Raw genomic sequence first — 57,671 nt, forward strand, 5'->3', positions numbered from 1 at the left:
GTTACGATTCCAAGAATAAGACCGGTATAACTCATGCCCTTCGACTGCCCACGTTTCAAGCCTACTGCACCAAAGACAATCGCAAGGATCCAGGCAGGAAGCATGAACCATCCGAGAAACGGCACTAGACCAAGTACTAACCCTACAATTCCCAGGACAAGGGCTGACACCGCCATTCCATTTCCAGTTGTATGCACTTCATTCAATTCTTTTTGCATCTCCATCTCATCACCTCATTTCAAAATATGGTGATGTGAGGAGGTTTATTCCATAATTTCACAAAAGTATTACTGATGGTGGGACGAAGGAACAGGTCCCTTGTCCCAGAATCTAAATAGAGACAAGAGGATTTGCCCCCTCGTTTTTCTCAATGTTTGGGACGAGGTGCCTGTCCCCACGCCCCATCCCAAAAAACTAGCTCTTCCGATATTTATCCTCGATGATTTTGTAGTTTTCATGGTTAATCTTAGCCCACTCGGTCTTCTTATAATTAAGCCCTTTGAGAATCTGGTTGTTCCATTCAAGATCAAACTCCCTGAAAAAAACTGATTTAGCCCATGCCTTCATGTCCTTATGCTCAGGATGTTTCTCATTACGATAAGCTTCAAGGAATTCATAGAATCCATGTATACCGCCAACATCTTCAGGTGGCGCTGTTTCCGCTCCATCAAGAAGGGTTGGATAGCCAAAGTAGTAATCGTCTACAATTTGCTCTAGCTTTATAGTGAACTGCCAACCATCACCAAAATCATAGGAATACCTGATTTCCTTATGCTTCTCCAGATACTCATCGATCTTTAAACCAGTGGGTTTTCGGACTTCTAGCTTTAATCTTTCCTGATATTTTTTTTCAAATTCCAGCATTTCATGTGGGGTCGACTTCAGCTGTTCTTCATACATGGCCTTGTTTTTCTTATAATGCTGATGCTCAAGATAAGCTTCCTCATGATTCGTGACAATCTTATGGTCCTGCCTCAAGTCGAATTCAAAGAGGTGATACCCTTCATGTGGATAACCACTCCTAAAATTGGTTACGTTCTGGATGATATCATGTAGCCTTTTATAAGTTGCTCCTGCCGGCATGATGACCCGTCTCCATATTGGCGGCTTGGTATCTTCTAATTCTATTCTGACAATATATGCTTTCAATTTGGATTCACTCCTATTCACTATTTGATGAGAAGAGACAAAAAGGCGGTTTCCTTGTCCGATGACAGTTGAGAACCAGAGAGCACCCCAACGTTCTTTTCACTATTAATGGGAGGTGTAAACTGCTCCTCAACCATTCTGCCCAACATGTCCAGGGATGAGAATAACCGTCCCCCCATTTTCATAATTATAGAGTAAACGAAGGGAGCTGGTCTCATGCTTGAATGGAGTGCTGTCATTGCAGCCGTTGCGTTCACCATTCTCGTCATCTATTTAATTATGACATTAAGAAAAGTAATGGCAACACTAACAGAAACGGAAAAGACACTGTCTGACGCCAGGAAAGCTGTGAACGGAGTGACAGAGGAGGCAGAAGAACTGATTCACACGGCCAATCAGATTTCGGATGATGTAAAAGGAAAAATGAAAGCCGTCGACCCTTTGCTTGAGTCAGTACATGATGTGGGTGACATGTTACAAAATGTGACCAGCTCGGTGAAAAGAACCGCTTTGCAAAAGAGGAATCCAAAAACCATTCATGCGCAGGAGAGGAATTCCGTGCAAATTAAATTGAAGTGAGTATAGAGGCCGGGACAACCGGCCTCTTATTTGTGTAGGGGGGTTTCCCTAATCATTCTCTGCTTATAAATCCAGACTCCATATACGTATAATCTAAAGTTATTCAGTAAAAAGGGAGGAAATCTCATGGGAAAAGAACAGGAAAGTCTATCAGACGAAATAAAGAAAAAGGATTCTGATTTTGACAAAGAAATGTTGGGATACAATGAAGAGATAGAAAAATTGAAGGAAAATATATTAGATAATAAGGAGTAGGTGGATACGATGGGAGATCTACTGTTCCGAGACCCTAATAAAGGCGAGGAATTCGCTCCCTCGTCTTCCTCACTTTCTCGGACACGGTTCCTGTCCCCTCGCCCCGCAACAGATGCAAAAGTCGTGAATATACTTGATTTGACCTCTGCACGTATCTTGAGGGTCAATGCCTAAGCAGTTAATGGTAATCTTTCTTACATTCTCTAGATCATACCTTCTACCGTTCGTTATGGGAATGTTTCTTATGATTGGGGCTTGATTGTCTGTTTCTATTTCAACTGAAATGGTACATTCGTTCGGAAAAGAAAAATTACTGATCGTTAACATCCCTTTATTATGGTTGGGAGTGACATCTTCAAATAGAACGAGTGCTTCTCCGTTACAAGGCAATGTGAAAGAATCCTCTTCTATTTGTATTCTCTCAACAAAACAAGAAGATTGTTTAATCTTTTTTTTATGCATGATGATACCTCCAATCTTTAGTTATTATCGGATTTGCAACATATACAGAAATACTTTGTAATTTCCAGACGTGCTTGACATGTACAAGCTTGTTCGAGGTTTGTACAACGGCATAAAGCTGTGATCTCTCTTACGTTTTCAATAAGGATCCGCGACTTCTGTTCTGTTGTCACTATCCGTTGAAACTCTCCTTCATCTGTCTTAAATGTAAGGATCAGATCGCAGTCTTCTTGAATATTAAATCTCTCTATAACGATATACATTTTATTATGGTTGGAAGAGAAGTCTTCGTAATAAAGCTGTGTTCCCTCATTGCAGTCTTGTGATACAAAGATGTTAAGTTCTCTCTTTTGTAAAAAACAAGCAGAAATCAACATTCTCACTCCTTTCTTATGATTAATAGTCATCTATTTCTTGCAGGAAAACTCATTGCAGCATATACAGAAATCGCGTTCAATTGAAATGTTTGCCGAGCATAGATTTAAGCTACCTTCCCCGATGCAATTGGCTCTTATCTCCCTTACATTTTCAACTTCAATAAAGGTACCTCTATTACTCGGCGGGAACATACGGACAAGCTCTTCTTGATCTGTGACGATAATCAAGCGAAGTATACAGGCGTCAGGATTATTACCTGGTTCAATACCGATCAATGATTTATTATGGTTGGTTGTGAAATCTTCATAAACAATTGATTCTTCTTGATTACACGCTTGAACAAAAAGAATAGTGGAACTAGTCTTTCTTACAAAACATGGATCTTTTCTTCCACCCATTTTAAAAAACCTCCTTTTTTTTCATATACTACAAGCTATGCAAGTCTACTAAATGTGTTTGGGTAATAAACGGAGATTTGAAGAGGAATGCTAGAGCGGGAGAGGATTCCACCCGCCCCCTGACGCTTTAAATCGATTATCAACCCCTGTTCCCTAACCACTCGGCTTACTAAAAAACAAAAAGATCCCTCACTGCGTTTATCATTACACTCCAAAAAATAAAGATGTCGGTTTTCATCTTGTCCTGTTCTTGGGGACAAGGAACCCGCCCCAAAGTCCCTATCCCCAAAACAAAAAGTAGTCATATTTTCACATCTAATTGGTATTTATTAGTTATATGCCCAGAAAGGAGTTTTGCTGATGAAGTGTCCTGGTTGTGAACATATGAATGATGGAGGGAACTTTTGTGAAAATTGTGGTACACGATTAGTACAAGGGGTGGCCGAATCCGGTTATTCTCATTCAAGGCCAGCAGCTGCTCATGCACCGATCCCTGCCGCCCCCCAACCAAATGCCCATGTTGAAAATGTGAAGAATGTCTCGAAAATGTATTTCTCATATTTTCTGGAAGTACTAAAGAAACCCGTTGCCGCCACGCAAAACGCGAATCGCGAACAGCTTGTCAACGGATTGATATCGATTGGGATATTTGCTCTTATCATTCCTTTAATCATTTATTTAGGTCTCAAGGAAGCCGGGATGAATGGCGAGTTTATGTCCATGGTCATCAAGCCCGCTTTTTCTTATGCTATTTTCATTCTGTTAATTGCTTCTTACTCGTTTGTTGCGGTTAAGCTCGGGAAGGTTCCGGTGGGGTATACAGATATCATCGCGCGATTTGGTTCTATGCTTATTCCTTTTTTGGCCCTATTCCTGCTAGCCTTTTTGATGTCTTTATTGGGTATGGGTCTATATCCTGTCTTTCTTGGGATCGGTTTTATGGGTTCTACTTTTATCGTCCCTCCTTTAGTGATTTCAAGCTTTAAAAGGGATTATCCTTCAGGGTTGGATACTCTGTATGGAACTCTATTGACCTATCTGGCCATATTCATCACGATGGGGGCAATGGCTGCCTTTCTCCTTTCCACGCTCCTTGATCTCATTGAGTCCAAGTTGACCTCTTTCTTTCTATTTTAAGCAATGTGTTTGACATCCCCCTTGATGTATCCTGGGGGATTTTTCTAAGAAAATGCCTAATGGAGGAGGAAACGGATGAAACCATGTAATCATTGCGGTCACCCCCTTTCAAAAGACAGTGGATTCTGCCGGAACTGTGGCAATCCTGTCATCTCTGAGAAATCTGCACTGTTTTGTAAGCTGTGTGGAACACTATTCATAGCCGATAATGAGGAATGTTTGAACTGTAAGGATCCCAACGAAAAAAAGCAGCTCTCTTTTTGTAAGGAATGTGGAAGTGAACAGACAGATGGAGAATGCCAAAGGTGTAAGAGTGTCAGCCCATTCCCCTGTAAAAAGTGCGGCTCTCCCCTCCCTTCAGCTGATCTGCCATGTGATCAATGTACGGAGCCGACCAGGAGACGCGTTCACTCCAAATCCACCTGGATAAAGCGAAAGTCCACTGTTTTTTCGCTTATACTCCTTGTGATTCTTCTTGGCGCGGGCACGTACGGATTTTGGTATGTGAAAGATGCCTCTTTGCCGGTCCATACGACGAAATCATTAACGTCGGCCATCAAAAGTAAAGATTTGTCAGCCGTACGGTCCTTACTAGAAGGTACACATCCAGAAGAAAAGATCAGCCGTCTTTTAACGGATTTACACAGTGACCCTGCTCTATTGGCAAAACTTTATAAGAATCTATCCGACCAAGAGAAAGTACTCACCTCTAAAGAGCAAACCGATCCCGTAACGCCCATCGTATTTCAACTTAAAAAATCCCCAGAAAAGAAATGGGGACTCATCGACCAATATTCCCTCCACCTCACTCCCATTACCTTGACCATTCAAACGGACCCTGACGCCAAGCTATTCGTAAACAATGTCGAAGTCCCACCATCAGGGACGGACCTTCGCCAGGTAGAGAATCTATTACCAGGAGAAATCTCGGTCAAGGCTGTTAAAACAGGGGAATATGGTGAATTTGAAACGAACGAATCCTTCCCGTTGTGGGAAACGAACACCACCCCCATGCTGCTTTCGTTCCAAGATCAATATGTGACCGTAAGCTCCGAGAAAAGCGGCGTGGATGTTTACTTGAATGGAGAGTTATACGGAACGCTTGATGGAACAGATATGAAGATTGGCCCTATCACGGCTGGAGACTCCGTCACGATCAGTGGCGTGTACCATTACCCCTGGGGAGATGTGACGAGTGAGGAATATAGAGTTGGCGCCACCGAAGAGGTCGAACTCCTCTTTCCGATTCCTTCTGAAACGATTCGCGATCAAGTGGTCGATGCCGTCACTGACTACAATCAGTCCTATATAGAGGCGATTACCATCCTGGACAGCTCGGTATTAAGGAGTGTAAAAGGTCCCAAACTTGAAGAAACCATCGGAATCATCAACGATTTGAAGCAAAGGAGAATCACGTATGGTGGGTACATCAAGGAGTTAATCTTCGACGGTCAGTCTTTTACCCTTGAAGAAGAAGGAACCAAAGCGAGGATCAGTGTGGCAGAGCATTATGAGAGCAGCTGGAATGACCCCTCTGACGCTGAAGCCGCTACCTTCAAACCGAAAACCTATTATTTCACCTATGAATGTGAATTCGATTCAGACACGAATGAGTGGGTTGTGGTAGATTCTAAAGAGCATAAAGGATTGACGATTGCAGATCCATTATGAAGGAGGAAAATCAGATGAAGGAAAAACGATTTTATCCATCCTTTCCATATAGAGAAAATGGGACACACACCGTTCCCCCTTCGCATCCAACCGGGCAAAGAATCAAGAGGTGGAAACAATGACGAAAAGGCTCTTACTCTTTCCAACTCTCATTCTGTTACTCTCTGATTGTTCCATGCCAACTTTCATCAAGAATCAAATGATCAACCCTGAAGAAATACTGGACGATGCCATTGACAATATGAGTACGTTAGAATCGATCCGCACACTGGGAGAGACCACCTTTCAGGGGAAACTCCTTGGCACGTCTTATGAATACACGGTTACCAGTGAAGGGCAAACGAGAATTGAAGATCATCAAACCGTTGAGGCATATATGACCACAAGCATGAAGGGAAGCGGGATCCCTGACTCCACAGACCGTTTCTACTTTAACCAGACACAATATGGAATCTACGATCAAACATCGCAGCAATGGGAGATAACAGACTTTCACCCTGAGGACCAGCTGCTCGTCAACCTGTTCCTCTCTTCCTTTGACCCTACCAATTCAGTGAACCAATACTACGATTCAAAAATAGAGAAGAAAGTAGACATTATAGGAAGGGAAGAAAGAAACGGGGTGAGCTGTATTGGACTGTCAGTAGAGATGAATGCGGATGAGATGATGAAAGAAGTATCACCGATTCTCAAAACGTTTGCGGGTTCTAGCGGCTCCCTTGCTTCTTCCCTGACAGGGACGATGGTCAAGAATATGACGATGATTTATTGGGTTGGCGAAGAAGATCAACTGGTTTACGGAATAGATACGGCATTACCTACGCCGATCGGAGAATTGACTACGAGCACAATTGTATATGATCATAATGGGGAGTTTGTGGTGCCAGAGTAGGGAGATAGGGGATAAGGGGTCAGGTCCCCTGGTCCCTTTTAAATTCCGCGTTGTTGATCACTACTTCATAAATGTTTCACCAGGACTCTCTTATACAACCACTTCTGCTCAATGGAGGGAATAGGTATGACAAAGGAGAAATTGTTAAAACAACTTATTAAGGGAAAAGAAATGAAATTAAAATGGAAACAAAGCAAAGAGAGCTTGGATAATTTCAAGGATGCTAAGTATTCGTTTTCGGCCCCTTTAATTCTTGCAGGGATTTTAGGTGGCATCCTTTACTTTATTTTCTCGAGTTTGATTCTTTCAGGCATTATTGCGTTTGTATCATTCATCGGATTATTTACCTTTATCATCAAAGATACGGGGCCACGAATCGAGGTCCTCGAAAAGGAAATAAAGACGTTAGAAAACAACTTCAAATTTGTGTGTGGATTCCCTATCCACCAATACAGCCTTGATACAATGAACAGGGTGATAAAAGCCATGAGAAATGGTGAAGCGGATACGTTGAAAGAGGCATTAGAAATTGACCGGCAGGATCGGTATCACCGGACACAAATGGAGGCTCAGGATCGACTGCTCAATGAAAATAAAAAACTGCAACAGCAAATAATTGATGTGGAAACGAATCTTACTGCGCAGAATAAGAAACTCAGGAAGGAAAATAGTGGGTTGAAGGATGAGATCGAGAGGATAAGACCTTATTAAAATGAGCTGGGTGTAGATCGAACTCAAGGAACCTGGGGGATAGGTCCCCTGTCCCCTTGGCTCACTTTATTTTCTTTATGCTCTTTATATATATTGCGTCGTTTCATCTAGAAACTCCTCTAAGAACTCTTCCGGAGAAATGGCTCGAGAATCGAAATCTGTTTTGGTTCGGATAAAGGAAAAATCTTCATGTGCAATCTTATCTCTAAATACAGTCAAACGCTTAGTCAATGTAGGATGGAACGTTAATATTTTTTGTTCCGTAAGTCTCGTTTGAATATCGTGGACGACATTCTTTTTTCTTTCGTTTTTTTTGATTTCTGGAGTTCTATACTCTTCCCCTGTACGATCTTTATAAATTCCTTTCAATAGCTGTTCTACAACAGCATAAACCTCCAATGTTAAAGATGCTAACTTATAATCTTTTCTTGTACATCTTTTTCATTTCCTGTTTAGACAAGTTGACAAAACGAAGATCGATTTCATCCTCTTCCTTTGTATATTCAACAATCTGCTTAAGCTCATCCCTTAATAACAGCAAATGGGCAAGTGCACCATCTTTCTTATCTTTCAGTTTCCCCATTAACATCAGCCCCCTCAGGATATCTTAACAGGACTATTATACTATATGTCTTTGTCAGTACTTGTCGAAATTTAGCATATAATTTATTTATTTCCAACCAGGGTTCAGAAGGACAGGTACCCCTACCAAATAAGACAGTCCTTCCAATTCACCCCTTGGAAGGACTGTCTCTATTGTACTTACCTACCTACACTTTTCAAAAGTTCGTAACACCGCTTTGCCGAGCTCATCATCAGAGACGTTTAGCTGAAGCTCTTCTGATACTTCTCCCTTGCCGGTATACCCATTGTTTTGTGTGTTCCTTGTCTTTGGTTCAAACTCAAATCCTTTTTGTTTCACCAGGAAAACCGTTTGGAAAAGATGTCTCTTTGTGAATGTCTTTTCGCTCTTATCTCCCGTGATACGCTTGATGTCTACATCTTTCATATCATCCGGGGTGTATTCCTTATTTTCAATCATGCCAAAGCATTTACGCAGCCTGGATCCAATATCAGCGGGATCTGAAGATACAAGTTCATGCTGTTTTAATCCGCGTGATACTCCTCTTTCATCGATTCCAAACGGAACCAAGATGATATCGCTGTTTTCAATATTTTTAAATATTCCCACGCTATTATCCATTTTCCCACGTCCTCAAATACTATTTTAGGATGGTCACTTGAAGCTCTACATCCTTATAATTATTCAGGGTTTCAGCATATTTTTTTGCTGCATTTACATAATCTGCTTGAGCATCTGTCAATCCATGGTCAGGAAGTACTACCTGAAGGACCTTTTTATCGTATGATCTGGTCGTGACACTTGTAAATGTCTTGGTTCCATCATATAAAGTCACATTTTTTGAAGCCTCGGTAAATTGGTCGAGTTTCTTTAAATCCTCTACAATTCTATCATACATTCTCTTTGGACTGTCTGTATAGATGGCAGACCTCGGATCAAGACTCTTAATGCTTGTCAGGATTCGATTGTCCAGCTTATCCACTACCGGGAACGTGATTCCCAAGTTGTTTCCTAAGAACTCATCTATTTCTTTGCCTCTTGTTAAAGGTGCCAGTGACCAGACATCGTAATCCCTCGTCCAATCCACTAATTCATCTGCATAACTTGGCAGATCCGGGAGGTTAGGAAGGTCTGGAGCCGCCTTAAGGAGCTTGAGGACTTTATCAATTCCTTTCGTTCCAATAGCGGATAGTAAAAGGCCGCTAATATTATATCCTATCTGCTCTGCCCGTTCATATCGGTCTCCATCGTTCCATTTATCAATTTCTTCTTGGAGCGCTTGTCCAAATGCATCAATCAACGGCTGCAGGTAAGAAGGATCCTTTGTAATCTGATACAATGCCAACAATTTGGCAACCTGGTAAATGGCTTCCCCTGTTTGAACGGGATGGGTAATGGCTTCCCAAGCGTCCAGCCCTGCATCCTTGATCCCAAGACCAAGTCCCTTAGCAAAATATCCAGTCAATTTTGCAATTTCAGTTGCACTGTCTACAAAATCATATGTTAAAGGGTTATCATCGTCATTGTCATTTATCCCATCAAAATCGGTGTCCGTATAATACTCTGATGATCCGCCATTTTTTTCTTCATAGTCAGATAAACCGTCGCCATCTGTGTCCCATTTGTTGGGATCAGAGGTTGTTAAGTAATATTCTCCATATACTCCTGTTAATTTGATGGTTCCGCCTTCCTCACCATCCAGCAACCCGTCTCCATCGGTATCCGGATTATCAGGCAATGTGTAATGAAGCTTTCCTGATCCATCTCTCCAGCCATTCAATTCAACATTATCAGGAATTCTGTCTCCGTCCGAATCAACTGCATCTCCTACTTCACCGCTGATCCTGCTGAAAACAGACGGAAGATCTTCTGCACTGGATACAGGGAAATATTGTCCTCCTGTACCTTGCGCTATACTACTGAGCAGGTTGGCATCTACTCCGGAACCGAGGCCGACTGTGTAGATGATGATATTATTTTCTTTCGCCTGTGTCGTAAGACTTGAGTTGTATGAACCTTCTCCATCGGTTAACAAGATTTCCATTTTAATATTGTCATCTGAACTGTTCTGAATTAAATGATTATTGGCCGCCCTTACCCCAGCCCCTATATCAGTGCCACCCGAAGAGTCTATCCGGTCAATTGAAGATTTGACTGCATTAAGATCAGAGGTAAGGGACTGAAGGATCTTTGCAGTGTAATCAAAATCGACAACACCTGCTCTATCCCCTTCGATCAGGGCATCGACGAAAGATTTAGAAGCAATCTTTCTATAACCCGAAGGGTCATTGTCATACATACTTCCCGATGAATCCAAAACAAACATGAGGTCGATATTTTTTAATTCTTCACCATCTCCCCCACGATTATCTCCTGTTTCTAATGGAGCCTCCCACTTTGATTGCCATGTCGGAACATAGAAAAGGACATAAGTAGAAAAGTGATCGGTTTCTCCCCACACATATCCATTTTCCACATCCACTCCCTGATCATTGAGGGGGACAAACGTCATGGACTCTTCATTGAAATAGAACATTTTGACGTTATCTAGGTCGCCATTTGGAATCTTAGATTCATCAAAAGGGATCTTCAATGTCGCTGTAGAGAAGTCTTCCCTCACTTCGATATTCACCGGTTTCGAGACCAGTGCGTCCATCTCTTCAAAAATGGACTCTCCTGAAACATCATCAATCTGAATGGACTTGGCCAAATCACCTTCACCGGTAATATCCAACTCCACATTGGTTTCAGGGTCACTAATCTCATGAGTATATTCTTCCAAGCCGTCTAAGATTCCATCTCCATCTGTATCTGGTTTGGTTGGATTCATGCCAAGACGATATTCACTTTCATCATCTAAACCATCGTGATCACTGTCTTGTAATAAAGGATTGCTATTAAATTCCTTCAATTCAAAGGAATCATCCAATCCGTCGAAATCAGAGTCTTCTGCCCAGGGGTTTGTCTTATGAGACTGTTCTTCGATGTTGGACAAACCATCCTTGTCGATATCTTCATCCCCATCATCTATTCCATTTGAATCCGAATCCTTTTTTAACGGGTCAGTAAAAGTTACGTACAGCTCATATCCGTCTGCTAAACCGTCATGATCACTGTCTTCTTTATTTGTTTTTAGACCTAATTTCTTTTCGATCGCATCATCGATACCGTCTGCATCCCGATCAGTTGACTTCTCTCTCTCTTTCAGTATGGAATCCGCAGCTGACCATGCTTTCTGAAAGAAGTGGAGCTTTTGCTTCTGATTATGATCGTTTGAGAAATTTATTCCCTTTTCATAGAAGTGAAAGGCATTCTTCAATTGAGATTTATACTTTTGAGGGTAATCTTCTATACCTTCATCCACTTTAGTTAATAAATCGTTTGCAATAATTCGATTGGCCTCTACAATTTTATCCAGGATGATTTCAATTTTATCCTTGTACTCGTTTGATATATTCGGATTGTTATAGTAGAAATTTAATCCTTCGATTGCTTTGGCGGACTCTTCAAAAACAGTTTCGGAGCTTACCATATTGCCAATTTCAAATGTTCCGTCTACCGCTTTCTCCAGAGAAAGGATCGACAGCTTCACTCGATCATCAGTAAAAGGTGTTTCATCACCTTCAGGATAAGGCAGCTCCTTCAAGTCTGATATAGCTTCTTCCAACAAATTTTTTGCTGTCTGATCTTGCACTTGTAATTCTGCAGGGTTGATACTGGTGATTTTTTCCTGGTTCCCGTTAGCAATAGCTAAATTAGGAAGAATCACCATGGCTATAAGATTTACTACCAACAAAAACTTTAAGGTAAACCATAAATTTCTCCTCATATTCACTCCATTACCTCCAATGTATTATGGTATTTATTTCTTCATTTACCATAATAATGGTATTTCAAATAGAGACTAATTACATGGTTAAAAAGAACTAAATTAACCAAACCGAAATATTCTTTTAGGCATATTTTCACTGACGTCAGTTCTAACATTGTAAAAAAATAAGAATAAAAAGGAGAATTACTTCTATATAATTATTTATCTTAATATTCAGTAAAACACAAGCGCAGTGACGGTTCTTACGATTCCTCCCACCTGAAGCTTTAAACACCAGATTCGTAAATATCCCCAAAATCCTCATAGACTTCCTCTGTGCCAAACCACTAATTCCTTTCACTCTTCTCAACACTTTCATCCTTGGATCCCTGGGCAGTATCTTCACATGAGGTATCTCCAAAGTCCCAAGACATTTCCTGTTTGGAAGGCTACCGTGTTCAGGTTGAGGTGCAAGTGATCGAGGGGATGGACAAGAGCACTAAAGCCTCTTTGCTTTTATTGAAATATTCATCTTTACCACCTGAATATGTGCTACTTCAGCGGAGAGTCAAGATAAAGAATAAATAACCACAAAAAAAGACCTGTATCACACACAATGTTGTGTACGATGCAGGTCTTCTTTTAAATTAACATGCTATAACGAATTTATTTAAAAAAAATTTAATAGAAAAAACCTTTTACTAACTTCACCCATCCCAAAAATGAAACCCAGAGTGGAATACTTAACAGCGTTCCCCAATACATACCTACTATAAAGTTGCCTTCCCTCTTCATCATTCAAGCACCCCTAACAGTTTTTAATCAATTGGAGCTATTGAACTGAACTGTGTAAACTCATTATAAGTAATGGTAGATAAAAAGATTGTCGGAATAGACATAACTTTAATAAGATCTTTTATCAGAATTAATCGAAAATAATACTCCAGTTGATAGTAAATTCCCTTTTCGTCAACGATTTAAACTAATTCTCTTATTAACTATACGGTCTATATGATTACTGGATTTATTTTCTCATGGAGAATAGAGATGAGTGAAGGGTGGTTTTATTTCCAAGGATGTATACTTTTCCCATTAAATATTTTGTCTTTTACATTAAGTCGGTTTTGTATGATTTAGCATTCCGGAAATTTTTGAGGTGGAGTAGTCTATACTGATATTGGGAGCAAAGGACCTGGATTATAATGTGGTATAATAGGAGATTACATAAATAAGTCGCTCCATTCATTACGGACAACATATGACATCAGTCGGTTTCACTGATTTTGTTCAAAAGGTTTGGGAAAACAAATAAATTCCCAGAACCTTTTTAACTTAGCGTTGAACCCTACGCTTTTACTGGAGCATTCAACATATTATCAATTCTTAACATTAGCCCATCCTTTAGTTGATTTAACTTCGATTGACTATCTTCTAAAGAGTTCCCAACCACACTAAAGTAAAACTTAATCTTAGGTTCCGTCCCTGAAGGTCGTAAGCAAATCCACGAACCATCTTGGAGGAAGTATTTGATAACATTTGATTTTGGTAAAGAAATTATTTCTTCTTTGCCTGCACTTTTACGAATACTAGATTTATAATCTTCACTTGTTTCCACAGATATTCCACACAACTCTGTCAAAGAATTTTCTCTAAAACTTTTTAAGATGGATTGTATCTGCTCAGACCCTTCTTTACCCTTGAGGGTCAATGATTCTAATCCTTCTTGGTAAAATCCAAAGCGTTCATATAAAACTAATAAAACATCATAGAGTGTTTTGCCTTGTTTCTTATAATAAGCAGCCGCTTCGACTGCCATCAACACAGCCTGGATTGCATCCTTGTCTCTTGCAAAGTCTCCTATAAGATAGCCGTAGCTTTCTTCATAACCAAATAAGAATTCATATTCACCTGTTTTTTCGTAGGTCTTTATTTTTTCACCAATAAACTTGAACCCTGTAAGAACATCTTCTACAGTAGCTCCATATGCTTCTGCCACTTTTCTTCCCAACTCAGAAGTAACAATCGTTTTGAACACACGGCCATTAGTAGGCATTGTACCCTTTGCTTGTTTTCGGCTCAGTATATAATCCATTAGAATCGCACCGGTTTGGTTTCCTGTAAGTAATAAGTACTCTCCGTTACGATCTTTCACGGCTATTCCTAGCCGGTCGGCATCAGGATCGGTTGCAATTAATATGTCAGCGTTCTTTTCTTTGCCATCACGAATGGCCAGTGCAAAAGCTTCCTTCTCTTCTGGATTTGGTGATATAACAGTAGAAAACTCAGGATCTGGAACAGATTGCTCTTTTACTAAATGTACATTTTGATAGCCAAGAGCTGATAGACCTTGCTCTACCATTTTCAGTCCGGTTCCATGTAACGGAGAGAATACAATGCTTAGATTTACATCTCTTGATATCACAGGTGATTCTGAAATAGTTAAAAGTTGCTCCAAATAGAAATGGTCAACCTTTTCACCAATCATTTGGATGAGTCCTTTTTCTATTAACTCCTCTCCAGCTTGGACAAAGATTTCTAATTCATTTTCAACTTCGTTTACTTTTTGGATCACTTTATCTGCCTCTTCAGGAGTTAATTGGGCTCCGTCCTCCCCATAAACTTTATATCCGTTGTATTCTGGTGGGTTATGACTTGCTGTAATAACAATTCCTGAGAAAGCATGTAGATGTCGTACAGCAAATGATAGTTCGGGAGTAGGTGTTAATTCTTCAAATACATAAGTTTGAATACCATGAGTAGCTAGTGTTCTTGCCGCTTCCATTGCGAACTCAGGTGATTTGTGTCTTGAATCGTATGCAATGACTACTCCGCGGATTTTTGCCTCTTCACCATGTTCTTCAATGTATCTTGCTAAGCCTACAGTTGCTTTGCGGACCGTATAGATGTTCATACGGTTTGTACCAGGCCCAAGTTCTCCACGCATTCCACCTGTGCCGAATTCGAGGTTTTTGTAAAATGCATCTTCTAAACTAATTTCGGATGAAATTAATTCTTTTTTTAATGAGCCCTCTAACTTTGAAAAGCGTTTCCAGTTTTTAAGATTATTCTTCCAATTCAACATATATAATCCCCCAATCCCATATTCAATAAAGGCCCTCTAATATCCATTTAAGATATTAGAGGGCCTTTATAAGGATTATTTTAAAGTGTATTGTTTATCGAAATAGTTTTGGTATTCTCCACTAATAATCTGCTCCCACCATTCCTTGTTGTCTAAATACCATTGAATGGTCTGAGCAATTCCAGTCTCAAAATTAAATTCAGGTTTCCAACCTAATTTTTCTAACTTAGTAGGATCTATAGCATATCTCTTATCATGTCCTAATCTATCTGTCACAAATTCTATTAGATCTTCCGATTTTTCTAACGTACTTATGATTGTTTTGACAACCTCTAAGTTTGTACGCTCATTATGTCCACCAACATTATATACTTCACCATTCACACCATCATGCATAACTAAATCTATTGCTTTACAGTGATCTAATACATGCAACCAATCACGGATGTTTTTACCATCACCATAAACTGGGACGGTTTGCTCATTTAATACACGAGAAATTGTTAGCGGAATCAACTTCTCCGGGAAGTGATAGGGTCCATAGTTGTTAGAACATCTTGTTATATTAACTGGCAACCCAAAAGTTTCATGATAAGCCCGAACCAATAAATCTGAAGAGGCTTTACTTGCACTATAAGGACTATTTGGTTCTAATGGTGTCTCTTCTGTGAAGAAAGTATTCGGGTCAAAATCTAACTCTCCGTATACTTCATCTGTGGAAACATGAACAAACTTAGTAACTGCATATTCCTTTGCCGCATCTAACAAAACTTGTGTACCTAATACATTAGTTCGGATAAATATTTCCGGCTCAGTGATTGATCGGTCTACATGACTTTCTGCCGCAAAATGGATAACATAGTCAAACTTTTCTTTTTCAAATAAAGACATGATCTCTTCTCGATTAGCAATATCAGCTTTAACAAAGAAATAGTTATCTTCTTTTTCAATTTCACTGTGTTTAGTTAGATCTCCTGCATATGTAAGAAAATCTAAATTATATACATCATAGTTAGGGTACTTTTTCACCATATGTTGAACAAAGTTTCCACCAATGAAACCTGCTCCACCGGTCACTAAAACTTTTTGCCTTTTCATTTACTTCACCTCATTGTGTAATTCTTCTAAATATCTATTTAACGCATCTTGCCAAGAAGGTAAAGACTTAAATCCGTTTTCGACAAGCTTTTGTTTAGACATTCTTGAATTTTTTGGTCTAATAGCACGAGTAGGGTACTGCGCCGTTGTAATAGGACTTACACTTACTCTTTTTTCAGCAAGTCTAAAAATCTCTGTTGCAAAATCTGCCCAGCTACAAAAACCTTCGTTCGAAGCATGATATATACCATATTTTTCACTTTGAACCATCTCAATTAATAATTTCGATAAGTCTAATGTATAAGTAGGTGAACCATATTGATCGGCAACTACATTTAGTTCTTCCCTTGTTTCAGCTAAACGTAGCATTGTTTTAATAAAGTTATTCCCATTAATACCAAACACCCATGAAATTCTTACAATGAAAAAGTTTTCAAATAATGATTGAACAACTTTTTCCCCTTCGTATTTAGTCAATCCATAGTAACCACTTGGGTTAGGTTTATCTGTTTCTTTATATGGAATAGTACCTTTTCCATCATAAACGTAATCTGTACTGATATACATGAATTTTGATTTAATTGATTTGGCAGCTTCAGCAAGGTTTTTAGTACCCTTTACATTAACGTCCCAACTTTTTTCTTTATCATCCTCAGCATTGTCAACAGCTGTATATGCAGCACAGTGTATAATTGCATCTGGTTTAATTTCATTCATGAAATCTTGAACCCTTAATCTATCTGTAATATCTAGTTCCCTACTTGTACTACCAATCATTTCAAGACCTTGACGTTGCCCCACTTTCACAACATCATACCCAAGCTGTCCATTATACCCAGTAACTAATATCTTCATTTATCCGAATTCCATACAAAGTTATTTTCTGCATCCACTAATGTAGGAGCTTCTTCGTCTTTAATGGAAAGAATGGGTTCAATATCAATTGGCCAATCGATATTGATAGTAGAGTCATTCCAGATAATACCTCTATCATGTTCTGGTGAGTAAACTTCATCTACTTTATATTGGACTTCTACATCTTCAGTTAAAGTCATAAATCCATGTGCAAAACCTTGTGGAACTAATAGTTGCTTTTTGTTTTCTGCACTTAATTCAATCCCGAACCACTGTGCCCATGTTGGACTCCCCTTTCGTATGTCAACAGCAACATCAAAGATGGTCCCTTTGGTACAACGAACTAATTTTGTTTGAGCTTTTGGAGACAATTGATAATGTAATCCTCGTAAGGTCCCTTTAGCTGCAGAAAAAGAATGGTTATCTTGAACAAAATTCAAATTAATACCTGCATCTTTAAACTTGGTTTCAGTATATGTTTCAGTAAACCAGCCTCTGTGGTCACCAAAAACACGTGGTTCGATAACGAGAACATCACTGAGTAACGTTTTTGTTATTTTCAATTCCTTCATCCTTTTCTATATCATTTATCTCTATTATTAAATAATATCTAAAAAAACAGATTTACTTTTTTTACCAATGATTATTCTTCAATTTAAATTTATTGTACCAAGATTCTTTACTCCGGTTCACTAAATTTTTTTCTGATAAACGGTATGTTTTTAATATTTAATATTAATTATAATTCATGATAAGTCGTGTTGTTCAGCTAAACGCAACATATATTGTCCATATTCATTTTTCTTGAGAGGCTCAGCTAAATTCATTAGTTGATTTTTTGTAATATATCCTTTACGGAAAGCTATTTCTTCTAAACAAGCAACTTTTAAGCTTTGACGTTTCTCCACGGTTTCAATGAAGGTCGAAGCCTCTAACAATGACTCATGTGTTCCAGTATCTAACCATGCAAATCCACGTCCTAATAACTCAACTTTAAGCTTTCCTCTGCGCAAATATTCCTCATTTACAGAAGTAATCTCTAATTCACCTCGTGAGGAAGGACGAATAGATTTTGCTATTTCAACGACGTCATTATCATAGAAGTAGAGACCAGTCACAGCGTATGTTGATTTAGGGTCTGTTGGTTTTTCTTCAATAGATATAACCTTACCAGTTTCGTTAAATTCTACAACCCCAAAGCGTTCTGGATCCTTTACATTGTAGCCAAATACTGTTGCACCACTAGTTCTAGCAGAAGCACGCTCGAGTGTATTTGTAAACCCATGTCCATAAAAGATATTATCGCCTAAAACCAGTGCTACAGAATCATTCCCAATGAAATCTTCTCCTATAATAAAAGCTTGAGCTAGTCCATCCGGAGATGGCTGAACTTTATAACTGAGATTAATCCCCAACTCTTTTCCGTTTCCTAGCAGCTGCTCGAACCTCTCAGTATCATTAGGAGTAGAGATGATTAATATATCACGAATCCCAGCAAGCATAAGAACTGAAAGTGGGTAATAAATCATTGGTTTATCATAGATTGGTATTAGTTGCTTAGATATTGATCTGGTTATGGGATACAACCTTGTCCCACTACCTCCAGCTAGTATAATTCCCTTCATTTAACTTCCTCCTCTCTTAGATGATAATTCATTTTATATTCCTTATAAAATTTACTGTCCACTGACCAAGGGTATATAATGATTGAATCAGTATATATAAAATAATCAGTTTGTACTACCTCTTTACTTTTTGTAAAAACATTTAACCCAGCCACTTTAATATTCAATTTTTCATTTTTATTTATTAAAAATTCTTTTAATGAGTTTATTGTATGACCGGTGTCAATCGAATCGTCTACAATTAATACATTCTCAACTTTACTTAGATCCGGCAAATCTAACCTTTCAATTTCTCGAATACTATTTTTATCATGGAATCCTGAATTAAATTCAATTTTCCTCAATATATTTTTTATAGATTTCGGAAGGAGTGCAAGAAATGCAGTCAATCTCTTTTTAGTCTTATTACCTTTTCTAGAAATTTTCACACTGTGTAAAGGTAAATTAAATCCCTTGGCAATCTCCTTACCAATTAAATATCCACCTGTTTCAATAAATATTATAGCATCAGGAATGAATTCGGTAGATTCTACATCCTTATATAAGTCATGAGACAAATCTATTATATTTTTTACGGATAATTCTAAATATTTCATGGTAATCTTTCCTTTTTATTAGAGTTTTCAGTTTTGAATACTTCGTATAAATGTGGACAACTTTATTTGTTTTTAAATTTAGATATTTTGCATTCTTTAATTTTGGTATTATATTGTGAGAATTGAGATGTTCCGTGGTATCAATTTGAATATGATTATATTTTAATTCTGAATAAGTATGAGCATCACTACCGCAAGAAGTAATTTTATTTAAGCCATTACAAAATTTTGTTATATTTACAAGGTCCTCATCATTTACTATTCTCCCATTAAAGTCTTCAATGATATCTATAAAGTCTAAGTTATTTTCAATTTCGTCCAAGTCTAAACAGCTCTTATTTCTCTTTTTATCAATGGGATGTGGTATATATACTATCCCTCCTTGATTTTTTATTAATTCAATTGTTTCCCTTGGTGAAAGTCCTGGAGCTATACGATGATTCAAAAACAAACCGATGATTTCACCTTTATTAGTCATTATTTCTTCTCCAACAATAACATCAATCTTATTTCCATATTTCTCTTTGAATTTTAACGCACCCTCGATTTCATTATGATCAGTAATGGCTACTCCATTTATTCTTTGATCAATCAATTTTTTGAATAATTTATCCAATCTCATATCGCAGTCCCATGAAAATTCTGTATGAATATGAAAGATATATTTTTTTTGCATACTGGAGTCACCTTTACCTAACAAATAATAAATTCACAAATATCAATGTTTTATGTTTTATATTTTGTTTAACGATTTTATATAATAAGAATGATAAATAATATAGATAACCAAATTTAAATTTTTTACAATATTCCTTCAAGTCTTTCTTATATATTTTTAAACGAGCAAAGCTTGATTCTTTTGAATTAGTAACTTCTGAAAAATCTTGTTTTATACTATTTTCCATTAATATATATGAACTAAAATTACTTCTGAAATTCAATATAAAATTATGATCAACCAAGTCTAAGAAAATTCTTTCATTATACAAACCTATATTTGAGAAAACTTTTTTGTTGATAACCATGCCAGAATTTATTGCAGTCATTTTTTCTATAGGAATTTCATAATCAATAGAACTCTTAACTTTTAATTTTTTTAAGATTGCAGGTGAAATCACTTTATTATCCGCATATACTTTAGGTACATGCAAAAGAACCCTAGAATTTAAAGAAACTGATTTGATTGTCTCAGGGATAAAATTAATACTTAATCTTGAGTCTTGATCTAATAAACAAATCCAGTTAAATTCATATCTAGAAATAACATAATTATAAGCTTTACTAAGTCCTATGTTTTGTTTTAAACTAATATATTCCCAATTATTATCTGATACCTGTTTCTGATTCAATTCATAATATTGTTCCTTATCAGAATTATCAAAGACTACAAATTTAACTTCATTCTTTGTCTCTGAAGAATTATTTAGATACTCTTTTATAGATTTAACGGTATCTGAATTATTATAAGTTTCGTTATACAAAACAATTAAAAATAGTATCAAAAGCTTCCTTCCTTCCTCTTAACCTTAAAAAATAATGAAAACATAACAAAATAAAAGAATTGAAAACTAAAACCTGTAAATGAAAACATATTATCAAAAGTATTAAATATCGCTAATGTATTTAATAAAGATAGACCAGTTAAAGTGAAAGTATTATTCTTAAGAAAAGTTGTCATAGAAAATACAAATAATATAAATAGTATATAAATAAGCACTGGCCCTAACCAATTAAGGTAGATAAAAGACTTTGCATAAACTGTACCTACGGTAAGTGAAGGTGCAATTTGACTAATTTTCTCTTCAGGCAAATTATAACTTTCTATTAAACGTTTACCTATTGAATCTATTAATACTTCACTAATGAAGAAGTTATCAATTTCATTAATTTCAAAACTTTTTGTACTACTCTCATTTATTGTTTTTTGAAAATTAGCTAGAGGTGATGCGGTATATATATATACCCAGAATAAAGGTTTAGGAATTATTGAGTTCCTAAATTCTTCATTTGCACCTCCTATGTCCAAAAACAACTCAGTACTGAATTTATCTACTTTAACAATATGACTTACAGAGTTATTTAGCCTTAAATTACCTAAAACCCCAAACAAAATACTAAACGTAAATATGAGAAGTAATAACTTTATTAATAAGCTTTTACTTATTCTTTTATTTCTCTTTATTAAAAAAATAAATGTACAACTAACAACAATAAATAAAAAAGCACCCCTATTGAAAATCAAAAGTGGTAAACTACTTAGCAGAATAAATTCAATCAAATATTTTTTGCTTTTATTGGCTAGATAAACTTGAAAAATATAAGTTGCGTAAAAACAATTAAACGTCAGTAATAAAACGTGAAATACTGGCACTCCGAAGTCTTTATAATTATTCGGTATAGATAATACTACTGATAGTAATGGAATATTTTTTGTAATTACAAACTCTAGTATATAACCACAGATTACCATTAATGTTATTAAAGTATAAATTTTACTGTTAGTTAAATCATTTTTTTCTACAATTTTAATTCTTCTATTAAATAATCTTCCTAATAATAAATTTAATAATATGGTAGAAATAAAAAACAGAATTGTTCCTATTGATAATTTGGGGAATAATTCAGACCAACCAAGAAGATAGATTATTATTACAAAACTAAAACTGAGATTATAAACATAAAAGGGATTTAAAACCATTTTTTTACCTCGTATAATTTTCGAGTATTTTTTGGATACTATGATATACTCTTTTACTATTTTTTTTATCGTAATACTCGAAATATTTGGATCTAATCTTTTTTCTTTCTATTGTAAATTCATCATTAATTAATGTCTTTTCAATTTGGTCAATTAGGTCAATCCAGTTTTCACATTTCACCCCAGGTGTTACCTCATTATAATCTTCATATAACTCACGGTCTTTAGTTAAATACTGATTAAAGTCAAAAGGAAAGAATATAATAGGTTTATCTAATAATAAGTAGTCGAAATAGATACTTGAATAATCAGTGATTAATATGTCGGTGTATGGAAGTAGCTCATTAATGTCATTTAAAATACTAGAGTTTACAAAAATAATATTGGAGAATTCTTTAAATTTATGATTATTAAATACTTCCGAGTTAATATAATGCATATTGATTAATATTACGCTATTATTCTTAATTAAAAATCGATTCATCTTTATCAGATTATCTTTTGAAATTACTTTTAAAAATATATTACTATCTGCTCTAAAGGTGGGTGCATATAAAATGATCTTTTTCCCTTGGAAATTTGAAATGTAATTATCAAGTTCACTTGAGGTTGAAAATTTAAAGTCTGTTCTTGGATATCCTGTTAATAAAACTTTTTCCAAAGGAATATCAAATGCCCTTGAAAATATTTTACTAACGTAATCACTTGGGGAAATTATATAATCCCAATTATTTTTAGTGAATGGAAATAATTTTTCTTTAATCATATTAAATTTTTGTCTCTCAGATTTACTTGTATACAACGTGTCATCTTTTCCAATTTTTTTCAAAGGAGTACCATGCCACAACTGAATTTTTACTGAATCATAAGAAGCAACAAAATTAACGTCTTTTAAACTAGATGTGGTTATTGTGACCGCTGCTCTAGCGCTATACCATAATCCCTTTATAGAATATGTATGATAAACTAACCCTCCATGATTCTTAATTAGGGGAATAAGACTTTTATTCTTAGTAATCCAAACAGTTTTTACTTTTGTTTCAGGTAATTTATTTATATATTCATAAAGGTATTTTGAATTATCCGAGTATTTCTGACCATACCAAGCTCCGAAGACCCAGATGTTTTTACTTTTAGGGATTGATTTAATTAAATAAAATAATATTAGCGAAAAACAAAACATAAAAATTTTATTAACTTGCTTAATACTTTTAACCATAAAAATTCCCTTCTTTTTATTTAATAAAAAGAGCTAAGCCTAATTTTCAACTTTTTAGTAATAACCACTAAATAACACAAATTTAAAGTTAAAGAAGTAAATACACTTATAATTGCTGCACCGTATATCCCGAAATGAGGAATAAACATATAATTCAACACTATATTTACTATCAACACAAATACTACTGATATAGCCCTTAACTTTTGCAAATTTTTCGCGGAAACCAACGTGCCCAATCCCGTTCCTAGATATCTTATCAATATGAGGAACGAAAAAATTCTTAATAAAGATTTAACAGGTTCATAACCTTCTCCATAAAGTATAGTTGTGATAGGGCCTGAAAGAATAAAAAGTAATACAGATATTAATAAACCAAAAACTGCACTTAGTTTATTCATTTTTTTAAAATCGACCGTATTAAATTTCTTTGCCAGGGTTGGTAAATAAATATTACTTATCACTTCTGTTATTATTAGAGCTCCCACAACTATTCTCATTGCTGCTTGATATAATCCAACTCCTTCACTTCCAACAAAAGAATTGATAATTATTGTATCAAATTGAAAATACAAAGCTCCTATCCCTATATGAATTGCGTACGGAAAATAAATGCTCATAGTTTTAGTTAATTCACTGAATACAACTTTCTCTTTCGATCTCCCAAATCTCTTTTTGTAAGTAAAATAACTTATCATAAAAAACAAAAACTTTGAAAGTAAGAAACTTATGGCAATATTATTAATATTTTTTGTTAGTAATAATGTAGCCACCACTATTATAAATTGTAATAAATTTGATAGGACAGTGACTTTACTTTCTATGTTAAACAGATTAACGCCTCTAAAAGGCAAGCAAAAGAATTGCGAGAAAGAATTGAATGTGGCCATTACCAATAATAGGTTTAGTAAAAAAACATAATCATTATCTAAGTGATTTAACAATAAATAGAGTTCAACTATTACAAAAAGTGCAGAAGTAATTACTACTTTTGTTTTATATGCAACCGAAACAATTCTTTTAATGTTCTCTGGAGCTAATGAAACCTCTTTAACTAACCTAATAGAAAATCCATAGTCCACCAATAAGATGAGCAAGTTAACTAACGTAAAGGGGTACATAAATTGGCCAAATTCTTCAACCCCTAATACTCTAGCCATAACAAAAAAAATCACCAGGTTAGAAAGGACTTTTGAAAGAATTGTTAGAAGCATGAAAACTCCATTCCTTTTCAATTATCTTGTTACCCCTTTAAAATTATTTTTAAGATAGCGTGACATTATTTCTTTCAACAACTTGACTCTACTGGTTAAAATAATTGATAATCCATTATTTTTCTCCAAGTTGGTGACTGTACTTCCGTGTCTCCTGTAAAATATTAGCTTATCCTTTATAAACAAAGTATCTGAGTAAATTGAAATTATTAATCCAATCCAATAATCGTGCATTGGTACATTTTGGGGTATTGGTAATAATATTTTTTTCATATCACTTCTAAAAGCCATTGCACACCCTAAGAAAGAATTTTTGTAGAAGTTTTTCCAGAAACCAGCTCTACTTTTACGAATATCATAAAAGGAATTGTTTATTATGTTTAAGTTTTCATCAGTTACGAATGCATCAGACACGATTAATTTCACTTTATTATTTTCATTAAAGTATTTTTGAGTAACTTCTATTTTATTATCTACCCATACGTCGTCTTGGTCACTTAAATAAATATAATCACCTGCAGACAACGTGATAGCTAGTTCAAAAGATTTAATTACTCCTCTATTTTCTTCATTATTAAATAGTCTTATTCGATCATCATTTATATTTTTTATTACTTCTGTTGTTCTATCTGAAGAATTGTCATTTACTATTATTAACTCATCATTATTATTTAGTTGGTTTAATATTGAACTAATTTGCTCAAGTAAATAGGTTTCACCATTATATACTGCCATGCAAACAGAAATCATTACTATCTCCTTATTTTACTGTGTCTTTGATCTTTTTCTTAATAATAGTTGTGGATATCCCCGGCGTCCGATTAAAGTATTTAACATTACACCATTTATCCAAATCATCAAACTTACCCACCCAGTCACTTCCCATTACAAATGTGTCGATATTATAGGTAATAATGTCTTCAATTTTTTGCTCCCAGTCACATTCAGGAATTACTTTATCAACATATTTTATAGACTCTAATATTTGTCTCCTCTGATCGAAAGTATAAAAGGATTTTTTTCCTTTTAAATCATTAAATTCATCTGTAGATAGTCCTACAATTAAATAATCTCCTAAATCCTTAGCATTTTTTAATATATTAATATGCCCAGGGTGCAATAAATCAAAAGTTCCATAAGTTATTATGTTTTTCATCTTTTCCTCCTAGTAGGCATCATTTGATCCAAATAAAACTTTAATAGTTTTTAACATTATCTTAATATCTAAATAAATATTTTGTGATTTAATATATTGTATATCAAGTTCAACCATTTCTTTGAATTGAATATTACTTCTCCCGCTAACCTGCCATAGACCAGTACATCCTGGAGTTACCAATAATCTTTGCATGTCATACTCAGAATATACTTTAACTTCTCTAGGAAGTGGAGGACGTGGTCCAACCAAACTCATGTCACCTTTTAAGACATTCACTAGTTGAGGAAGTTCATCGATACTGGTCTTACGAATAAACTTACCAACTGCTGTAATTCTAGGATCATCTTTCATTTTAAACATTGCGCCTTCAATTTCATTGTGCTTTAACAACTTTTCTAATCTCGCTTCTGCATCTGTAACCATAGAGCGAAACTTATACATATTAAATTCTTTTCCATTTTTACCTACTCTTTTTTGGGAAAAGAGTATTTTACCTTTAGGGTCTTCTATTTTTATCGCAAGTGAGACTATTATGAATAATCCTAATAATATAATTATTCCTATTGAAGCTCCTAATATATCTATTATTCTTTTTAACCTTAGGTTCCTTGGTGATTGATTTCTTAAGTTTTTATTTATTTGTTGATCACTTTGTTCAATTGACAGTTTGTTACCTTCTAGTAAAGTATTCACTGTATCACCTCTGATTTTTCCAGTTCTTCAGCTATAAGGGTTTTAATAAAACTCAAAACTTCTAACCTTATATCTTCGTGTTTCAAAGCAAATTCAATTGAGGTTTGTATAAATCCTAGCTTTTCCCCAACATCATACCTTTTACCAATAAAATCGAGAGCATATACATGCTGAATTTGATTAAGTTTCTGTATAGCATCTGTTAATTGAATTTCTCCTCCAGCTCCAGTTTCCTGAATAGCTAAGTATTTAAAGATTTCTGGGGTTAAAACATAACGTCCCATAATAGCTAAATTAGATGGTGCAGTACCTGGCTTAGGCTTCTCTACGAATTGTTCTACTTGATAAAGACGATTATTTTTTGTGGATGGATCAATGATCCCATAACGATGTGTTTGTTCATTGCTAATTGTTTGTACCCCTATAACCGATGAATGTGTTTTTTCATATTGATCAATTAATTGGCGTAAACAAGGTACATCACTTTGGACAATATCGTCTCCTAGTAATACAGCAAACGGTTCATCTCCAATAAAATTTCTAGCGCACCACACAGCATGTCCTAAGCCTTTAGGTTCTTTTTGTCGAATATAATGAATATTCGCTAAATCATTTGAATATTGAACCTTTTCTAATAATTCTATCTTTCCTTTTTCAGATAGGTTTCTTTCAAGCTCAGGAGCCTTATCAAAATGGTCTTCAATGGCTCTTTTCCCTTTACCTGTTACAATAATAATATCTTCAATCCCAGACGCAATTGCTTCCTCAACTATGTATTGAATTGTAGGTTTATCTACAATTGGCAACATTTCTTTTGGCATAGCCTTAGTGGCAGGTAGAAATCTTGTACCTAATCCTGCTGCAGGGATGATAGCTTTTCTTACTTTTTTCAATTTGAAATCCCCCTTGATTTTCTTTTGAAGGTGTTTTGCTAACGACATAATAAATACCTAATGAAAAAACACCATTTCCAAATGTTTTTTCATTAGGTATCCAATTGGAACCTGAACCAACTTATGTATAAAGCGTTTACATTATTTTTCTTTACTCTTGTTTAATAAAATAGTAAATGTGGGCATCTAACCCTTCCTCACATCCCACCATTGACGACGAGCGTCTAAGGCGAAGCTTTTCTTCACCCACGGCGTGACCGAGTACCTCCAATGATAATGGTAAGGAGACATTCCCAAAATTCTACTGTTGTCTGTGTGCAACTTTCTGTTCCTTATTTACCAACGACAATAGTACCTTAGGATTACCTGTATCTTGATTTAATCAGAAGATTCCTAGGAACTTCTTCTTCTTGATCAATTCAGGTATTTCTTTATAAATGTTTTTTCCATCGACCAGCAATTCTGCATTTTCCGTAAAGTAATAGACCATGTCTATTCCGTACTTTTTCTCTATATAGTCCATCGCTTCTTCCATTTTGAAGGTGCGATTGCGTATGTTATGAGCGTCTGATGCGATGAAGTGTGTCAGGTTGGCTTGGATCATTTGCTGTGAGAACTTCTGGATGTTCTTGCCGAAGTACCCTGTAAGGCTGGAGGCTGTCAGTTGCGTTGCGGCGCCCCCTTGTACAAGCTTGTAAAGTTTATCCGGTCGTTCGATCAGCTCTGCATTCCGTTCGGGATGAACGATGACAGGGGTAAGGCCTGCTACCTGAATATCGTAGAGAAGCTTTTCCGCGTATCTTGGAACTGAACTTGAAGGGAATTCAATAAAAAGATATTGAGATACGTGATTCAGCGGTAAGATGTCACCCTTTTGGTAATCTTCTAAAATCTCACCATAAACGCGGCACTCTTGACCCGGAAGAACTTCAAGGTTGATGCCTTCTTCTCTTAAGCGATTATTTACTTCTTTTACTAGTGGAAGGATGTCCGACTTCACGTTGTCGTATTTTCCATTACGATGATGAGGAGTCGCAATGATTGTATGGATCCCTTCTGAGACAGCTTGTTTTGCCATGTCGATACTATCGTAGATCGTATTGGCTCCATCGTCTATCCCGGGCAGGATATGGCTATGAATGTCAATCATTACTAACCCCTCCTCTTTCTAGTTCTTTCGACTTAATTTTACACCGAATACCATTTTACACCACTAGGTATATTTGTAAAGGGGTGAATTTTGTCGAATGCGGATTAATTTCCGTAGTAATAATAATAATCTGTTTCTGACGCTTTTTTATTATTTAGTACACAACCAAGTAGTTTTCCTTTTGCCGATTGTAAAAGTTCCTTCGCTTTCTTTGCTGGTTCCATTTCCGTCTTTCCGCTTGAAACGACAAGGATGCTTCCATGACATTGATTCGCCATAATTTGGGCATCTGTTACGACCAGTACGGGTGGCGTATCAAAGATGATCAGGTCATACTCTTCATAAGCATCGACAAAGAATTGCTGCATCGCCCTTGAACTTAATAGCTCCGCTGGATTCGGTGGTACCGGACCGCTTGACAGAATATGAAGTTTGTCCACTCCGCTGTCTTTAACGGCTTCCTTTAGAGTCACTTGTCTCGATAAAATATTCGTTAGTCCTGTCGTGTTAGGGAAGTTAAACGTATAGTGAACCGTTGGCTTTCTCATATCTGAATCAACAAGGAGGACCGTCTTACCCTGTTGAGCAAAGACTACCGCTAAGTTTGCGGCCGTCGTAGACTTCCCTTCCCCTGGACCTGCAGAAGTAACCATGATCGAACGGTATTCCTGATCGACGGATGAGAATTGGATATTCGTACGGATCGTACGGAATTGCTCCGACACCGGAGACTTAGGATTCGCTTTCGCGATGAGCTTACGTATATTTGCGTTCATTGATTTCTTCTGTTTATTAAACACCGACACTTTCACCTCTGCGTCTTGACGTTCTTTCCTGGCGATGAGCTACCTTCTGAAATTCACTGTCTGTGATCGTCGGGATTACACCTAGTACAGGGAGCTCGAGACCTTTTTCGATATCTTGCTCTGTTTTGACTGTGTTGTCCAAGAATTCTAATAAGAATGCAAGTCCTACACCTGCCATTAATCCGACTACTAGTGCAATCGCAATATTTAATAATGGCTGAGGTTTAATCGGAGATGGGTTTTCTCCTAGTTCCGCCTTTGCAAGGATGCTCACATTATCGACGTTCATGATTTTCACAATTTCGGTTTGAAAGACTTCAGCAATCTTATTCGCGATAGCCGCAGCTTGTTTGGGGTCTTCATCCTGCACGGAGATGTTCACAACTTGTGAATCCTTTTCACTTTGAACCGTTACTTTTTCATTTAGAGCCCCAGTCGTCATATCTAACTTAAGATCATCAATAACGATATCAAGAATAGCCGGGCTCTTCATAATGACATTATACGTATTGATTAACTGCAGGTTGGTTTGCACTTCCCCTACATTAAATGACTGTTGGTCGTCTTTCGATTTATTCACGAGCAATTGAGTGGACGATTGATAGATTGGTGTGAGGACAAAATAGCTAATGGCCGCACTTACCAATACTGCCATAAGGGTCAGTATGATGATGAGACTCATGCGTTTCTTCAACGTCTGAATGAGCTCTTTTAAACTGATGGTTTCTTCCATGATAGCCTCCTAAATTTCTTCAAAAATAAAAATCTCGTCATATTATATCATAAGTTCTTGTTATTTTTAGGGAATCTTGTCATAATTTTAATAGAATTGAAATCTTTTGTTACATATCTATTAAACAACAGATTGTTTATTATTGGAAGGGCTAATCGTAATTGGTTCAATTTTCCAAGTTCATTAATCATAGGAGGTTCGTAATGAAAAAGGTCTTTATTTTTTTCCTACTTATATTATGTGGTGGGGTTATTGTGTATGGAAATCTTCACTGGAAGTCGATGACGCCGAGCTCTACATCTGCCGATTCGTCTACAAGTCCTGAGAAAAAACAGCAATCTGATAAGAGTGATTCATCATCCCTTGGAACAGAAGAAGGGGAGTATCTATCTATTACAGTCAATTGGCCGGAAGATGCCCGTTCCCTCTATAAAGAAAAGCTGGGAGCTGAAGAACCCTTTAAAATTGTACTGATGGGGTCGCCCGAAATGGATTCCATTGAAGAGGGATGGAACGATAAGGTAGCGGACGCTTTAGAAGATGAGTATGGGGACACGGTTTCCATTGAAAGTCTTTCCTTTGAAACCAATACACTTGAGTTCGTGCGTGAGGAAAGATATGAAGAAGTAGGGAAACTACAGCCTGGGCTCGTCATTTTTGAGCCGTTCGTCTTTAAAGATAATGGAAATGTGATGATTGAAGACTCACTTCAGAGCATTGACACCATAATGGAAGAAGTAAAAGAAGTATCACCCGGGGCTTCTTTTGCACTTACACCTCCCCAGCCTATTTATCAGCCTAAAAATTATGCTGTACAAGTGTCTCAAATCCAGGAATACGCAGAAGAGAATGATATTCCGTTTATCGACCACTGGTCCAACTGGCCCGATGTAGAAGATGAAGAGATCAAAACGTATTTGGATGATGTCAGCAGTCCGAACGAGCAGGGACACACCGCCTGGGCCAAAGGAATCATTGACTTCCTGGTAGAAAAGGAATAATTTTTTACTATTTTAGGAATAATTTAGTTTTTTCCACCAAATTATGTGATAAAATGACGGTATTATCTATCAAACTATGACAATAAAGGAGAAGTGTACGTGAAAAAGACATTGGTTTCTGTAGCAGCTACGGCTGTTCTCTCGTCTTCGTTTGTTAGCTATGCCTCGGCAAACACTCACAAGGTGGAATCAGGCGACTCCCTTTGGCTGATCGCAAACAAATATGACACAAGCGTTGCCAACTTGAAGAGTTGGAACAAGCTGCAGTCGGAAATGATTTTCCCTAATCAGGTATTGAAGGTTGCCGCGAGTGGTGCACAAGCTCCACAAGCACTAGCACCGCCTAAGCAGGACTCAGGTCAATCCTCTGCTAAAACGTACACAATCAAGTCCGGAGATACATTAGGACAGATTGCCGGCAAGCATTCGATTTCCCTTGCTGATTTAATGAGCTGGAACGGATTGAAAAATCATTTGATCTATCCCGGGCAAGTGTTGAAAGTGTCGAAATCAGGTACCCAGCCTGCCCCTACAAGTCCGGCACCCGCTCCGGCTCCTCCCAAACAAGACGGTTCGATGACAAGTTATTCAGTGAAATCTGGTGATACCTTGTCTCATATCGGTATGAAGTTTGGTGTGACGGTAGCCCAACTAAAAAGTTGGAATGGACTTTCGAGTGATTTCCTATCGGTCGGACAAGTCCTGAAAGTGTCTAAATCAGGGGTTAAACCGGCACCTGTCAGTCCGGCACCGGCACAGCATGCTCCGCCTAAACCGAACAGCTCCATGACAAGCTATACCGTTAAGTCGGGAGATACCCTGTCTCATATCGGTGCAACATTCGGTGTAAGCGTGAGTGACTTAAGAAGTTGGAACGATCTTTCCAGCGATTTCCTGCGCATCGGACAGGTACTGAAGGTGAAGGGAACGCCTCAGGTAGTCAAGCCTCCTGCAGCACCGGCACCAAGCCAATCTTCGTCCTTTTCCGTTGATAAATTATTAAGTGAGGCAACGTCTCATATGGGAACCCCTTATGTGTGGGGAGGCTCATCGGCCAGCGGCTTTGATTGCAGCGGCTTCATCTATTATGTCTTTAAAGAAGCCGGAGCAGGTAGTGTAAAGCGTTTATCCAGCGAAGGGTACTACAGCCGCTCCTATTACGTGAATACCCCTCAGCCGGGTGACCTTGTATTCTTCGAAAATACATATAAAAAAGGCATTTCTCACTTAGGCATTTATTTAGGAAACAATGAATTCATCCATGCCGGGGACAACGGCGTCCAGGTTACCAGTTTGAGTAACTCTTATTGGAAATCGAAGTTTGATGGTTTTAAGAGATTTTATGAATTGTAGAAGAGTAGAACCCGATGACACATATGTCACCGGGTTCTTTTTATGGTGTATAGAAATCCTGCGTATAATAAACTCCGTACTCACCGCCGAAGTATACGCCTGCACCCAGCTTTTTGAAGAGGGGGCTTAGGATGTTCTGACGATGGCCGGGTGAATTGACCCAGGCATCGTGGACAGCGATGGCATTGAACTGACCCGCTGCGATGTTTTCCCCTGCTGATGAGTAAGAGATGCCAGCCTGGTCCATTCTCTGAAAGGAGGATAGACCATCCGGGTTATCATGACTGAAGAAGTTTCTTGTCGCCATGTCTTTGCTGTGGGCTCTCGCGACCTCCTGAGCTTTAGTATCTGACTGGAGGGGAGCCACCAAATGTCGTGCCCGTAATGCATTTGCCTGGTCGAGGATCTGTTTTTCCATGCTGTTTCTAAGTTCGGTGATGTTCACGTCCGGATTGGTTATCGTAAAATCGTCTCTCTTGATTAAGATGCCGGAAAGTGTATTCCCATCATTTTTATCATAATAGGTGCGAATAAGCATTTCATCGTAATCATAGTCGTTTGCCTGGTTGTGACTGGCTCCTATGTGATTCAATTTGGTTTCTACTTCTGTTTTGCTAAGACCAAGCTTAAGTCCGGATTGTGACACCCAGCTATCCGAGTTTGAATAGACCGCCACAACGATCCCTTTAAATACACCGTATTGGATGTACTTCTTGGGATCTTTATTATAAACATACCAATCAAAGTTGAATCTGCTTTCATCGATTCGTTGTGGATCACCTAAGGTAGAGCGAAGGAATTCTTTAGTGGCGTTGACATGAACTCCTTGGAAACGAAACTCTTCCAGGCTTCCAGTTAACTTTTCCTCGACACCTGATGAAACGGCGTTGATCCCCCCAAGAATTCCGAATGAGTCATAAGAATGAACCAGACTTTTTATTGGTGAAGGAACAGCCTCTTTCTTCACTAATAATATAGGTGCGTTTTCTTTCGCTGCCAGTACAGAACCCGATAAGGCGTCTGCGAAGTTTGTTCCCGTGGCTACATAAGCCTTGTTTTCTCCCATCGTAAGCCCTTCTATGATGTTCTTTGCCGTTTCATAGCGATCGATTCCGCCATACCTGATCGTGTCGGGGAGCTTTGATTCAATATTCGCAGAAATCACTCCGTTACCTCCGACTAGAATGGTCTCTAGTTTCTGCTCTGTTACCTTTAGGGTGGACGACGGTAGAGAGTTGGTTTCCGTCAACACAATCGGGATGCCATGTTTGGCGGCATATGGAGCCACTGCCAGTGCATCCGGAAAGTTCCGTCCGTTGGCCACAATAGCCTTCTTGGAAGGTAAGTAGCTGGCGATCTTGGCAGCCGTTTGGAAACGGTCGTCGCCTCCGACCCTTGTAATCTCGATATCATTCTTTTTCAATTCGGTTTCAATGGTTGCATCGATTGCGCCGGTTCCACCTAATATGTAGATACGCTTTGCCTGTAAACGCTGAATTTCCTCCCTTGTTTCAGAAGGCAGTCGGTTTTTGTAGGTTAATAGAATTGGAGCTCCCATTTTATACGCTAGCGGTCCCCCTGCAAGGGCATCGGGAAACGTTTGTCCATTTGCAAGGACCACCGTGTCAGATTGATCCCATCCCCATAATGAAATCTGCACAGCTGTATCAAAGCGATTCTCTCCACTGATCCGGTTTACATTTGCCTTTGCTGTGTCCAGTTTTACCAGACTGAATGCAAGGATGATGAGTAAAATGGTTATGCCGGTTTTTTTAATCAAATGATCCCCTCCCTATTTTATTCTCCATTATTATAATACCAAATAAATCCAAGTATTTGAGTATCAGTCGACAATTCATTCCTGTATTCTGATACTTCTGACAGAAAGAGACAAAATTTTACTAATGTATTCCCTTTTGCCGTCATTTCTAGTATATTTTTCTTATGTGTAAAATTTATTATTTATAGGTGGGAAACATTTTGAGAGCAGATAAACATAACAAAAAGCGTAAATGGCCTAAAGTGGTTGCTATCGGCTTGATCCTTTTACTTGTAGCTGGTGGGGGATATGCCTATTCCATCTACCATTCACTGAATAAAACGGCTGAAACGATGAATGAGAAGATCGACCGTCCGAAGTCGGAGAAGCGGACTGAGGAAGTAAAATTTGAGAAGAAACATCCGTTTTCTGTGCTATTGTTAGGGGTGGATGAGAGAGACGGAGATAGAGGCCGATCGGATTCTATGATCGTTGTGACTGTGAATCCTCACGAGAAAACGACGAAGATGATGAGTATCCCCCGTGACACCCGCGTCGAAATCGTAGGTAAAGGAATGGATGACAAAATCAACCATGCCTATGCTTTCGGTGGCGTAGAAATGACGATGGATACAGTGGAAGAATTCCTGGATATACCGATTGATTATTATGCAAAGATCAATATGGAAGGATTCAGGGATATCGTTGATGCGGTCGGCGGGGTAACCGTGCAAAATGATTTCACCTTCAACTACGAGGGGTATACTTTCAAAGAAGGTTCATTAACTTTGAGCGGTAAAGAAGCTCTTGCCTATTCCCGTATGCGCTACGAAGATCCACGTGGTGATTTCGGTCGTCAGGCAAGACAGCGCCAGGTAATTCAGGCGGTTATTAAAGAAGGTGCGAGCGTATCGTCCCTATGGAATTACGGCGATATCTTCGGAGCTATCGGCGAAAATGTGAAAACGAACCTGACTCTTGAAGAAATGGTTGATATTCAGAAGAACTACAAATCGGCGACAAAAGATATTTCTCAAAGTCAGATTGCCGGTGAAGGGGCTAAACTCGGCGGTATCTACTACTACATCGTTCCTGAAGAAGAGAAACAAAAAGTTCAGAGTGATCTGAAGGATCATTTGGATTTGAATTAATATGGATGAAACCGGCCTTTAGGGTCGGTTTTTTATTTTGGACAGGAAAGGAAAAAGGGCAGGTGCATTATGCAGCTGCCCCTTTTTCGTTGATCAATATCGATTTCCCCAGCCATATACCACCGGCAATACAGAGTAGTCCCAACAGCGAGAGAAAGAACAGGGATGACCTTCCCTCATCTTGATATGGTAAGTCCGTATAATACCCATGGGTTTCATCCGAGATTCCCTTGATCCACTGGGTCTCGAGCTTTGATTTTGTATCTTCCGTGAAGTTGCTTTTCTTTACGATTCCATTTTCATTGATGGTGTATGTTCTGAATTTGGTGATTGAGTTATTTTCTTTTACGGGAGTTGTGTCCAGGCTGACGATGAATTCTTCTTTTCCGGTTTGTTTATCCTTCATTACTTTGTATTGAATGACGCCGGAGTAAGGTTTCATCCCTTCTTCTTCAGGATTTACCTTATGTCCTTTCAGCTTCGCCTCCACTTCATCATTTATTTCAAGGATGATCGTGGAAGGATTGCTTTCACTTTCCACATACGTATTCAATTTCACACCGTGAAAGACTTGGACTGCATCGATCATGCCGTCTTCTTGTAAAGAGACGAAATCATATCTTTTATCGAATGCATTTTGGTAGAAGCTCTCTCTGACAGATTGGATCAGGAAGTAAGTTACTAAGAGAATGATGATGATTCCGATGATCACTAAGGAAGCACTGATAAATAAGAATTTTTTTCTTTTTACATTCATTTTCTCTTCACTCAAATCTTCAATTAGATTTTTTGTATGTGATCTCTATTGGGTGAAGTTCTCAATTTTGCGGCGGATAAATTGGATGAATTTGTCATCACCTTGAAGCTCGAATACGATAAGTGCCTTCTGCATGTATTTCTGTGCTTCGTTAATGATCCCTTGAAGCTCATAATTGTAGCCGATATGGTAATGAAGCTCCCCCAGGAGGTACATATTGTCTTTCAGCACACACCAATCGATGGCTTCGTTGCAATACTGGATGGACTCCTCAAAATTTTTCAATCGGGTAAGGACCCTCGCAATATTGTAGTAGAGTCTGGTTCTTAGTGTGAAGTCATGCAGATTGGGAAGGGCGAGGATATGGGTTTTCACTTCCTGATAGATTTCGAGAGCCTTCTTCCAATCTCCTTCTTCCGAATACATGACACCTATGGTGAGAAGGATCTCAATTTCACGTTCTGTCCAGATTTTATCCGTCGTATGGGACAAAGAGATGGCTTCTCTCAGGATCTCTTCTGCTTTTCCCACGTTTTTATTGAGCTCATATTGATAAATTCCTTTATGCCATTGAAGTAACTGAAGATTCCGATTATTATTAAAGAACAGGGGATTCTCTTCTTCCGCCGTTACGATTTCTTTCATTTCCTTATAGTTCATGCTTCTTCTTGCAATCTGAAGCTGCTTGCTGACTTCTTGTACATAATCTAACCGGGGTGTCATTCCTATATCGAAGAAGTAGTTGACGTCTACACCTAACTTCCTTGATATTAAGAATAGTGTTGAGGCGTAAGGGAACACATCACCTTTTTCAATCTTACTGATCTGAGCCTGGGTACATATTCCTTCTGCCAGCTCTTCTTGGGAAAGACCGATGTTCTTACGTAATTCTTTTATCTTTTGACCTACAACACTAAAGTCCATTTACATCTCTCCTAAAAAAATATTCCTATAATTATATTTTTCTTTCAAAAAATGCGAATGAGCTATCTTTCGGTGCTGAAAATGGTCCATAAGCCCCTACAATGCCTCTCATCACATTTTTAATATATGGTTTAATATTATTATAACTCTATAATCAATGATACCTAAAATTACTCTATTTGAAAAAGGGAGGAAATACCCATGAAAAAACGTTTGTTAACATTCGCTACCGCTTCTGCCTTACTTTTAGGAGCTTTCGGAGCTGTTCAGGCTACTTCCATTCAATCAGCTGAGCTTCCGCCAGTATATTCTCCATCAAGTACAGATGTGGCAGCAGAACTTCCACCTGTCTACTCTAAATCAAGCGTCGAAATAGCTGCAGAATTACCACCTGTATACGCTAAGAAAGAATTACCACCTGTATATTGATCCTATTCGTCTCCAGAGCCTGGAGGCTTTTTTATTTCCTTGAAGCCCGCGAAGAAAGGGTTTTCATTTCTTTCTGTACAACCCTGCCGTTAAATGGAGAAACTCCCCTACTCTAAGAGTAACATACAGGTCCGTCCCTCAAAATATTCTTTTAAGAATATGCCCGAAGTTATATAAATGATGAAAACGAGACCTTTCGGTATGAATTCAAAACCAATATCCCCTTTATTGCTTTGTGGTGCCAAATACCTTATTCCATAATTTCTGATAGGATAAAAGTACAATAAAAGAAAGGGGGCTTCATGATGAATAGCATAAGCATGAAAGTAAATCCTCTATACTCGGATTTGGATATGTCGATCCAGTTCCAATTTGAATTTTCCAAAGGTGATTGTAAGGTCGGGGAAGCCATGGTATCCACATATGCCATCAACAACAACGTGGCGTATCGTAAATCGCAAAGCGTGACAGCAGCTAAGGTTGAAAAGTGTGCCGTCATTGATCAGTTCGAAATTGCAGGTGACCTTGGAAAACCCTGTATGAAGAAGCTCCGACACTTCCTGAAAGTGATCGGGATGAAAGAAATTCATTCGGGTTATGATATGGCGCGGGAGAAGATTAGTAATTAAGGTTTTGTTTAGATTGAAGAGGCTGTCCTTGTGATGAGGTCAGTCTCTTTTTGCACCATTGGCTTTAAAACTTTCTCACTATTCTTTTCAACACGATATACTTTCTTCTATTAGTTTGTTTTAACCTGACTAAAACCGGTAATGCCACTAGCTTCATTCCACTGATTAGAAGGGCTGCATAGGCAAATGAGTTCAATAAAAAGTATTCCAGGTTGAGCAGTAATACTCCCATCGAGCATAAGCCCCATAATATGGCCTCCATTCCCACCCTGCCCTCGAATGTCATGTTCTTTTTATAGAGTACTGTTGGGAGCACGGCAACGATGACGGATCCAAGGAGCAGGAATAGTATGGCGTATATCATGCCTATAATCGCTGTTATCATATGAGTTCCTCTTATTTCTATAAAGTCCTACTCCTGTTTCATTTCACCTTTTCTTTAGTAAAATCCTTCTAATTTAAATATTTATATAGTACCTTCCCCAAAGTACGAAAAGAGCTTCGGCATTGGCCAAAGCTCTTTATATAAGTGTTTCAATGACGAGATGAGCCGCTACCCTGCTTATCAAGCTCTGATGTGGAGTGTCGGATCGGTTTCCACCTTTTCCATGGAGATTAATTTCAGGATGCAGCAGGGCGGTTTGAACCGTTCCGTTTATATATCCAGCCGTATGAGGGACGGACCTTACTCAATCGAGTTTAAATCGCCCATCCAATTGATATCCGGATAACCTCCTTCATGAGTACTTTTCGAATTGCTCAATCCCGTATCGTAATAACCGTCTATACTATTCTCAATATGAATCACATAAGTGAAATCATTCCATATTGTTCCTTCTTCGATTGCTTTGTTAGAAACATCCGTCAATCTCTTCAGGAATTGGTTTGCTATCGCTCTCATTTCGTCCTCCGGTGTTTCCTGAGGGACGACGATGTTAAATTCCAATGGGTCCTGTTGAGAATGGAGGATGACTGCGTGGGATACTGTATTTTCCACGATATAGTCTCTCGCTTCGTTGAACCATTCAGGACGGAATTTCATCGGTTCTTCTTCTCCTAGATACTTTACATCCTTACTCAGGTACTCTGAACGGCCGTCATTCTTAAAAAGAGCTACCGAAGTAATAACGGATTCACGATCAATGAATTGGATCTCTTCCATTGAATTTGGCTTAATTTTGTTATTACCTTGTATCTCCATTTCTACTATATAATCACCATATAGATAATTCGCCGAATATACACCTTCCAATGCATTAAGGAAATAATATGGTTCACCCAAGGTCGCAATGACCTGGTCCAATGTATAAGACGGGCTGATATTGGAACGGATCTCCAATAGCGTCTTTTCATCTTGGAAGTAGAGGAGATAGTTCTCAACCCGATCATAGCCTTTGTGACCCTTCTTGGTGTCCAGATCTTCGTACTTGTCCTTATATATCTCCTGTATACCTTCCATGGAATCTCCAATCGTAAAGGCAGTTCCGATGAATGTTCCATTGGCTGCTTTTTCCTTGAAAGCATTTGGATTGTTCAGGATCATAGAGAAATCAAAGGCAGGGAGTGGAGGTGGTGTATCCGCCGGTTCACTTTTGTCTTCCTCTTCTTTTTTCTCTGGTATCTTCTCTGGTTCTGGTTCTGCTTCTTGCTCCTGTTTCTCTTTCACATCCTCGACGGGGGTCGCCGATTTTCTGATGGAGGCTTTTTCCTCTATTATCTTTTCATCCCACTCGTCAGTTGGTACGTATGTGAATTCTGCAGGCTCTTCTTTCTCTTTTTCATTTTCTTTCACCATATCTTCCTTAAACAGATAGCTGTTGCCCAGGATAGAAAGGATCAGGATGATGCATAAAGGAACGCCAAGATTGATGAAGATGGACTTGACCGATGATTTCTTTTGTTTTTCATTTCTTATTTTCGTCAGGATGGCTCTTTTTTGACTGGCAGGGTCAGTGTTCTTGAATACTTCACGTTCTATTTCATTCTTCATATTGTGAAAAGGGTCCTTATTCATTGGGAATCCTCCCTCCCATTGTTTTCTTCAGCTTCTCTCTTCCCCGGTCCAGCCTCGTCCGGACCGTTGAAGGATTGATCCCAAGCATATCTCCGATTTCCCCGGTCGTTAATTCTTCATAGTAATATAATAGGATGACTTCTCGATATTTCAGGGGGAGTGAATATACATGAGAGGCCACTGAGTCATTGTCTTCGTTCGTTATGAGTTCTTGTTCGGGTGTAACGGACGTCCCTTTTTTAAGAATGGTATGGAATGTATTTACGATCGTATTTTTCCTGAAATAAGCCGAGCGCTTATAATCTTTACATAAGTTAATGGCAATTCTATAAATCCACGTTTTGTAAGAGGATTTATGATTGAACTGATGGAGGGCATGAAAGGCTTTAATGAACACCTCCTGAGTAATATCCTGGGCAGCCGGCCAGTCTTTCACATAGAGATACACCAATTTCGTCACCTGTACTTCATACTCATCAATTAAACTCTCAATCAACCTTTCCTCACTTATCTCCATCTGCATCACTCCCCCCTTCTCATGTTGTATCACCTCATCCATTTGTTATCCTCCCCTGAGCAGACCGGATACCTGATTTTCTGTTTCGGCACTGTAACCAGGTCCGTCCCTTCTCTTTGTAAGTTTAATGTATTTTTTTACATTTTTGTAAGTTATTCATTCATTAGACGCGAGTGGTAGGAAGTGTGTCTCAATTTTGGATGATTTTTCTTTATTTGATTTAATAGAAAAAAACCTATCCTTTCAATTAGGATACGTTTTCGCATATATTTTTCTTAGTCAGCCACAATGAAGGTCCGTCCCTCAATGCGTTAAAGCGGTGAGGGACGGACCTTGGTTAGTTTATTGAATTTATGATCAAGAGGCTTGCTACTCTGCTTGTCATATCTCTAATGTCGAGTGTCGGATCGATTTCCACGATGTCCATGGTGGTGACCTTAGGATGCTGCAGGGCGGTTTGAACTGCCTCCATTAATGTGTCCGGGTGCATGCCGCCAGGACCGATTGCCGGGCAGCCCGGTGCGTATGCCTGGTCGAGCACGTCCATGTCTACTGAAAGGTAGATAGTGTCGACTTGGGGTTCTAATTGGGCTATGGCGTCTTGGATGAGTTCTGCGATCGACGAGTTGTTTTGTCTGACGTCCTTCATCGTATAGACTGTGACACCCTGCTCGATTGCATAATCATGATAGGCTTTCGCGTTGGCGTAATTGCGGATACCTATCTGAATCAGATGCTCCCCTTTGATTTGCCCCTCTTCTAGTAACCTTCTAAACGGGGTACCGTTGGTAGGGCCGCCGTCTTCCGTGTTACGGAGGTCATGGTGGGCATCGAATTGGATGATGCCGACTGTGCCCTTCGCTTCCTTGATGGCTTTGACCGCAGAAGTTGTGATGGAGTGGTCACCTCCAAGGATGATGGTGAATGGTGCTGCGTTTGTGTTCGCGGCTTCTTTGACTGATTCATAGATTCGTTGATGGGACTCTTCTATGGAGGTTGGGTGCATGTTGATGTCGCCGAAGTCGATGATGGTTTTCTTGTCGTCGGCGAGGTCCGTCCCTCTTTCGATATTGTACGTCGTAAACGAGTTAAGGCATCTTCTGATTGCATCGGGTGCAAAGCTTGCCCCTGAGTGGGAGATGGAAGGTTTGGAGAGGGGGGCGCCGATGATGGCGATGTCCCCTTTCTTTCCTTCTTCCCAAGGTGTCAAGAGTTCTGATGCCTTTGTTGTGTAGCGGTCTTTGAACTGTGCTTTACCCGCCTGTTTAATGTGTTGAAATGTGCTCATGAAGCTTCTCCTTGCGGTAGATGATCCGGCCGTTTTTCATGACGGTGTGGGTGTGGTTGACCCCGTAATGATATGGTACGTAATGATAGTTTGGTACATCCCATAGGACGATGTCAGCTTGGCGCCCTGGTGCCAGCTTTCCTGCTGAGTCCCCTCTATTGATGGCGTATGCTGCGTTGACGGTGACGGCGTTCCAGATTTCTTCAGGCGTCATTTTCAATTGCAGAGAAGCAAGGTTCATAATGAACTGCAGATTTTCTGTTGGTGAGCTGCCCGGGTTGAAGTCGGTTGAAAGTGCGACCGCCGCTCCCGCTTTCATCATGCCTCTTGCGTTGGCGAACTTTCCTTTGTTCAGGTAGAAGGATGTGCCTGGCAGTAGGACCGCGATGGTGTTTGTTTCTCCCAGTGCCTGGATGCCTTTTTCGGATGCCCCCACTAAGTGGTCTCCGCTTGTGGCACCGATTTCCGTTGCCATTTCCGTTCCGCCGAGTGGATCGATTTCGTCGGCGTGAATTTTTACGGAGAAGCCTTTCTCTTTGGCTTTTTTCAGGAACTCGCGGGATTGTTCTACTGTGAATACCCCTGTTTCGCAGAAGATATCGACGAATTCAGCCAGCTGACCTTTTTCGATATCGTTCAGCAGGTCGAGCATTTCCGTTAAAAATTCATCGGAGCGCCCTTTGAATTCCGGCGGGATTGCGTGCGCTCCAAGGAATGTGGAAACGATGTCTGCCGGGTGCGATTCGTTCAGTTGTTTGGCTACTCTCAGCTGTTTTAGTTCAGTTGGTCGGTCGAGCCCATAGCCGCTTTTCGCCTCGACGGTGGTTACCCCGTACGAAATCATTCGGTTTAAATGAAAATGTGCTTTTTTGAGCAGCTCTTCTTCTGATGCCTCACGGGTGGCGCCTACTGTAGAAAGGATGCCTCCCCCGCGTTTCAGAATCTCTAAGTATGGTACTCCCTGCTGTTTGAGGGCCATTTCGTGTTCACGGGAGCCACCGAACACCAGATGAGTGTGCGGATCAACAAGACCTGGTGTCACGAGCTTTCCTTCTGCATCGATTCGTTCCGTTGCTTTGAGGGACTGTGCTTCTTCATGGGTTCCGATCCAAGCGACAAGTCCGTCCCTGATGGCAAGGGCCGCGTTCTCTGAAACCTTGAGTTTACTCATTTCCTCACCTTTTAGAGGTCCGTCCCCATGATCCATCGTCAGGAGCTGTCCGATGTTGTCGATGATGGTGTCGAAGTGTTTTTCTAAGGTCATATTATTCTCCTCCTTTGTTCATCGGGATGTGGATGTTGTGTTTTTCGGCTGTTTTTTCTGCGATGTCGTAGCCTGCGTCGACGTGTCGGATGACGCCCATTCCAGGGTCTGTTGTAAGGACGCGTTCTAATCTTTCCTGCGCAAGGTCCGTCCCGTCTGCCACAACCACCATACCAGCATGCAGTGAGTACCCCATCCCTACTCCGCCGCCGTGGTGGAAAGAAATCCAGGAGCCGCCTGCCGCTGTGTTGATGAGGGCGTTCAGGATCGCCCAGTCTCCTACTGCGTCACTTCCGTCTTTCATGCTTTCCGTCTCGCGGTTTGGTGAAGCGACGGATCCGCAGTCCAGGTGGTCACGACCGATGACGATCGGTGCTTTCAACTCGCCATTTCGTACGAGTTCATTGATGGCAAGACCCATTTTCACACGCTCGCCGTATCCAAGCCAGCAGATGCGAGAAGGCAGTCCTTGGAATGCCACTTGCTCCTGTGCCATATCGATCCAGCGATTCAGTGCTTCGTTTTCCGGGAAAAGCTCTTTGATCAGGCGATCTGTTCTATAGATATCCTCTGGGTCTCCTGACAGAGCAGCCCAGCGGAAAGGCCCTTTTCCTTCACAGAATAATGGACGGATATAAGCTGGAACGAAGCCAGGGAAATCAAAGGCATTGTCGACCCCTTCATCCTTCGCTACCTGACGGATGTTGTTGCCGTAGTCGAATACGATGGAGCCTCTATGTTGGAACTCGAGCATTGCTTCCACGTGTTTGGCCATGCTTTTTTGTGAAAGGGTCGTGTAGGCTTTCGGGTCCTGTTTGCGTAATTCGGCAGCTGCTTCTAATGAATAGCCTTCTGGTACATAGCCGTTCAATGGGTCGTGAGCTGATGTTTGGTCGGTTACGATATCGATTTGGACGTTTCTCTTTAAGAGTTCATGATGAACCTCTGCCGCGTTTCCAAGTAATGCGATGGAAAGAGGCTTGCCCTGATCCCGTGCTTCATAAGCCAGCATTAACGCTTCATCAATGGAATCCGTCTTCACGTCACAGTATTTCGTGTCGAGGCGCTTTTGGATGCGTTCTGCATCAACGTCGACTGCAATCACGACTCCACCGTTCATGGTGACGGCGAGTGGCTGTGCCCCACCCATCCCACCTAGTCCTGCTGTGAGAGTGATTGTACCTTTAAGGGAGTTGTTGAAATGTTTCTTGGCAAGTGCCGCGAATGTTTCATACGTCCCTTGCAGGATCCCCTGTGTCCCGATATAAATCCAGCTTCCCGCCGTCATTTGACCGTACATCATGAGTCCTTTTTGATCCAGCTCATGGAAATGCTCCCAGTTTGCCCATTTTGGTACAAGGACTGAGTTGGAAAGTAAAACTCTCGGAGCCGCTTTATGGGTTTTGAACACACCAACCGGTTTTCCGGATTGAACAAGCATGGTTTCATCATTTTCCAAGTTTCTGAGCGTGTGGACGATTGCGTCGAAGGACTCCCAGTTACGTGCCGCTTTCCCGATACCACCGTATACAACAAGTTCTTCTGGAATTTCCGCTACCTCAGGATCAAGATTGTTATAGAGCATGCGGAGGACCGCTTCCTGCTCCCATCCTTTGCATTCAAGGTCCGTCCCTCTTTTTACGTGTACGATGCGTTTGTTTGCTTTAACCATTTGTCGTTTCCTCCTTTGTTTTGGTTGGTTTGATTAGTGTGCTAAGCGTTGTTTGCTGAAGCCACTGGTTGGCTTTTTCTATGTCTTTCGAGAAGATGCGATCCTTAGTGATGGAAGGAATGATCTTTCTCGCTGCTTCATAAAATTGGCGTGTTTTGCTTGCCAGGAGGTCCGTCCCTCTATGTTCTGCTGCCTGCAGGTTGCAGATGAGTTCGACGGCGAGGACTCTTCTTGTGTTCTGCAGGATTTGGTAAGCGTGTCGTGATCCGATGGTTCCCATGCTGACGTGGTCTTCCTGGTTGGCGGATGACGGGATGGAATCGACGCTCGCTGGATGGGCGAGTGTTTTGTTTTCGGATACGAGTGATGCCGCACAGTATTGCATGATCATGGCACCGGATTGAAGTCCCGGTTGTGGACTAAGGAATGGTGGCAGATCATTCAGCTGCGGATTCACAAGTCGTTCGATCCGTCTTTCTGAAATGTTGGCAAGTTCAGCCACAGCGATCTTCATGAAATCCATGGCAAAGGCGATTGGCTGTCCATGGAAGTTCCCTCCTGAAATGACCTTTTCTCCGTCATCAAAAATGAGCGGATTATCGGTTGCGGCGTTCATTTCGATTTCCAGCTTTTCTTTTACATAGTCAAGTGCCTGCCAGGATGCTCCGTGTACTTGCGGGATGCATCGTAACGAGTAGGCGTCCTGGACTCTGAGTTCTCCTTGCTTCGTTGTCAACTTGCTGTTTTCCAGGTAATCCCGGATTCTTTTTGCCGTTGCGACCTGTTGAGGATAGCCCCTTACTAAATGAATATCTTCGTCGAAGGCATCCATGATCCCTCTAAGTCCCTCCAAGGTCAGACTTGCAATCATCTCGCTTTGGAAAGCCAGTTCCTCTGCTTCCAGGTATCCGATGACCCCCATCGCCGTCATCGCTTGGGTTCCATTGATGAGTGCCAATCCTTCTTTTGCCTGAAGCTGGATCGGGAAGATATTTTCTTTTGAAAGGACAGGCAGGGTTTGATGTACCTCTCCTTGATAGTGGACCTCGCCTTCTCCCATCAATGCAAGAGCCAGATGAGAAAGTGGCGCTAAGTCTCCGCTTGCTCCAAGTGACCCCTGCTGTGGGACCACTGGATGGATTCCTTTGTTCAAGAACTCGGCCAGTCTTTCGACGATCACTGGTCTAACACCAGAATACCCTTTTAAAAGAGCGTTGCATCTCAGTAGAAGCATGGCACGTGAAACGTTCTCTGGGAACGGATCACCCACTCCACACGCATGGGAGTGAATCAGATTCAGCTGAAGCTCCTCCACATCATCCGCATCAATCAACACATCACTGAACTTTCCAAAGCCCGTGTTGATCCCATACACCACACGCTTCTCCTTCACAATCCGCTCAACCGCCTCGCGACTCTTCCGCACCCGCTCCATACTAACCGGCGAAAGCACCACATCCTCCTTCCCATAAATAACCCTCTTCGCCTCATCCAGCGTCAAACTACAACCCGTCAACTCCACCATTACAATCACCTCTTCATATTTTTAGGGACGGACCTCTCTACATTGCCTCTACACAACCTCAGTCTCGCTTAACCCCTCTAAATCGCTATTATTGTTGTTGCGTTCTTTAACGCTTTAAACCACTCCGGGACGGACCTCCGAATCCTCACTGCCCAATCCCTAAAGAGTCTCTTGACCCCAAAATTCCACACAAAAAGAGGCTCGACCAAAGACAGACTTCTGCCGTTGGTCGAGCCTCCTTTCAACTAATATCTTTAGGCTCTAAATTATTTAAATATGATTAATTCCAAGTCCGATTGTCTCATGCTCCAGGCCCTTTATGGGCGCACCAATCGTTCCGTATAAAGCAACCGCGATCCACTCGCCTTCTTCTTCACTCTCATATGGAGTTCCCCTAACAACCGAAAAGCGCAATCCCACCGTGCGCAGGATCTCACCCAATTGCGTATGGCCGCGGGTCACACCCGTTAATGCCTCCATGATGGCGTGATATAAGGCATGCATTTCCCGGTACAAATCTTCACGGACAAGATCACTTCGTTTTGCTGCCGTTTCAATCGCAGCAACGATTTTCTGACTGTCCATGGATCCGATTTTCCCGGTGCAGTAACTCCAATTCAGTTCATTGAAATGCCGGTTCCACTCTTCTTCATCCTTGTCTACGAGCAGAAGAAGCATGGCGTTCTTTCCGATACGAGTATGATCTGTCTTTTCCAAGTGGCATTCGCACCTTACATGAAAATTCTAAAAATACTAATAACTACTTATATTGTATGGTCTGTTTCATAAGAGGTCAACGAAAAAAGTGCTGATTTTAGAAACTTAGAGAGGTAGTTTGGTAGCGTGGTAAAGGGTTTTGGGGAGAACTAAGGTGAAAACGCAGGTGGTGTGCCATGGATTACATTGGAGGTCCGTCCCTCAATCACTCTACTGTCTGAAGTGCTTTAAAAAAGACGTACCTATTCAGTTTAGGTTCGTCTGATTCCTCCTTTACTCTTCTTGTTTTTTTCCTTTTCCTTTATATACTTGAGGATTGTTCATGAGGTAGGTGACAGTTCCTTCATCACTCTTCATGCTTAGATAGGATAAAATGTCATTTTTGTCTTCATTAGTCAGTGGCTCATCCATGGGGTATAAAGGTTTGATGTTTAAAAGCTCTGCACCATTTCGTTTCTCGAGCACTATTTTACAATCCTTTGGCTCCTTGTCCCCTATGCGGACAAACTTGAACGGGATCGAGTGATTCCGATCAATTGGAACGGCAAACAGAGTGGTGAATCCAACCGTCTCCAGAATCTTATCTGAATACATGATGCTTTCAAGTGCATGTGAAAATCCAGGGGGGCGGTTCACAACAACCAGCTTGTTGTAATAATGTTGGCCTTGAAACACAACTAAATGCTTCTTCGATTTCTTGATGCTCCTCTTTGAAACGTGAAAATCCTCAAACACCAATATAAAGTCTTTTTTCATTCTTTCTCCTCCTCGAAATAGGAATTTGGTCCTACAAAGATGGATTTCGACATAAATATCTGTTTTCCTTCATTTTTTTACAAAAATAATTTAATTTTTTACAATTTTAATTGTATTTTCACCAAATTCCTCATTTGGGACTTCCTTTTCTACTTCTTGGTCTACATATTCTTTATAACGTTTCACTTCTGAATCTGGAAAATAGGCCAGGGTCCTCTCCTTTGATAGGAGGGGATTGTCGATGGAATGAACATATGAGGGGTAGCTGCTCCATGGATAATACTCGGGGACTACTGTAAGTTTGGCTTTGACAGGGTTTTGATGAATATATCTACTGACCTTAATAAAATAGGCTGGGGTGTCAATCTTGGTGGATCCATATCTCCCCTGAAAAACATGGCCGACATAATCGTATTTTTTATTGAAATAAATGGCGTAACGGGTATGAAGGATTCTGAAGATCTGCTGGGGTGGAATGTCATGGGTTTCGATCAGAAGATGAATGTGGTTGGACATCAAACAGTAAGCGTGGATAGTAAAGGGATACTTGTCTTTCGTTTCCTGCAGATAGGATAAATATTTCTTTCGGTCTTCAATGTCATGAAACAAGTCTTGCTTCCGGTTCCCTCTCGCTGTCACATGATAAGTGGCTCCCGGACACCACTCCCGAGGCGTTCGTACCATAACATCACTCCTTCGTTTAATTCAAACAGAATTTCGTACAATTACCTATTCGACATAACTCCGCAAAATCCTCTTTTTTTGAGGGACGGACCTCTGGAAATTTGCAAAGGGCGTTAAATCAGGCTGGTTATCTCCAATGTAAACTTTAGAGGTCCGTCCCTCATCTTTATTCTTCTATTAGTAGGTAATTTCTTCTGGTTGCCCCGCTGGTAAAGCTGTTTTGAGAATAGTAGATTACACGCTGTTTGCCGTTATGTTTAGTACTGAATACCAGATTTGTTTCTGACCTCAACCGGATCCATTTGACCTTTCCCGTTAAACTGGGTCTCGCTTCCACTATATACGTAGCATGAATCTTTCTCCCTTTGTTCCGATCTCCCATTCTATCTTCCACCTTTACCCCCAATTCGACAAAATTACAATTATATTTACATTTTAATACGTTTTAATGTAATTTTGTATACCTTTTCCAGATTATCTTCATTTGTAATCAATAATCGTATTTCAAATCGTGTAATTTCCCATTGATCTCTATTAAAACCTTTATCTTGAAGAAAAAAGGGATAGTGGGTGAATAGAATGGACTTACATATAGAGTTGAAGCATTATCGGAATGACGTATTGGAGCTTACTCAGAGAGAAGCCGCCTCTCGTTTAAATATCAATCAGAGTACGTTATCAAACTATGAGAACGGCACAAGGGACATCCCGTATAAAATGCTCCTTACCTTCAAAGAAGTCTATAAGATTCCCACCCATGAAATGAACCGGATTATGTATGGTGAGGAAAGTGGAAGTCTTGGTGGTAATGGTCACGATCCCATGATCCTGAGAGAAAACTTCGAAGACCAAGAAAATAGGGCAATCCTGAAGATCCTTCAAGATTACCCAAAATTCAAACGTACCCTATCCTCCCTCACCTACTTCACAGAAAAACGCAAAGAAAAATTCATCACCCAGGTCAATCATCTTTATCAGACGATGAAGGATTGGTGATTCGAGGGTGATTCGAGGGACGGACCTCGAGAGACCCCGACTAGAATTATAAATATGAAGAAAGCGGCATTTTATCTTTATTGTTCTATTATTAAAGGTCCGTCCCTAATAACGAGTTCCCAATCTAAACAACCAAAAAGCGCTGAGATTCCCATTAAGGATTCTACAGCGCTTTTCGACTTTGGGTTAGAGAATATCCAGTCTGTAATTCTTGTTTCAACCAATCAATCATTTTATCTGTATTCATATCGCCCTGCTGACCCTTGTCATAAGCTTTCTGGATCACAGAGAGAACGTATTGTTCCTTGCTCACGTTTCCTTTCAAAAAGACAACCTCCTACAATATAAAACAGTTTCTATCACTTTATTACACTATTAGAGGGAAGTTCAAACATCAATTACTAGATATATTACCATATATATACAAGATTCCACAAAATATTTTTCGACATCATTCAAAATAAATAGGTGATAAGACCTATTAAAAATTAGCATATATTTCCGATAAAATGTTGGTATGGGGAAAAATTAGCGTTCGTCAAAAATATATATAACACGTTCGTTATTGTCTAGCAGCTTCAAGTCGGGAAAAGGGGGAAATAAAGAGTGGCATTTTTAACGCCGGAAGAGGCAATGAGAAAGAAGAAGACACAGAAAGTAGTTACATACGTAAGTTTCGTTATTATTACGATTCTACTAATTGCAGGGACAACCTACTTAACTTATCAAGCATAAACTGACCAAAAGCGTCCATTCGACGCTTTTTTATTTTATTTCGCAATTCGTTCTACAATATATGGAAAAGTTCGATGATTTTCGATAGAATAAGAGATGGAATCTATTCAAGTTGGAGGACAACATTTTATGCATAGAGAAGTCAGACTATTCAGGGGTTTGAAACAGCCATCAATCTTCTTTTATCAACTTAATGAGATGGAGCAATTAAAAGGGTATAAGAAACGAGTCTCATTTCTTTTCTTATTATCCATTGTTATATTCGGTTTGATTTCATCTTTCGGAATAGGAATGGACCCTTTGTCTAAAGAATTGACGAAGCTATCCCCGACTGTATTAGAGTTGGAGAAATTTTTATTTTTCTTAGGCAGGCTTATAGCCGGAATGCTTTATGCAGCCATTATCCTCTTTTTTTCATCATTAATTTTCTGGACCATTTCCAATGAAGGAGAATACCGTAAACTGGTGATCACTCAAGGTCTGGTCTTAATCATTTTATTATTAGAAAAACTCACCTATATACCATTATCCCTATTCTTTTCACTTGAATGGTACTCTTCACCACTCTCCTTAGGGGTAATTACTCAATATATAACGTCAAAATCATATGTGATCTATTTACTGGGAAGTTTCTCCCTTTTTAAAGTTTGGGTTTTCTACATCCAATATAAAGGCATCAAACAGTTGACCAATCAAAAAAACTGGATCATCTGGTTAGTGATTCTCTTGACCAATCTTTTCTTGTGGTCCCTTAACGCACTACTGGCTTTCTTAAACATATCAACCTTAATTTAACTATCCAAAGGCTGTGAACATGATGAATAGAAGAACCATTTTTTATAGCACTTTAACACTCTCTCTCTTGTTTGTTGGTGCGAATACATATCTCATTGAAAAAGCGAACAGCAAGGTCGACCGCGAAGTCCGGGTAGCCAATTGGGAAATCAGCGGAACAGGAGATCTGGCTAAAGAGCTTCCAAAACCGGGTGTCGTGACAGCTGAAGAAGAAAGCTACATCTATTTCAACGACGAATTTGGATCCTTCAAGAAATTCCTGGTTAAAGAAGGTGACCAGGTGAAATCCGGAACGCCACTTTATGAATACGAAGTAACCGATCAAACTCAGCAAAAAAAATGTTCTGGAATCAGAAGTGGAACAATTGGAAGATGAGATCGATAGTATCGAAGACAATATCGACGATTTGGAAAGCCTGGAATCATCCCTTCCCTCCACTTCTACGGACGATAAAGAAATTCCAATTGATGCTAGTGCGCTTCAGTCGGAGTTTGATATAAAAAAAGAAATCGCCGCTAAAGAATTAGAAATCGACCGTTTAGAAAATCAAATCGAAAATCTTGAACGCCAAATTTCTGATATCGAATCGTATGAAACAACATTGACGGTTCAAAGCAGCGTGGACGGGACAATCAAGGATCTTTCACATGCGATCGATAATCCATTGATTACGATCGCCTCACAGTCCACCATCGTAACGACTGATCTTACGGAAAAAGAAATCGTGACGGTAGAGGAGAATATGAGCGCAATGATTCAATCTGACATTGAGAAAAAGACTCAAAAAGGAATCGTGACCAGTGTTGCCACCCTCCCTAAAAACGATCCGCACCTGCAAACGGATAGCATGTATCCTGTGGAAGTGAAGCTTCAGGATACTGATAACAAGCTTCTTCCCGGTCATCATGTTTTCCTATCGATCATTACGGAGGAAGTAAAAGGGGCATTTGTCGTGCCTGTAACTGCAATTGAAAAAGAAGGCTCTTCTGCATTCATCTGGATCCTCACTGAAAAAGGGACCGTTGAACAGCGAAAAGTTGAAACAGGGCTCCAAGTAAATGGGCAGCAACAAATCAAATCAGGCGTGAAGGCCGGAGAATACTACATTGTTTATCCCGGCGACATTCCAGCGTTAGAAAATGGCACTCCTTTCATAACGGGGATTGACTGGAATAGGATCAAGCTGCGGGATTTGAAGAAAGTAGATCGCCCGACAGTCTTGGAAAATCTGCTGGTAGGAATATTGGAACGGAAATAACAGGATTAGCCGCATTTGAAACCGGAATGGTTTAGATGCGGCTTTTTTAATGAAATCATGTCCCTAAGGACGATTCATTTTTCTATACATACTCCTTCCCAACCAACAAATACTATTGGTTAATCACTGACGAAAAGGAGCGCTCACCATGAAAACACTCAAACGCCTCATCATCCTCACACTCCTTCTATCCCTCCTGGCCTTTTCCTTCCCTGCGACCTGCCTTTTCGCCGCTCCAACGGCACCCAAGAAAAACGTCATCCTCATGATCATGGACGGCACCAACTCCGACGTCGTCACGTTGTCACGGTGGTACCGAGGGACGGACCTTCATTTAGATCGCATATTAACAGGCGGAGTCCGGACCTATTCGGATCAGTCGGCGATCACCGATTCCGCCGCAGCCGGGTCGGCCATGGCCACAGGTATGAAGACGAAAGCTGATTATATAGGAATGAACCCGGTTGGACGTCCCGTTCTGACCGTCCTTGAAGGTGCCAAGCTGTCAGGCTACAAGACCGGCATCGTAGCCACCTCCCCTATCCAGCATGCCACCCCGGCCGCGTTCACTTCCCATGTCCTCAATCGTGAAGAATTTGGAGATATCGGCGAACAACAGGTGTACCAGGGTCTCGACGTTATCTTAGGCGGAGGTGCCGCCTGGCTGAAATCGAAAGCAAAAGACCACGTCAAAAACGATGACGGCATGCTGAAAACGAAAGAAGTCAGTCGTGAGGATGGAGAAAATCTCGTGGAGGTCATCGGCTCAGAGGGCTATGATTTGATTTTGAAGAGGGACGGACTTCTGAATAGAACGGGATCATCCAAACTGTGGGGGGCGTTTGCCGAAGAAGATTTCGCCTATGAATTGGATCGGAAGACGTTGAACCCTGATGAACCTTCCCTTGCGGAGATGACGGAGGCTGCGATCGACAGACTTTCTCAAGGGGAGGAGGGTTTCTTCTTAATGGTCGAGGGCAGCAAGGTGGATTGGGCCGCTCACAAAAATGATCCTGTAGGGATGATCAGCGAGGTACTGAGCTTTGACGATGCCGTTGGAGAAGCTCTTGCATATGCCCGCGAGGACGGTAATACGATGGTGATCGCCGTCACCGATCACGGGAACAGCGGGCTGACGCTTGGAAATCAGGGAACAAATGGGGACTATAAACGTCAGCCTGTCGAGAGGTTTGTTGAACCTTTACGTAAAGCTGAGCTTACGGTTAAAGGTGCTGTTTCTCAACTTAAGGAGGATCGTTCCAATTTAAAAGAGGTCCTTTCAAACTATGGGTTAGGTAGTTTGAGTAAAAAAGATTTCTGCGCGATGGAGGATGCTTCCAAAAAAGTGGAGGATTTAGAGGGTGAAATGGTGAAACTGTTGGCGAAGCGGGCCAATCTTGGTTTTACGACACATGGACACACTGGAGAGGATGTCTTTTTGTATTCGTATGGCCCCGGGAAGCCTGTTGGCCTTATTGAAAACACGGACATTCCGAGAGCGATTTCTAAATATCTGGGATTTTCATTAACTTCCGGCGAATTTGCCTCCTGGTATGTGGATGGTGCAGAATTTTATCGTGAAAGAGGTTTTGACGTGAAGATCAAGGGACGGACCTCGAAAAATCCCGAGATGGTGGTGAAGCGTGGGGACGAAGAGCTGCGTTTTCCTGAAAATAAGGATTTTTATTTGAGAAATGGTGAAAAAGTGAGACTTAAGAGTGTGAATGTGTACGATGGGGAGACTTTTTATGTGCATGTGGAGGAGTAAGGCTGGTGTTGGGGAAGTTTTGAGTTGATTCTTGAGGTTTATTTTCAAATTCGGCCGGTTTGTTTTCAATTTTGGCGTTTTATTTTCAAATTCGGGGGTTTTATTTTCAACTTTCGGGATTTATTTTCAAAAACGCACTTTTTATTTTCAAATCCACCAGGGACGACCGGTGCCAGGTAACTTTTTGAAGGTTTTTTACTCTTCTTCAAATTTTATTATCGAGTTTGAGGATTTTATTATCGAGATGGGACCATATATTATCGACTTTTGAATTATATTATCGACTTTCCCACTTTTATTATCGACTTCCTAATTATATTATCGACTTCGAATCATTTATTATCGACTTTCCAAATATCCTATCGACTCGCCCCCCAATCCCAATCTGCCTTCCAACGAACCATCCCAGCCACTACACCATTCGACAAACTCCCCCACCCTCACCTAACCCCCTTCTCCCACTTCCCCCGCCTCATGTTCCTTTTCCCCCTCCTTTTGCGTTATAATAAAAGAATGCGATTTTATAGATTGGAGAGGTTGGTTGATGTCGATTCGTATTCAGGAGTTGAAGGATAAGTTACTTCCCATGAGTCAGTCGATACAGGGTGAGCTGGACCCGAATCAGGAAGAGAGCAAGAATGTCGTGTCGAAGGGCCTTCTTTTGTTCCGTCAGAACCTGGTTTCTAATGTAAAGGTCCGCGATGAGGAAGTGACGGCCGAGGTGCAGGATGTGACGCCTGTGACCCTTGAGCTGAATTTCTCGTTCCCACTATTAAGTAAGTGCTCATGCCCTCAGGATAAATGGTGCCGGCATCAAATGGCGACCTTTTTTTTGCTATATAACAAAGTTGGACGGGTCAGTGAGTGGATCCAGAATTGGCGGAGTCAGTCTGCTCCCGCTAGTCAGGAATCCCGGTCTTTGGATGATTTATTGAAGAAACACAGCAGCACCGGTGCCCTAAAGAAAGCAAGCGATCTATTAAACGAACGGAAAACGCGGGGAAACACGCCTGAGGAATGGTGGCAATTCTTTGACTCTATCCTCAAGCAGGAAGACTTGGAGTTACTTGAAAGACAGCCCTATTTGATGGATGTCCTCGTTCAGAATATAACGAAACGCTTCATGAAGGAAGCTCCATTCGAGCGGGAATGGAAGCCGCTATATCAGCTGTTTGCCACCTTTTATTTGTCCATACATATCGATCTGTATTTACAAAAGAGGAATGTTGAACTAAGCCGCGAGCAGTACAGCATGTATGATTTTCTACTAGGGGAAATGGAAGACGCCGTGGAAAAACTGTCGATTCATGCCATGCCGTTCAGCTTCGATCCGTACATTGCCTTTTTGAAGAAGAAGACGATCGAGATGAGTGATTCCACAGAAAATAGTACGATGATGAAAGCTGAAGTGTACCGCTTCCTATGGTACTACTTGTTTAAACAGAAGTCTTGGCGCCGTGAAGAGGTAGCCCGATTGGAAGAGCATGACGGTCAGGATCCTAATTTTTACAATGTGGCCCTCCTCCATCAATATCTGTTACTCGAGGATTTGAATAAAGCAAATGAAATTGTGGATGAGCTTGGTACAGAGCTTGTCGCGTTCAGTGAATTCTGGCTGCGCAAATTTTTCGTCGGCAAGCGTTATGAAGTCGGTTTCTTCCTTGTCCGGAATATCTTATCAAGGATGCCGGATCACCTTGAAACCCTCGACTATTATGAAGCGACCCGATTCGTGCGCTGGTTTGTGCGGATATTGCCGATGGATTGGCTGATGGAGAAGGACAGCTCACTTGTGAACGAATTCCTTCTGTCCATGCTTCCGTACAGCTTCTTCTCCTACAATGAGTATCTCATTAGCGCGAAGGCTTATCGTGAATGGGTGGAGCTGCAGAAGTACATGAGCTATAGCATTCAGGAAATGGAAGGCATGGGGCTCCGCGATGTGACGAAGGAAGCGCCTGAGCTCGCACTGCCCATCTATTACTCCGGGGTCATGGATGCGATCGATCAGAAGAATCGTGACAGCTATAAGCTGGCGGTCCGCTATATGAAAAAGATCCGGACGATTTATAAAAAAACGAAGAAAACTGAGAAATGGGATGTATATCTCACCTATATTTTAGATAAATACAAGCGATTACGTGCGTTCCAAGAAGAGTGCAGAAAGGGTAAGTTAATCGATGCTTAAACTGTCTTCCGTAAAAATCAACGTCAACACAACTGAATATGAAGACCGTTTCTTCATCACAGCCGTTAATGACGAAGGAAAACTTCTGCCTCCAAAAGAATGGAAGGGCCAGCTGTTTCTTTGGCATGAAGAGAGTTTCTACGGTACACTCCTTGAGGAATCCGCCAACGGGATTGCCGTGACTCAGTGGCAGCTTCTCACATTGCTTGCCGGTGAGCATTTCAGCAGCATGATACAGTGGGACTGGGATGAGACCGGCCAGGCGTGTATCGCGATCGCTCCTGTGATCTACGAGGCGGTGGAAGCCGGACGCTGGCTGCCCCGCTTCGAGGAATGGCAGGAAAAAGGGCTGCAGTTTCATATCCCCGATGAGGTCTGGTCGAATTTTAATGATGGGTTTTGGGAGGAAGAACTTCCTGATGGAGGTCCGTCCCTCAAAACGTTGACGGAGAATTGGTTTCAGGGTGCCTTGAATGAGGCGATGGCTTCGGGCGGGTCGAGTGCGATGAAGCGGATCCAGAAGCTGAAGGAAAGTACGCTTACGTCTGAAGAGCTGGATGCGTATTTTGATGAGAAGCGCTGGAGTGAATGGATCGCTGGCGAGGATGAGGAGCTTCCGTTCTCGATCGGACTGAGGATCTCTGAGCCGCTTGATGAGGATGAGTCATGGGAGCTTGAGACGATCCTTAGAGACCGCAAGAAAACGAGTCGGGTCATTTCACTGGCTGAAGATACGGTCCCTCCTTCCTGGAAGAAACATCTGCCGGACGTATCGGAAGAACAGGAACGCTGGATGAAGATGATGCCGATCTTACGTGACGCGGACGGGTCACTCCGCACGGCTCTTGGTGAGCACGATGCCTGGGATTTCCTATCCGTGCTGAGTGAGAAGCTCATCGACTTGGACATCGAAATCCTCCTGCCATCCTGGTGGGAAGCCATGAAGGATGCTCAGGTGTTGGTGAAAGCCAAGCTTAAGAATACGGACACAAGCTATCGTAAGTCCTTCGTTGGCCTCAATGCCATGCTTGATTTCGACTGGCGATTATCCATGAATGGGGTCAACCTGTCGGAGGATGACTTTAATCAACTCGTCGATAATCAGCGACGGTTAGTGAAGATCCGTGGTCAATGGATGAAGCTTGATCCCGCCATGATTCACAGGATTCAGCAGATGATGAGGAAAGCGAAGCAGGAAGGGATTTCGATTCAGGATATGCTGGAACAGGAGCTTGTTCCACGCGATTCCGATGAATCGGATCTTGATCCTGAAGACGACGAGCATGATCCATATAAATACGCCAATATCCAGCTGGAGCTCAATCGCTCGATGAAAAAAATGATCCACCAGCTGACAAATGTGTCCTCGATTCCATTAACGGAAACACCTGACGCGTTTATCGGCGAGCTCCGCCCTTATCAGCAGCTTGGCATGAGCTGGATGCTCTTTTTGCGGAAGTTCGGATTTGGCGCGTGTCTGGCTGATGATATGGGGCTTGGGAAAACGGTACAGCTGATCACGTATTTGCAGCATGTTAAAGAAACGGAGAAACCGGAAACACCTTCCTTGATCGTTGCGCCTACTTCCGTTCTCGGAAACTGGCAGCGTGAGTTGGAGAAATTTGCTCCGGACTTGAAGGTTC

60 protein-coding genes (2 of these 60 cut by a window edge) are annotated in these 57,671 nt (G+C 40.2%); 19 read left to right on the top strand and 41 right to left on the bottom strand.

Annotated features, from left to right (window positions below):
• Together TV75_RS16570 and TV75_RS16575 are read right to left on the bottom strand one after the other, a co-directional pair.
• On the bottom strand, positions 1-224 hold the 5' portion of the coding sequence (locus TV75_RS16570) for a hypothetical protein (RefSeq protein WP_052504595.1). The gene continues 61 nt to the left of window position 1, outside the view; the window shows 224 of its 285 coding nt (coding positions 1-224); its start codon is at positions 222-224; its stop codon lies off the left edge, out of view.
• A gap of 190 nt (positions 225-414) precedes the next feature.
• Complete coding sequence (locus TV75_RS16575; protein ID WP_044339916.1) at positions 415-1,149, bottom strand: plasmid pRiA4b ORF-3 family protein; 735 nt, start codon at positions 1,147-1,149, stop codon at positions 415-417.
• Between the two features lie 216 nt (positions 1,150-1,365).
• Here TV75_RS16575 and TV75_RS16580 point away from each other — a divergent pair, with 216 nt between their 5' ends.
• Together TV75_RS16580 and TV75_RS22560 are read left to right on the top strand one after the other, a co-directional pair.
• Positions 1,366-1,728 carry a DUF948 domain-containing protein gene (locus TV75_RS16580; protein WP_052504596.1) on the top strand — a complete coding sequence of 121 codons (363 nt, stop codon included), beginning with the start codon at positions 1,366-1,368 and terminating at the stop codon, positions 1,726-1,728.
• Between the two features lie 126 nt (positions 1,729-1,854).
• Positions 1,855-1,983 (top strand): hypothetical protein, encoded by a 129-nt coding sequence (locus TV75_RS22560; protein WP_301280438.1) that lies wholly within the window; start codon positions 1,855-1,857, stop codon positions 1,981-1,983.
• A 69-nt stretch (positions 1,984-2,052) separates the two neighbouring features.
• Here the strand turns inward: TV75_RS22560 and TV75_RS16585 are convergent, their stop codons facing one another.
• Together TV75_RS16585 and TV75_RS16595 are read right to left on the bottom strand one after the other, a co-directional pair.
• Positions 2,053-2,445 (bottom strand): hypothetical protein, encoded by a 393-nt coding sequence (locus TV75_RS16585; protein WP_044339917.1) that lies wholly within the window; start codon positions 2,443-2,445, stop codon positions 2,053-2,055.
• Positions 2,446-2,852: 407 nt separating this feature from the next.
• Positions 2,853-3,221 carry a hypothetical protein gene (locus tag TV75_RS16595; RefSeq protein WP_044339919.1) on the bottom strand — a complete coding sequence of 123 codons (369 nt, stop codon included), beginning with the start codon at positions 3,219-3,221 and terminating at the stop codon, positions 2,853-2,855.
• 360 nt (positions 3,222-3,581) lie between these two features.
• Between TV75_RS16595 and TV75_RS16600 the strand changes: the two genes are divergently transcribed.
• The 4 genes from TV75_RS16600 to TV75_RS16615 all read left to right on the top strand — a co-directional run bounded on the left by TV75_RS16600 (position 3,582) and on the right by TV75_RS16615 (position 7,632).
• The gene (locus tag TV75_RS16600; RefSeq protein WP_044339920.1) at positions 3,582-4,358 is read left to right on the top strand and encodes a hypothetical protein; all 777 of its coding nucleotides are present in this window, start codon (positions 3,582-3,584) and stop codon (positions 4,356-4,358) included.
• A 75-nt stretch (positions 4,359-4,433) separates the two neighbouring features.
• The gene (locus TV75_RS16605) at positions 4,434-6,029 is read left to right on the top strand and encodes a zinc ribbon domain-containing protein (RefSeq protein WP_044339921.1); all 1,596 of its coding nucleotides are present in this window, start codon (positions 4,434-4,436) and stop codon (positions 6,027-6,029) included.
• Between the two features lie 118 nt (positions 6,030-6,147).
• Positions 6,148-6,921 carry a hypothetical protein gene (locus tag TV75_RS16610; protein WP_044339922.1) on the top strand — a complete coding sequence of 258 codons (774 nt, stop codon included), beginning with the start codon at positions 6,148-6,150 and terminating at the stop codon, positions 6,919-6,921.
• 126 nt (positions 6,922-7,047) lie between these two features.
• Positions 7,048-7,632 (top strand): hypothetical protein, encoded by a 585-nt coding sequence (locus tag TV75_RS16615; RefSeq protein ID WP_044339923.1) that lies wholly within the window; start codon positions 7,048-7,050, stop codon positions 7,630-7,632.
• 84 nt (positions 7,633-7,716) lie between these two features.
• Here TV75_RS16615 and TV75_RS16620 read toward each other — a convergent pair whose 3' ends face one another.
• The 22 genes from TV75_RS16620 to TV75_RS16725 form a co-directional block, all read right to left on the bottom strand.
• Positions 7,717-8,001 (bottom strand): hypothetical protein, encoded by a 285-nt coding sequence (locus tag TV75_RS16620; RefSeq protein WP_044339924.1) that lies wholly within the window; start codon positions 7,999-8,001, stop codon positions 7,717-7,719.
• A gap of 46 nt (positions 8,002-8,047) precedes the next feature.
• Positions 8,048-8,215, bottom strand: a complete 168-nt coding sequence (locus TV75_RS21915; protein ID WP_156142491.1) for a hypothetical protein — start codon at positions 8,213-8,215, stop codon at positions 8,048-8,050.
• Positions 8,216-8,398: 183 nt separating this feature from the next.
• Positions 8,399-8,836 carry a hypothetical protein gene (locus tag TV75_RS16625; RefSeq protein WP_044339925.1) on the bottom strand — a complete coding sequence of 146 codons (438 nt, stop codon included), beginning with the start codon at positions 8,834-8,836 and terminating at the stop codon, positions 8,399-8,401.
• A 19-nt stretch (positions 8,837-8,855) separates the two neighbouring features.
• Positions 8,856-12,044, bottom strand: a complete 3,189-nt coding sequence (locus tag TV75_RS16630) for a VWA domain-containing protein (RefSeq protein ID WP_253275559.1) — start codon at positions 12,042-12,044, stop codon at positions 8,856-8,858.
• 1,327 nt (positions 12,045-13,371) lie between these two features.
• Positions 13,372-15,105, bottom strand: coding sequence for a phospho-sugar mutase (locus tag TV75_RS16640; protein WP_044340005.1), 1,734 nt, complete (start codon positions 15,103-15,105; stop codon positions 13,372-13,374).
• 78 nt (positions 15,106-15,183) lie between these two features.
• Positions 15,184-16,206: a dTDP-glucose 4,6-dehydratase gene (rfbB, locus tag TV75_RS16645; RefSeq protein WP_044339927.1), complete on the bottom strand. Its 1,023-nt coding sequence runs from the start codon at positions 16,204-16,206 to the stop codon at positions 15,184-15,186.
• Entirely contained in the window at positions 16,207-17,061 is an 855-nt protein-coding gene (rfbD, locus tag TV75_RS16650) for a dTDP-4-dehydrorhamnose reductase (RefSeq protein WP_044339928.1), read from the bottom strand.
• Positions 17,058-17,624 (bottom strand): dTDP-4-dehydrorhamnose 3,5-epimerase, encoded by a 567-nt coding sequence (rfbC, locus tag TV75_RS16655; protein WP_044339929.1) that lies wholly within the window; start codon positions 17,622-17,624, stop codon positions 17,058-17,060. The genes rfbD and rfbC overlap by 4 nt, the downstream gene beginning before the upstream one ends.
• Positions 17,625-17,807: 183 nt before the next feature.
• On the bottom strand, positions 17,808-18,686 hold the full coding sequence (rfbA, locus tag TV75_RS16660; RefSeq protein ID WP_044339930.1) for a glucose-1-phosphate thymidylyltransferase RfbA: 879 nt from the start codon (positions 18,684-18,686) through the stop codon (positions 17,808-17,810).
• Positions 18,683-19,282, bottom strand: a complete 600-nt coding sequence (locus TV75_RS16665) for a phosphoribosyltransferase (protein WP_044339931.1) — start codon at positions 19,280-19,282, stop codon at positions 18,683-18,685. Before TV75_RS16665 ends, rfbA begins: the two co-directional genes overlap by 4 nt.
• On the bottom strand, positions 19,233-19,958 hold the full coding sequence (locus tag TV75_RS16670; RefSeq protein WP_052504598.1) for a PHP domain-containing protein: 726 nt from the start codon (positions 19,956-19,958) through the stop codon (positions 19,233-19,235). Before TV75_RS16670 ends, TV75_RS16665 begins: the two co-directional genes overlap by 50 nt.
• A 13-nt stretch (positions 19,959-19,971) precedes the next feature.
• Positions 19,972-20,784 (bottom strand): glycosyltransferase, encoded by an 813-nt coding sequence (locus tag TV75_RS16675; RefSeq protein ID WP_044339932.1) that lies wholly within the window; start codon positions 20,782-20,784, stop codon positions 19,972-19,974.
• On the bottom strand, positions 20,781-21,980 hold the full coding sequence (locus TV75_RS16680; RefSeq protein WP_044339933.1) for a hypothetical protein: 1,200 nt from the start codon (positions 21,978-21,980) through the stop codon (positions 20,781-20,783). Before TV75_RS16680 ends, TV75_RS16675 begins: the two co-directional genes overlap by 4 nt.
• Positions 21,981-21,984: 4 nt before the next feature.
• Positions 21,985-23,199 carry a CDP-glycerol glycerophosphotransferase family protein gene (locus tag TV75_RS16685; RefSeq protein ID WP_044339934.1) on the bottom strand — a complete coding sequence of 405 codons (1,215 nt, stop codon included), beginning with the start codon at positions 23,197-23,199 and terminating at the stop codon, positions 21,985-21,987.
• Between the two features lie 20 nt (positions 23,200-23,219).
• Positions 23,220-24,434: a flippase gene (locus tag TV75_RS16690; protein ID WP_044339935.1), complete on the bottom strand. Its 1,215-nt coding sequence runs from the start codon at positions 24,432-24,434 to the stop codon at positions 23,220-23,222.
• On the bottom strand, positions 24,435-25,163 hold the full coding sequence (locus TV75_RS16695) for a glycosyltransferase family 2 protein (protein ID WP_044339936.1): 729 nt from the start codon (positions 25,161-25,163) through the stop codon (positions 24,435-24,437).
• Positions 25,164-25,173: 10 nt separating this feature from the next.
• The gene (gene tagD / locus TV75_RS16700) at positions 25,174-25,569 is read right to left on the bottom strand and encodes a glycerol-3-phosphate cytidylyltransferase (protein WP_044339937.1); all 396 of its coding nucleotides are present in this window, start codon (positions 25,567-25,569) and stop codon (positions 25,174-25,176) included.
• A gap of 9 nt (positions 25,570-25,578) precedes the next feature.
• Entirely contained in the window at positions 25,579-26,211 is a 633-nt protein-coding gene (locus TV75_RS16705; RefSeq protein WP_044340007.1) for a sugar transferase, read from the bottom strand.
• Positions 26,212-26,261: 50 nt separating this feature from the next.
• A complete protein-coding gene (gene galU / locus TV75_RS16710; protein WP_044339938.1) occupies positions 26,262-27,158 on the bottom strand; it encodes a UTP--glucose-1-phosphate uridylyltransferase GalU in 897 nt (298 codons plus the stop codon).
• A 382-nt stretch (positions 27,159-27,540) separates the two neighbouring features.
• Positions 27,541-28,308 carry a tyrosine-protein phosphatase gene (locus TV75_RS16715; RefSeq protein ID WP_044339939.1) on the bottom strand — a complete coding sequence of 256 codons (768 nt, stop codon included), beginning with the start codon at positions 28,306-28,308 and terminating at the stop codon, positions 27,541-27,543.
• A 104-nt stretch (positions 28,309-28,412) separates the two neighbouring features.
• Positions 28,413-29,084, bottom strand: a complete 672-nt coding sequence (locus TV75_RS16720; protein ID WP_044340008.1) for a CpsD/CapB family tyrosine-protein kinase — start codon at positions 29,082-29,084, stop codon at positions 28,413-28,415.
• Between the two features lie 16 nt (positions 29,085-29,100).
• Positions 29,101-29,847, bottom strand: coding sequence for a YveK family protein (locus TV75_RS16725; RefSeq protein ID WP_044339940.1), 747 nt, complete (start codon positions 29,845-29,847; stop codon positions 29,101-29,103).
• 203 nt (positions 29,848-30,050) lie between these two features.
• Between TV75_RS16725 and TV75_RS16730 the strand changes: the two genes are divergently transcribed.
• Positions 30,051-30,848 (top strand): SGNH/GDSL hydrolase family protein, encoded by a 798-nt coding sequence (locus TV75_RS16730; RefSeq protein ID WP_044339941.1) that lies wholly within the window; start codon positions 30,051-30,053, stop codon positions 30,846-30,848.
• Positions 30,849-30,947: 99 nt separating this feature from the next.
• Positions 30,948-32,201, top strand: coding sequence for a C40 family peptidase (locus TV75_RS16735; RefSeq protein ID WP_044339942.1), 1,254 nt, complete (start codon positions 30,948-30,950; stop codon positions 32,199-32,201).
• Between the two features lie 40 nt (positions 32,202-32,241).
• Here the strand turns inward: TV75_RS16735 and TV75_RS21245 are convergent, their stop codons facing one another.
• On the bottom strand, positions 32,242-33,981 hold the full coding sequence (locus TV75_RS21245; RefSeq protein WP_052504599.1) for a cell wall-binding repeat-containing protein: 1,740 nt from the start codon (positions 33,979-33,981) through the stop codon (positions 32,242-32,244).
• 200 nt (positions 33,982-34,181) lie between these two features.
• Between TV75_RS21245 and tagU the strand changes: the two genes are divergently transcribed.
• A complete protein-coding gene (tagU, locus tag TV75_RS16745) occupies positions 34,182-35,111 on the top strand; it encodes a polyisoprenyl-teichoic acid--peptidoglycan teichoic acid transferase TagU (protein WP_044339943.1) in 930 nt (309 codons plus the stop codon).
• A gap of 67 nt (positions 35,112-35,178) precedes the next feature.
• Here tagU and TV75_RS16750 read toward each other — a convergent pair whose 3' ends face one another.
• Positions 35,179-35,868 carry a hypothetical protein gene (locus tag TV75_RS16750; protein WP_044339944.1) on the bottom strand — a complete coding sequence of 230 codons (690 nt, stop codon included), beginning with the start codon at positions 35,866-35,868 and terminating at the stop codon, positions 35,179-35,181.
• Between the two features lie 45 nt (positions 35,869-35,913).
• The gene (locus TV75_RS16755; RefSeq protein WP_044339945.1) at positions 35,914-36,792 is read right to left on the bottom strand and encodes a helix-turn-helix domain-containing protein; all 879 of its coding nucleotides are present in this window, start codon (positions 36,790-36,792) and stop codon (positions 35,914-35,916) included.
• Positions 36,793-36,993: 201 nt separating this feature from the next.
• Here TV75_RS16755 and TV75_RS16760 point away from each other — a divergent pair, with 201 nt between their 5' ends.
• Both TV75_RS16760 and TV75_RS16765 read left to right on the top strand, forming a co-directional pair.
• Positions 36,994-37,221, top strand: a complete 228-nt coding sequence (locus tag TV75_RS16760) for a hypothetical protein (protein WP_044339946.1) — start codon at positions 36,994-36,996, stop codon at positions 37,219-37,221.
• A gap of 302 nt (positions 37,222-37,523) precedes the next feature.
• The gene (locus tag TV75_RS16765; RefSeq protein WP_156142495.1) at positions 37,524-37,850 is read left to right on the top strand and encodes a hypothetical protein; all 327 of its coding nucleotides are present in this window, start codon (positions 37,524-37,526) and stop codon (positions 37,848-37,850) included.
• Between the two features lie 64 nt (positions 37,851-37,914).
• On the opposite strand, the gene TV75_RS16770 is transcribed toward TV75_RS16765, so the two are convergent.
• The 11 genes from TV75_RS16770 to TV75_RS16820 form a co-directional block, all read right to left on the bottom strand.
• The gene (locus TV75_RS16770; protein WP_044339948.1) at positions 37,915-38,235 is read right to left on the bottom strand and encodes a hypothetical protein; all 321 of its coding nucleotides are present in this window, start codon (positions 38,233-38,235) and stop codon (positions 37,915-37,917) included.
• Positions 38,236-38,535: 300 nt separating this feature from the next.
• Positions 38,536-39,864, bottom strand: a complete 1,329-nt coding sequence (locus TV75_RS16775) for a hypothetical protein (protein WP_044339949.1) — start codon at positions 39,862-39,864, stop codon at positions 38,536-38,538.
• Entirely contained in the window at positions 39,857-40,423 is a 567-nt protein-coding gene (locus TV75_RS16780; protein WP_052504600.1) for a sigma-70 family RNA polymerase sigma factor, read from the bottom strand. Before TV75_RS16780 ends, TV75_RS16775 begins: the two co-directional genes overlap by 8 nt.
• A gap of 295 nt (positions 40,424-40,718) precedes the next feature.
• Positions 40,719-41,669 (bottom strand): formimidoylglutamase, encoded by a 951-nt coding sequence (hutG, locus tag TV75_RS16785; protein ID WP_044339950.1) that lies wholly within the window; start codon positions 41,667-41,669, stop codon positions 40,719-40,721.
• Positions 41,647-42,933 (bottom strand): imidazolonepropionase, encoded by a 1,287-nt coding sequence (gene hutI, locus TV75_RS16790; RefSeq protein WP_044339951.1) that lies wholly within the window; start codon positions 42,931-42,933, stop codon positions 41,647-41,649. Before hutI ends, hutG begins: the two co-directional genes overlap by 23 nt.
• Before the next feature lies 1 nt (position 42,934).
• Positions 42,935-44,605, bottom strand: coding sequence for a urocanate hydratase (gene hutU, locus TV75_RS16795; protein WP_044339952.1), 1,671 nt, complete (start codon positions 44,603-44,605; stop codon positions 42,935-42,937).
• Positions 44,598-46,130, bottom strand: a complete 1,533-nt coding sequence (gene hutH, locus TV75_RS16800) for a histidine ammonia-lyase (protein WP_044339953.1) — start codon at positions 46,128-46,130, stop codon at positions 44,598-44,600. Before hutH ends, hutU begins: the two co-directional genes overlap by 8 nt.
• A gap of 270 nt (positions 46,131-46,400) precedes the next feature.
• Positions 46,401-46,847 carry a hut operon transcriptional regulator HutP gene (gene hutP / locus TV75_RS16805; protein WP_301280440.1) on the bottom strand — a complete coding sequence of 149 codons (447 nt, stop codon included), beginning with the start codon at positions 46,845-46,847 and terminating at the stop codon, positions 46,401-46,403.
• A 273-nt stretch (positions 46,848-47,120) separates the two neighbouring features.
• Entirely contained in the window at positions 47,121-47,603 is a 483-nt protein-coding gene (locus TV75_RS16810) for a hypothetical protein (RefSeq protein ID WP_044339954.1), read from the bottom strand.
• A 90-nt stretch (positions 47,604-47,693) separates the two neighbouring features.
• Positions 47,694-48,287: a transposase gene (locus TV75_RS16815; RefSeq protein ID WP_044339955.1), complete on the bottom strand. Its 594-nt coding sequence runs from the start codon at positions 48,285-48,287 to the stop codon at positions 47,694-47,696.
• Positions 48,288-48,453: 166 nt separating this feature from the next.
• Positions 48,454-48,669, bottom strand: a complete 216-nt coding sequence (locus tag TV75_RS16820) for a hypothetical protein (protein WP_044339956.1) — start codon at positions 48,667-48,669, stop codon at positions 48,454-48,456.
• Between the two features lie 197 nt (positions 48,670-48,866).
• Here TV75_RS16820 and TV75_RS16825 point away from each other — a divergent pair, with 197 nt between their 5' ends.
• Positions 48,867-49,283, top strand: a complete 417-nt coding sequence (locus tag TV75_RS16825; protein ID WP_044339957.1) for a helix-turn-helix domain-containing protein — start codon at positions 48,867-48,869, stop codon at positions 49,281-49,283.
• A 163-nt stretch (positions 49,284-49,446) separates the two neighbouring features.
• Here the strand turns inward: TV75_RS16825 and TV75_RS21920 are convergent, their stop codons facing one another.
• Positions 49,447-49,608, bottom strand: a complete 162-nt coding sequence (locus tag TV75_RS21920) for a hypothetical protein (RefSeq protein WP_156142497.1) — start codon at positions 49,606-49,608, stop codon at positions 49,447-49,449.
• 281 nt (positions 49,609-49,889) lie between these two features.
• Here TV75_RS21920 and TV75_RS22565 point away from each other — a divergent pair, with 281 nt between their 5' ends.
• From TV75_RS22565 to TV75_RS16855, 7 genes are all read left to right on the top strand, one after another.
• Complete coding sequence (locus TV75_RS22565) at positions 49,890-50,018, top strand: hypothetical protein (protein WP_299744173.1); 129 nt, start codon at positions 49,890-49,892, stop codon at positions 50,016-50,018.
• Positions 50,019-50,147: 129 nt separating this feature from the next.
• The gene (locus tag TV75_RS16830; protein ID WP_044339958.1) at positions 50,148-50,813 is read left to right on the top strand and encodes a hypothetical protein; all 666 of its coding nucleotides are present in this window, start codon (positions 50,148-50,150) and stop codon (positions 50,811-50,813) included.
• A 19-nt stretch (positions 50,814-50,832) separates the two neighbouring features.
• A complete protein-coding gene (locus TV75_RS16835) occupies positions 50,833-51,189 on the top strand; it encodes an efflux RND transporter periplasmic adaptor subunit (RefSeq protein ID WP_156142499.1) in 357 nt (118 codons plus the stop codon).
• On the top strand, positions 51,179-52,072 hold the full coding sequence (locus TV75_RS16840) for an efflux RND transporter periplasmic adaptor subunit (protein WP_044339960.1): 894 nt from the start codon (positions 51,179-51,181) through the stop codon (positions 52,070-52,072). Before TV75_RS16835 ends, TV75_RS16840 begins: the two co-directional genes overlap by 11 nt.
• 148 nt (positions 52,073-52,220) lie before the next feature.
• Positions 52,221-53,840: an alkaline phosphatase gene (locus TV75_RS16845; protein ID WP_044339961.1), complete on the top strand. Its 1,620-nt coding sequence runs from the start codon at positions 52,221-52,223 to the stop codon at positions 53,838-53,840.
• 544 nt (positions 53,841-54,384) lie between these two features.
• Positions 54,385-56,028 carry an SWIM zinc finger family protein gene (locus TV75_RS16850; protein WP_044339962.1) on the top strand — a complete coding sequence of 548 codons (1,644 nt, stop codon included), beginning with the start codon at positions 54,385-54,387 and terminating at the stop codon, positions 56,026-56,028.
• A protein-coding gene (locus TV75_RS16855) for a DEAD/DEAH box helicase (protein WP_044339963.1) crosses the window boundary here: on the top strand, positions 56,021-57,671 show its 5' portion. The gene runs 1,175 nt beyond the window's last position; only the first 1,651 of its 2,826 coding nucleotides appear in the window; the start codon lies at positions 56,021-56,023; its stop codon lies beyond the right edge, outside the window. The genes TV75_RS16850 and TV75_RS16855 overlap by 8 nt, the downstream gene beginning before the upstream one ends.

Origin of the sequence: Rossellomorea aquimaris (genome assembly GCF_000935355.1) — a bacterium.
Lineage (GTDB): Bacteria > Bacillota > Bacilli > Bacillales > Bacillaceae_B > Rossellomorea > Rossellomorea aquimaris_B.

What these genes read in the sequence shown, in the direction of transcription:
- TV75_RS16815 (WP_044339955.1), bottom strand. Translation starts at nt 48,287, where the DNA reads ATGGTACGAACGCCTCGGGAGTGGTGTCCGGGAGCCACTTATCATGTG.
- TV75_RS16755 (WP_044339945.1), bottom strand. Translation starts at nt 36,792, where the DNA reads ATGGACTTTAGTGTTGTAGGTCAAAAGATAAAAGAATTACGTAAGAAC.
- TV75_RS16585 (WP_044339917.1), bottom strand. Translation starts at nt 2,445, where the DNA reads ATGCATAAAAAAAAGATTAAACAATCTTCTTGTTTTGTTGAGAGAATA.
- TV75_RS16845 (WP_044339961.1), top strand. Translation starts at nt 52,221, where the DNA reads ATGAAAACACTCAAACGCCTCATCATCCTCACACTCCTTCTATCCCTC.
- TV75_RS16775 (WP_044339949.1), bottom strand. Translation starts at nt 39,864, where the DNA reads ATGAATAAGGACCCTTTTCACAATATGAAGAATGAAATAGAACGTGAA.
- TV75_RS22560 (WP_301280438.1), top strand. Translation starts at nt 1,855, where the DNA reads ATGGGAAAAGAACAGGAAAGTCTATCAGACGAAATAAAGAAAAAGGAT.
- TV75_RS16825 (WP_044339957.1), top strand. Translation starts at nt 48,867, where the DNA reads ATGGACTTACATATAGAGTTGAAGCATTATCGGAATGACGTATTGGAG.
- TV75_RS16715 (WP_044339939.1), bottom strand. Translation starts at nt 28,308, where the DNA reads ATGATTGACATTCATAGCCATATCCTGCCCGGGATAGACGATGGAGCC.
- hutH (WP_044339953.1), bottom strand. Translation starts at nt 46,130, where the DNA reads ATGGTGGAGTTGACGGGTTGTAGTTTGACGCTGGATGAGGCGAAGAGG.
- rfbB (WP_044339927.1), bottom strand. Translation starts at nt 16,206, where the DNA reads ATGAAAAGGCAAAAAGTTTTAGTGACCGGTGGAGCAGGTTTCATTGGT.
- TV75_RS16730 (WP_044339941.1), top strand. Translation starts at nt 30,051, where the DNA reads ATGAAAAAGGTCTTTATTTTTTTCCTACTTATATTATGTGGTGGGGTT.
- TV75_RS16665 (WP_044339931.1), bottom strand. Translation starts at nt 19,282, where the DNA reads ATGAAATATTTAGAATTATCCGTAAAAAATATAATAGATTTGTCTCAT.
- TV75_RS16605 (WP_044339921.1), top strand. Translation starts at nt 4,434, where the DNA reads ATGAAACCATGTAATCATTGCGGTCACCCCCTTTCAAAAGACAGTGGA.
- TV75_RS16670 (WP_052504598.1), bottom strand. Translation starts at nt 19,958, where the DNA reads ATGCAAAAAAAATATATCTTTCATATTCATACAGAATTTTCATGGGAC.
- hutG (WP_044339950.1), bottom strand. Translation starts at nt 41,669, where the DNA reads ATGAGCACATTTCAACACATTAAACAGGCGGGTAAAGCACAGTTCAAA.
- rfbD (WP_044339928.1), bottom strand. Translation starts at nt 17,061, where the DNA reads ATGAAGATATTAGTTACTGGGTATAATGGACAGCTTGGGTATGATGTT.
- TV75_RS16835 (WP_156142499.1), top strand. Translation starts at nt 50,833, where the DNA reads ATGATGAATAGAAGAACCATTTTTTATAGCACTTTAACACTCTCTCTC.
- TV75_RS16760 (WP_044339946.1), top strand. Translation starts at nt 36,994, where the DNA reads ATGAAAAAACGTTTGTTAACATTCGCTACCGCTTCTGCCTTACTTTTA.
- TV75_RS16780 (WP_052504600.1), bottom strand. Translation starts at nt 40,423, where the DNA reads ATGGATGAGGTGATACAACATGAGAAGGGGGGAGTGATGCAGATGGAG.
- TV75_RS16685 (WP_044339934.1), bottom strand. Translation starts at nt 23,199, where the DNA reads ATGGTTAAAAGTATTAAGCAAGTTAATAAAATTTTTATGTTTTGTTTT.
- TV75_RS16725 (WP_044339940.1), bottom strand. Translation starts at nt 29,847, where the DNA reads ATGGAAGAAACCATCAGTTTAAAAGAGCTCATTCAGACGTTGAAGAAA.
- TV75_RS16580 (WP_052504596.1), top strand. Translation starts at nt 1,366, where the DNA reads ATGCTTGAATGGAGTGCTGTCATTGCAGCCGTTGCGTTCACCATTCTC.
- TV75_RS16625 (WP_044339925.1), bottom strand. Translation starts at nt 8,836, where the DNA reads ATGGATAATAGCGTGGGAATATTTAAAAATATTGAAAACAGCGATATC.
- rfbA (WP_044339930.1), bottom strand. Translation starts at nt 18,686, where the DNA reads ATGAAGGGAATTATACTAGCTGGAGGTAGTGGGACAAGGTTGTATCCC.
- TV75_RS16630 (WP_253275559.1), bottom strand. Translation starts at nt 12,044, where the DNA reads ATGAGGAGAAATTTATGGTTTACCTTAAAGTTTTTGTTGGTAGTAAAT.
- TV75_RS16765 (WP_156142495.1), top strand. Translation starts at nt 37,524, where the DNA reads ATGATGAATAGCATAAGCATGAAAGTAAATCCTCTATACTCGGATTTG.
- TV75_RS16810 (WP_044339954.1), bottom strand. Translation starts at nt 47,603, where the DNA reads ATGAAAAAAGACTTTATATTGGTGTTTGAGGATTTTCACGTTTCAAAG.
- TV75_RS16820 (WP_044339956.1), bottom strand. Translation starts at nt 48,669, where the DNA reads ATGGGAGATCGGAACAAAGGGAGAAAGATTCATGCTACGTATATAGTG.
- TV75_RS16720 (WP_044340008.1), bottom strand. Translation starts at nt 29,084, where the DNA reads ATGAACGCAAATATACGTAAGCTCATCGCGAAAGCGAATCCTAAGTCT.
- TV75_RS16680 (WP_044339933.1), bottom strand. Translation starts at nt 21,980, where the DNA reads ATGGTTTTAAATCCCTTTTATGTTTATAATCTCAGTTTTAGTTTTGTA.
- TV75_RS16850 (WP_044339962.1), top strand. Translation starts at nt 54,385, where the DNA reads ATGTCGATTCGTATTCAGGAGTTGAAGGATAAGTTACTTCCCATGAGT.
- hutU (WP_044339952.1), bottom strand. Translation starts at nt 44,605, where the DNA reads ATGGTTAAAGCAAACAAACGCATCGTACACGTAAAAAGAGGGACGGAC.
- TV75_RS16595 (WP_044339919.1), bottom strand. Translation starts at nt 3,221, where the DNA reads ATGGGTGGAAGAAAAGATCCATGTTTTGTAAGAAAGACTAGTTCCACT.
- TV75_RS16610 (WP_044339922.1), top strand. Translation starts at nt 6,148, where the DNA reads ATGACGAAAAGGCTCTTACTCTTTCCAACTCTCATTCTGTTACTCTCT.
- TV75_RS16770 (WP_044339948.1), bottom strand. Translation starts at nt 38,235, where the DNA reads ATGATAACAGCGATTATAGGCATGATATACGCCATACTATTCCTGCTC.
- hutI (WP_044339951.1), bottom strand. Translation starts at nt 42,933, where the DNA reads ATGACCTTAGAAAAACACTTCGACACCATCATCGACAACATCGGACAG.
- TV75_RS16615 (WP_044339923.1), top strand. Translation starts at nt 7,048, where the DNA reads ATGACAAAGGAGAAATTGTTAAAACAACTTATTAAGGGAAAAGAAATG.
- TV75_RS16600 (WP_044339920.1), top strand. Translation starts at nt 3,582, where the DNA reads ATGAAGTGTCCTGGTTGTGAACATATGAATGATGGAGGGAACTTTTGT.
- tagD (WP_044339937.1), bottom strand. Translation starts at nt 25,569, where the DNA reads ATGAAAAACATAATAACTTATGGAACTTTTGATTTATTGCACCCTGGG.
- TV75_RS16830 (WP_044339958.1), top strand. Translation starts at nt 50,148, where the DNA reads ATGCATAGAGAAGTCAGACTATTCAGGGGTTTGAAACAGCCATCAATC.
- TV75_RS21915 (WP_156142491.1), bottom strand. Translation starts at nt 8,215, where the DNA reads ATGGGGAAACTGAAAGATAAGAAAGATGGTGCACTTGCCCATTTGCTG.
- TV75_RS16695 (WP_044339936.1), bottom strand. Translation starts at nt 25,163, where the DNA reads ATGATTTCTGTTTGCATGGCAGTATATAATGGTGAAACCTATTTACTT.
- TV75_RS16750 (WP_044339944.1), bottom strand. Translation starts at nt 35,868, where the DNA reads ATGAATGTAAAAAGAAAAAAATTCTTATTTATCAGTGCTTCCTTAGTG.